The sequence below is a fragment of the Mesorhizobium sp. 131-2-1 genome, from assembly GCF_016756535.1.
In the GTDB taxonomy this organism is placed as follows: domain Bacteria; phylum Pseudomonadota; class Alphaproteobacteria; order Rhizobiales; family Rhizobiaceae; genus Mesorhizobium.
Window position 1 is genome coordinate 4,218,065 of sequence record NZ_AP023247.1, and the last position, 57,671, is coordinate 4,275,735.

Consider the following 57,671-nt stretch of genomic DNA (forward strand, 5'->3'; position numbering starts at 1 on the left):
GGTCGGTGTCCTCGCCGACGGGCGCCGAGGCGACGAGCACCGACAGGGGAAGCCCAGCCAGCGGACCGTCATTGACGACAAAGACATGGCGCGCGGCCTTCAGCGCCGTCTCGACCGGCCTGACCAACTCGCCGTAGAGGATATTGGCCGTCAAGCGATCGAAAGGCGCGACACGCGGTCTGTCCATGCCGGGAACCAGCGTCCTGGCGCCGCGCGCGGCCGCCGCCGGATCGAGCTCGGCCCGCAATCTGGCGATGTCGTCGCCGAGGACTTCCGCCCCGTAACCGGTCTCGGTCCAGGCGCTGTCGTGCTTGCCGATGCCCCAGGCGAAGATGTGGTCGTGCCCGGCAAGCATGAGCAGCAGGCCCTCGTCCTCCTCCAGCAGGGCCTGCACGTCGGCCACCGACAGCGGTTTGGGATGGGCAAGGTCGGCATAGCGCGGAAAGGACCGCGCCAGCCTGGTGTCGACACCGACCAGCTCGGCGCGCATCGAATCGATCTCGCCGCGCAAGCGCACCAGCGCGTCGGCGCCGCTCGCGCCGGCAGAAGTCGCCTGCCCCAGCGCCTTTTCCTTCTCGTCGACCATGGCCACGAGATCCTGGCGCTGGCGCACGATGCCGGCCAGCTCGGGCGAGCCGGCGGCGGCGCGCAGGCCAAGCTGCTGCAGGGCGTTGCCGGCGGAGGAAAGCAACGCCCATTGCGCTGCCTCGAACGCTTCTTCGAGGTGTCGGTCGGCTGCCAGCGCTGCCGCCGGCGCGGCGACGGACGCCAGCCCGACCGCCACGACACAGATGCGAGCCAGGCGCCAAAGCGCCCGCGCCGACTTCAGATCAACCAGCCCCAATGACAAGCCCCTGCCCGCCGATCGCCATGCCGGGATAGGCGGCGATCACGCCATCATTGTGGTGGGACGAGAGGGATGCAAGGGGGCGGTGGGACGCCAGCCTGCGGTTCAGGTACTTGCCACCGGCGTCCAGATCACATCGTCGATCCGCGCCGCGCCGGTCGCCAGCATCACCAGCCGGTCGAAGCCGAGCGCGGAGCCGCTCGCTTGCGGCATGCTGGCCAGCGCCGCGAGGAAATCCTCGTCGATCGGATAGCGCTCGCCGTAGACGCGCTCCTTCTCGTCCATCTCGGCGGCGAAGCGGCGGCGCTGCTCGGCGGGGTCGGTCAGTTCGCCGAAAGCGTTGGCGAGCTCGACGCCGCAGCAATAGAGCTCGAAACGCTCGGCAACGCGCGGATCCGCCGCGCTCGGCCGGGCAAGGGCAGCTTCCGAGACCGGATAGCCATGGAGGATGGTGGCCCGCCCCTGCCCCAGCGCCGGCTCAACCTTCTCGACCATCACGCGGCTGAACAGGTCGGCCCAATGATCGTCGGGCGCGGTGCGCAGGCCGGCACGGACGAGGGCATCATGCAGCGCAGCGCGATCGGTGCCGCCGTCGGCGGAGACGGTGGCGAGAAGGTCGATGCCGGCATGGCGAGAAAAAGCCTCAGTGACACTCAGCCGCTCCGGCTCGGCGAAAGGGTCGGCCTCGCGGCCACGGAAACGGAAGATTCTAGCGCCAGCCTTCTCCGCCGCCAGCGCCAGGAATTCGGCGCAGTCCGCCATCAGGCTCTCATAAGTTTCGCCGACACGGTACCATTCGAGCATGGTGAATTCCGGATGATGCAAGGGCCCGCGCTCGCGGTTGCGCCACACCGGGCCGAGGCTGAAGATGCGCCGCTCGCCAGCGGCAAGCAGCTTCTTGCAGGCGAATTCCGGCGAAGTGTGCAGATAGAGCGGCTGGCGCGCAGCGTCCGTCCCGATCGCCTCGGTGGCGAAGGCAGCCAGATGCGCCTCGTTGCCGGGCGAGACCTGGAGCGCCGATGTCGTGACCTCGATGAAATCGCGCTCGCCGAACCAGCCGCGCAAGGCGGTGGCAATGGCGTTGCGCGCCAGCAGCCGCGACCGGCGGTCGGCATGGACATCAGGCGTCCACCAGGGGGAAGCTTCGCTGCTCATCGGCAGGAAAATCGCCAAGAAGGCTGGCGGTTCGGCGCAAGATGCGCTAGGGCGCACGCGGTGGCCGCCGTAGCCGATTTGTGGCAATCAACGCTTGCAGGCCGAAAAACTCGATTGGGATTGAACACTGTGGTCAAGGTCATCGCCAGCTCCTTACGCAAAGGCAACGTCGTCGATAAGGACGGCAAGCTCTATGTCATCCTCTTTGCCGAAAACATCCACCCTGGCAAGGGCACGCCGGTGACCCAGCTCGACATGCGCCGCATCGGCGACGGCGTGAAGATTTCGGAACGCTATCGCACGACCGAGATGGTGGAGCGCGCCTATGTCGAGGAGCGCGAGCATACCTTCCTCTATTCGGACGGCGAAGGCTTCCATTTCATGAATCCGGAAAGCTACGACCAGGTCGTGGCTCCGGAAGGCGTGGTCGGCGACATGGCTCCCTATCTGCAGGAAGGCATGGCGGTGCAGCTGGCGCAGTTCAACGGCGTGCCGATCTCGCTGGTGCTGCCGCAGCGCGCGACCTTCGAGGTGGTCGATACCGAGCCGGTCACCAAGGGCCAGACGGCATCCTCGTCCTATAAGCCGGCAACGCTGTCCAACGGCGTGCGCACGGCGGTGCCGCCGCACATTTCCGCCGGCACGCGCGTGGTGGTGATGACCGCCGACGGCTCCTACGTCGAGCGCGCCAAGGACTGAGCCCAGACCTCCAAACTTACCAGAGCTCGCCGGCGATCAGGCGGGCCGCTTCTTCATGGCCGCGCGACAAGGCCGGATCGGCGCCGAAGAGCCGGGCATTGGCCGACCATGAGGCCTGCCGGCCGGGAGCGCGGGCGACCTTGACCGCCGCGATCAGGTCGCGGCGCGAGCTGGCGCTGGAGATGACGAGGCCGGCATCGGCCTGCTCCACCAGATGGGCAAAGCCGCAGGTCTCGGTGACGATGATCGGCAATCCATTGGCCAGCGCCTCGACGAGGACCGTTCCGGTGGTCTCGATCCGCGCCGGGTGAAGCAGCAAGTCGGCCGCAGCCATGACCGCGGGAATGTCGTCGCGGAAACCGAGGAATTTCACGTTGCCGCGCACCCGCCACGGCATTCCGCGCAGCACATGGTGCGCCATCGGACTGTCGGCGGCGATCCCGGCGACCAGCCAGACGCAGCCTGGAAAGGCCTCCAGCGCGCGGGCCACGCGGTCGAAACCTTTCACCCAGGCCGCCCAGCCGACCGACAGCCAGGTTTCCGCCCCTGGCCTGATGCCGAGCTTGGCCCGGACGCGCTCGCGCGTTCCATCGCTGCGCAATTGCGGCAGCCGCCGCGCCGGATCGAGGTTGGGCGAAATCCGCCGGAAGCGGCTATCCGGCGTCTTCCAGACGCTCTGATACTCGCTCTGCTGGCGCTCGCTGAGCATGATCAAGCTGGTGCGGGCGTCGGGCGCGAAGCAATCGTGCTCGAGCTGCATCTGGGTGCGGAAGCGCGGCGACAAAGCGCGCCAGGCGCCCTGCTTGACCTTGGCATAGGAGCGGTCGCCCGAATAGTAGACGTCGAGCATCGGCAGCTTGTTGAAGCCGACGATGCGGTCGAAGTCGCGCCGCTGCTGGTTGAGCGCCGCACCCAGCGCCACGTCGCGGCCGGGATTGGTGCGGTTGGCGGCCTTGACGATCCTGACCTGACAGCCGGGATCGGTGATCGCGCCGCGTATTTCGGTGGTCAGGATGGTGACGTCATGGCCGGCGGCGGCGACATGCCTGGCAATCGACAGACAGTCGCGCTGCAGCCCGCCGAAAGCCGACAGATTGCTGATCGCCATGCCGAAACGCATGAAGATATTCCCAAAGCCCCTCTGCATTTAGCTTTTCTTTCAGTGACTTGGCAATATGCGAGGGCACGGCGGGCGCCTCGATCACGAAGTTCTGAACACGCCCCCGGCTTCGCCTTCTATTTGTTCGCCACCGTGGGGGCATAGCCGGGCCGGCGCACCGCCCTCACCTTGCCGCTGTTGCCGCCGCCGCAGAAGAAGCAGCCAGCGCCATCGGATTCCAGTCCGGACACGCCCATTCCGGGCGGCATATCCAGCGTCTGGAGCACCTCGCCGGTCGCAGGATCGATGCGCCGCAGATCGCTCTCGTCGCCTTCCCAGGTGCCGTGCCAGAGCTCGCCGTCGACCCAGGTGACGCCAGTGACGACGCGCTTGGTCTCGATGGTGCGGATCACCTTGCCGGTCTCGGGGTCGATCTGATGGATCTTGCGGGCGCGGTACTCGCCAACCCAGAGCGAACCTTCGGCCCAGGTCAGGCCGGAGTCGCCGCCATTGCCGGGGGCCGGGATTGTGGCGATGACCTCGCCGGTCTGCGGATCGATCTTCTGGATGCGTTCTTCGGCTATCTGGTAAAGATGCCTGCCGTCGAAGGCGGTTCCGGCATGCGCGGCGACATCGATCGAGCGCAGTGTCGCTCCTGACCCGGGATCGAGCGCATTGAGCTTGTCGCCCGAGGCAAACCAGACCTTCTCGCCGTCGAACGTCACGCCAGCCACGGTCTTCACCCCCGGAAAGGGTCCGTACTCACGCAGGATTTCGGCAGCGGCTCGTTTCATCTTGATTCTCCATCGACCTGAATAATGCGCGGAACCCTAGTCGCTCGGCAGCGGACCCGGGAGTAACAAGACAGTCGGGAATCCGGTCACCGGCGGCATCATCCAGCGGCGGGCTCGGCCGCGGCCAATGGCCTGAACCTTCTTCTCTGCCGAAAGCTCCTCCATCGCCCGCTGCACGGTGCGGGCGCTGGCGCCGAGCGCGATCGCCAGCGCCGAACTCGACCAGGACTCGCCGTCGGCGAGGAAGGCGAGCACCGCGCCGTGCTCTTCCTCGACCGGCGGCGCCAGTACGACCACCTCGCTGGCGCCAAGCGGCGTCAGCGCAAAGCCGGCGGCGGTCGCGTTGATTTCGGCGAACGCGCCGAGTTCGGCGCGCAGCCGCCCCATCTCGACCCTGAGCCGCGCGCGATGCGATTCATCGGCATGCCTTGCCCGGAAGGCCCGTCTCAAAAGCGTTTCGCGCGAGGCATCCGCTGGCCAGGCCTCGGCGAGCGTGCGCGCCAGCGCAAACAGCACCGGCCGGGTGGCCAGCGAGACAACCGTATCCGCCTCACGCACGACGTTGCGGCAGGCATCGATAACGAGCGCGCCGGACGCCAGCAGCGTCTCGACCTCATCGAGCGGCAGCAATGTCTCCGATGCCTGCGCAATCTTCCGGCCTACGGGCGTGTTCAACACCAGGGAGGCTGCTTCGACTTCCGCCCTCAGCGCCGGAATGTTGGCCTCGTAGGCGGCGAGCGATGCGCGGCCGAACGCCGAGCGCGCCGCCTTCGTCCGCAAACGCCGCACCGCGATGCCGGCGGCGGCGAGCTCATGCGCGACACGCGCGACCGGCGGCAGCGGCGCCGGATCGAAGCCGGCAAGCAGGCGCTCGGCTTCGTCGAGCCGGCCGATCAGGATCAGGCGGCGCGCCTCGATACTGCCGGCATAGGCGGCGTTCACCCGGTCGCCATGCGCATCAAGCGTCGCGCGCGCCGCCCGCAGCGCCTTTTCGGGCCAACCAAGGTCGCGCGAGACCAGCGCGATCTCGGCTTCGGCGACGACGCAGCGGGCGCGCGCCACCGCCTCCCTGGGGCTGAAGGCGCGGGCCGCGCTCTTCAGTAGCGTCTTTGCCTTGGCGAAGTCGCCGAGCTGCGCCATGGCGATGCCGCGCAGAGCCAGTGCGGCTGCGTCCTGGCGCAGCGCGACGCGCTTCAGGGCGCCGAGCGGATCCCCAGCGGCGAGCGCACGGCCGGCGGCATTGATCAGCGAGTCCATTCACGACCCGCCGCAAGAAATCCCGCCACACTTGTAACTCCCGCCATCGCGCCGTCCGGCCCTATGTCTGTCCTCGTCAATCCCAACCAAACCGAAAGAACGGGACAAGAGCAATGACCCAGCACATGAAGACACCGCCGATCGTTTCGCAGGAGGCCTGGGAAGGCGCCCACGAAGAGATGCTGGTGAAGGAGAAGGCGCTCACCCGCGCCAAAGATGCGCTCGCTGCGGAACGCCGCCGCATGCCATGGATGCTTGTCGAGAAGGATTATGTGTTCGAGGGCCCGAACGGCAAGGCAAGCCTGCTAGATCTGTTCGAGGGCCGCCGCCAGTTGGTCGTCTACCGCGCCTTCTTCGAGCCCGGTGTCTATGGCTGGCCGGAGCATGCCTGCCGCGGCTGCTCGCTCGGCGCCGACCAGGTCGGCAACCTCGCCCATCTCAATGCCCGCGACACCACGCTTGCCTATGCCTCGCGCGCACCGCAGGCCGACATTCAGCGGCTGAAGAAGCGGATGGGCTGGGAGATGCCCTGGTACACCATCACCGACAGCTGGGATAAGGATTTCGGCGTCGACGAATGGCATGGCCACAATGTCTTCATCCGCGACGGCAAGCGCATCTTCCGCACCTATTTCATCAACAACCGCGGCGACGAGGCTTTTGGCACCGTCTGGAGCTATCTCGACGTCACCCCGCTCGGCCGCCAGGAGGTGTGGGAGGATTCGCCGGAAGGCTATCCGCAGACCCAGACCTACAAGTGGTGGAACTGGCACGACAGCTACGAGGAAGGTGCCGCCCCAGACCAGAGATGGGTCGAGGTGTCGGATGCCGGCGAAGCGGCGTTCCGCAACAAGAGCGCCTGAGCGCGAAGCGACTCTGGCGGCGCCGACCGCGCCGCCGGAGCTGATCCTTCCAACGTTTCGCTGGGAGCCCAAGCATTTCGAAAGGCCGAAGAGATGAGCATCGACAACCCCGCCCCCCGCGCGTCCGGCTTGAGCTTTGGCCTCGCCGATTGGCTCTGCCTGGCGGCAGCACCCACTTTCGCGATCATGGCGCTGCTGACGGCAGCCTATGGCAGCCATGACATGATGTGCATGCCCGGCCCCGGCGCCTCGATGCTCAGCGGCATGGTGCCGATGTACCTGCTGATGGCCGCCTTCCATCTTGCGCCGTGGCTGCGGCTGGTAGCGAGGCGGGCGTGAAATTGAGATTGCGGCGCATGACCGCGATCCCGGCCCAAATGTCTGCTTTGCGCAGGAAGCGGTGATGGCGAGAGCACCATCTGGCCGCCCCCGCCATTTGGAAGAACGGTGATCAGCGCCACCTGTCATCCCACGTTGCTCATCTGAAATTCATCGCTGAGCATGCGCTCGTTGGGATCGATCATGCCCAAGTTCTTCACCACACGGAATCGACCGCCCTGCGCCTGCGCGATGTACATGTTCATTCGAGCATGGTGCTGACCGGGAACCATTTCGGCCGGACCGCCCGGGCCTTCGCTGATCCGGGCATGATCAAGCGCCCGGATAACCGCATCACGCTCGACACTGCCCGCTTCCTTCACCGCCGCTTCCCACATCTTGATCGCCCGGTAGTGGCCGGTGCAGCCGCTGCCCGCGGTCAAGGTGGCACCGCCGGAGAACCGTTCGCTGTAGCGGCGCAAGAGCGCGCGACCGAACGGTTCGTCGAGTTCCTGATAGTAGTCGAGGCAGCTGTAAAGGCCCTCGATCTGCTCGGACGGCACCAGATTGAAGAAGTTCTCGTCGAAGTAGGTACAGACGATCCTGCCGCCGCGTTTGCCGAAACCGGCCTTGTGCAGTTCTTCGAGGAACGGTGTCAGGCCCGGCGGGACGATGGTGTTGAAAACCACATCGGTGCCGCTCGCCATGATCTGCTGCACGGTGCGCCGGAAATCGACGGTGTCCAACGGAAAATACTCCTCGCCGACGATCTCGCCACCATTGGCGCGGACCGCCCGGCTGGCGGCCTTGTTCAGCAAATGGGGCCAGATGTAGTCGGCCGACGGCAGATAGAACCTCTTCGCCCCGGTGCTGTTCATGAGCCATGGTATCAGCGGCTCGACCTGCTGCGCGGGCACGGGCCCGGTGCAGAAGATCAGGGGATCGTTTTCCTGCCCCTCATACTGCTCGGTATAGATGTAGAGCGTCCTGCCGCGGGTGACCGCCTCGCTCTTGATGGCCAGGCGGGTCGAACTGTAGATGCCGCCGACGACCACATCGACCTTGTCGACGTCGACCAGTTTCGCGGCCTTTGCCTTGGCGACACTCTCGATTGTCTCGCCATCCTCTATGACCAACGCCACAGGCCGGCCGAGCAGGCCGCCTTTGGCGTTGATGTCGTCGACGAGCATGGTCGTGAGGTTGGCGTTGGCGATGCCCATGAATGACAATGGGCCGGTCAGTTCGGCGATGAGGCCAATCTTGATTGGGTTCGAATTCATCTGATTTCTCCGATTCTGGGGTTTCGTCGGGCACTCCGCCGCCGAAGGCACGCGGCGCGCATCGCGGACATCAGGCTTCGTAGTGACCGAGCAGCAGTGCAGCCTGCGGCTTGCCGACATGGCCGGCTTCCTGCAGGATCGCCGGCACTTCCGGATCCGACACGAAGTTCCTCCAGCCCTCGGCGTCCCAGTCGAAAATCGCCCAGACGCGGTCGGGTTCGCTCGGGTCTCGGAACACCGTTGCGCCGTTCGAGCCGTGCAGCCGGCGCTTGTCTGCGCCCTTGGTCGAAAAGATACGGATGAAGCGGTCGACGTCCGCCACCCTGGTCGTTGCGAGAAGCATCGGATTTCCTCCTGTCGGTCGCGGCCACCATTGGTCCGTCGACAGGATCACGATGCGCGCCTTGCGGCAGGCGCACATGGGGTGGATTCCCTATGCTGGCGTCTCACCCGGCCGAACGAGGCCATGCTCGACCGCATAGAGGGCCGCGGCGGCGCGGGTGGTCACGCCGATCTTGGCATAGACGCTCTGGATGTGATGGTCCGCGGTCTTGGGCGAGATATCCAACTTGCGGGCCACTTCCTTCGCCGTGAGCCCGGCGGCGATCAGGCGCAGCACCTCGATCTCGCGCGGCGTCATGCCGGCCAGGGCCCGCGACAGAGCCCGCCGCGACGGCTGCCCCGCGAAGGACAACACGGCCTCGGCGGCATCGGGGCAGATACAGCCGTCACGAACAGCGGCGCGCAGTTGGGCCGCCGCCGCCTCACTGGACAGCGCCCTGCGGTGCGGACGTTCCTCTCGCGATGTCTGGAAGGCTTCGGCGGCGGCCAGGATCCTGGCGGCCGGGGACAAATCGGAGCCGTTGACCTTGCGGTGATAGCCCGAGCCGTCCAGGCGTTCGTGATGGCGTAGAACGAGGGCACCCATCGCATCGCCCTCGCGGCCGAACGACGCCAGTGCCCGCTCGCCGTAGTAGGCGTGCAGTTGCGCCGCGTCGCGCTCGCGCACCGACAACGGACCGTTGCGCATCCAGGTCGCCACCGGCACCACGAGTTCGCCTATGTCATGGATGCATCCCGACCAGCGCAGCGCGCGGACGTCGGGATCGGGCAGCCCGATCCGTTTCCCGGCACCCGCGGCCAGTTCCGCCACCATCCGCGAATGGCCCTGCGTCAACGGCATGCGCATGTCGATCATGTCGGCGATAGCGAGGAAAGCCTCGTCACAGGCCGCCTCATCCAGTGTCACCGGCGGATCGGGCTCCAGCGCCAAAATCGTCTCGCGGTCGACTGTCGCGCCGATGCCCTCCATCAGCTTCGCCGCGTTGGCGGAGACGAGCCGGGCCAGATCCGCTTCGTATGGGCCATCGGCGCGACTGGCAATTGTCTCGGCCATCGCCTCGATGCCGACGGCATCGCAGAGCGCAATCGCATCCTGGGCCAATGTGATCAGGCGCACGGCTGGCAGAACATCCTCGCCGCTCAGTCCGCGCGGCAGGCCCTTGCCGTCCCAGCGTTCGTAGATCTGCCCGAGATTGCGCCGGACCTCATCGGACAGGCCCAGCCGCTCGCCGATTCGCTGCGCGACCTCGCAATGCGCCGTGAGCACCGGACGCGCCACCGCGAGCGCCTGCGACATCGCGGCCCCGATCGCCCTGGCCTGCGCGTCAGGATCGAGATCGTAGTAGAACCGTTTGAAGGCCTGGACGAAGACCCTGCCCAGTTCCGCACGGTTGCCCATGTCGAGACCGACGAGATCCTGGCGGAGCGCGATTTCGTCGCCGAAGGTGGCTGAGAGCAGGTCGGTGTCGGCATTGCAGCCGACATAGCGCAGCATTGACTGGTGATACGCATTGCGCCGAACCTGTTCCGGAACGCCCGCAAGCTGTGCGATCCGCATCGCAAGTACGCAGGATTTCAGGGCGAAGTCGCGAGAATGACCGGTTGCGAGGTCCGAAGCATAGGCCAGGACCATCATGAAGTCCGCCCGGCGTATCGAGACGTCTGTCATCGCACACCCCGTCAGCGGCATGCTATCCCCGCATGCGGCTATTACCTAGCGGAATCCCTGCCTCTCGAAAAAACCGGAACCGGGAGCCAGCCGCCGGCTGACACCGCCGAAGCCGCATCGGCGTGTCCCTTGGGTATGGACGAATCCGATCATGCGCAATAGGGATGGAGATATGGTCTGCTGTGGCGCTTTCGTCGCCAAGGCAGGCGACGTTCGTGCAATGACGCTGCGCCGGGCGCCTTCCGATGTGACGCCGCCCTGCAAAAGTGTCGATACGGGGGACCCAGTCATGACCGACAATAAGCCGAACACAGACGTTACCAAGGATTGGCAAGCGACGCAGGGCCAGAAGTCCAGCGCCACGCGCCTCCGCCTTTTCGCCGCGCTCTCGTGGATCGTTGCCATTGGCGGCGAGATCGCCGGGGTTGTTTTGCTCTACCGGCACAAGTTCGACCACGGAAACCTGCCGCTGCTGATCGGCATTCTGGTCGGGATCGCGATTTTCGCCATCGCCGGCAACTTGCTTTGGAAGGCGGCCAACAGGCATGATCCGGCCCGCGCCTCCGAGCCATTCAGGTTCTTCGTCCAGAACCAGCTTGGCGCGATCATCACGCTGATTGCCTTCCTGCCGCTGGTTCTCCTGATCTTCACCGACAAGAACATGGATCCGCAGAGCAAGAAGGTTGCCGGCGGCGTCGGCGCTGTGCTGGCCGTGCTCGCGACTGTCATCGGGGTGAGCTTCCAACCCCCATCGGTCGAGCAGTACACCCAGGACATGAACGCGTGCGCGACCCAGATCAAGGCGGGGCAGCCGACCACAGCGTGTTCGCCCGAGGTCGCCGCCCAGGCGCAGGCGATCGCCACCGACTCCGCCGCGGTGACCGCGGCGACCAAGGACCCGGCACATCCCAATGGTCAGGATGTCGTGTACTGGATCGCGCCGGAAAACGGAGCCGCGAAGTCCGAGACGGAGCATGTCTTCCACCTCTGCGCAGCCGTCAGTCCGCTGAAGGACAAGACCGTGAACAGCGGCACCGTGACGGAAGCCTACGCCCAGAACGCCATCCGCATCACCAAGCAGATCGAGATGGAACAGAAGCAGTGCGGGTTCACAACGGCAACGCCAGCGCCCGCGCCGGCGGCCCCCGCGCCGGCGCCGGCGCAGTAAATCCGACAGCGTGCAGGCGCGCCCGGCCGGACGCGCCTGCCGCATGACGGTAAAGCGGCATGGCCTTTGCCTGAATGGGCTGACCGCAGCCGTGGAACTAACCGGCCTATAGTCTTCTAAAGAAGCCGGACAGAATATTCGGACCCGCTTCGCCGGGCCGCAGCCTGATCCCGTCCTCGAAGCAGTTCAGCGTCACGCACTCGAAGCCGTTGTCTGCGAGCAGCGCCACCAGCGAGTCACGGTCGAAGTGATGCAGGTGCTCGTCGGGCAGACGCATGCGCCACGTGCTGAACCACGCGTCGCCGTCGGCGCCGAGCTCACGCCAGCGGCAATAGGGGACGGCGACGGCCAGGTGGCGGGCCTGAAGGCGGGCGAGGAAACTGAGATCCGGGATGTGCTCGAGCACGTCGAACATCGCCACGAGATCCCACGCGCTGGCGAGCGCCTCATCCCAATCGACAAAGCGGACGCCCTTGGGCAGCGGAAACCTGGCGATGTCGCAGCCGGCGCAGTCGGGGACCCCGGTTATCTTCGCGGCTTCGATGAATGTGCCGGTGCCATATCCGATCTCCAGAACGGACCGGGGAATCTCGCCGGTGATCCCCAGCACCCAGCCAAGCCGCTGATATCCGAGCTTGATGGTCCGGTCGCTCAGGTCCTCGTAATAGGAAATGTACTGCTTGTCGTACTTGATCGGCGTGAAGTCGATCTGGTGGATAACGCCAAACCTGTCCACCTCGTAATTGTCCAACATTGGCGTGCGGCCTCCGGATTCAGAATTCCTTACATGGCGCGGCTAAACGCAACGTAACCGGCCGTGCCGGCTGGCCAAATCCTGGCCGGTTGGCAATCGGCCTCCTGATCACCCTCGACTTGCCGTGACCAGCCGCATTGCCTTCCACGCCGGCTCGCACAATAGTTGTGCCGATGTTGCAGGCGATAGCGAGTCACTGGTCCGAGCTTATCCTGATCCTCTCGTTGGCGATGGCGGCCGTCGGCATCGTCCACGCCATCATGACGAAGGAAGACGTGCGCGCCGCCACCGGCTGGGTGGGCGTCATGCTGCTGTCGCCCTTCCTCGGCGCCATCATCTACGCCATCGCCGGCATCAACCGCATCCGCCGCGCGACGATCAGCGCCATGCGGCCGCTTTCCGGCGAGGCGGCCCTGGCAAAGCAGGAGCGCGACATTGCCGCCGAAGCCATGATCGCGGCACGATATGGCCAGCGCTTCGCCGGGCTGAAGACCCTGGGCGACAGGGTGGCGCGGCGGCCGATGACGTCCGGCAACACGATCGCCGTGCTCAAGACCGGCGACGAAGCCTATGCGGCGATGTGCCTGGCGATCGACGGGGCGCAAAGAAGCGTCCTGCTCGAGACCTACATCTTCGACAATGACGCAGTCGGGCAGATGTTCGTCGAGTCGCTTGGCCGTGCCGTCAAGCGCGGCGTAACCGTTCGCGTGCTGATCGACGCCGTCGGCGTTCGCTATTCGGTGCCGAGCATCCTCAAGCAGCTCGAGGAAGCGGACGTCACCACCGACCTCTTCAACGGCAACATCGTCATGGGGTTGAGACTCCCCTATGCCAATCTAAGGACGCACAGGAAGATCCTCATCGTCGATGGCGCGGTGGCGTTCACGGGAGGCATGAACATCCGCAAGGGGTTCTCCGACGAATTCGCCGGCTCCGACAGTTCGCGCGATACGCATTTCGAGGTGACCGGGCCGGTGGTCGCCGACCTGTTCTCGGTGGCGGCCGAGGACTGGCGCTTTGCCGGCAACGAGGCAATGACAGATGCGGTCTGGCAGGTGGAAAAGCTCACGCCGCTCCTCGGTCAGCCGATGCTGGTGCGGGCGGTGGCAACGGGGCCGGACGCCTCCAACGAAACCAACCATAAGTTGCTGATGGGCGCGTTTTCGGTCGCGCGCAAATCGATCCGCATCATGTCGCCCTATTTCCTGCCCGACCGCGAACTGATCAGCGCGCTGACGACGGCCGGCCGGCGCGGCGTCGAAATCGACATCGTCGTGCCGGCGGTGAACAATCTCTTTCTCGTCGACCGCGCGATGACGGCGCAGTTCGACCAGGTGCTGAAGCATTATTGCCGGGTGTGGCGCCACGAAGGCGCCTTCGACCATTCGAAGCTGATGGCAATCGACGGCGTGTGGGCCTATGTCGGTTCTTCCAATCTCGACGCCCGCTCGCTCAGGCTGAATTTCGAGATCGACATGGAGGTCCTGGATGAAAGCTTTGCCGCCGAGATCGACGCGCGCATCGGCGCGGCAATCGCGTCCGCCCAGCCGGTGACGCTTGAGACGTTGAAAGCCCGCCCCTTCATCATCCGCGTCTTCGACCGGTTGCTCTGGCTGGGATCGCCCTATCTATAGCGCAAGGAACAGAGCAGCAGGACCATGGAGATAAATGGACGCACCCTCCCGGAGACTGTGCTCCTGTCGATCCGCCACCGAAAGGCGCGGAAGGCAAAGGCAACGCCGCGCAAGCGGGTCGACGGCGCCGAGATGGTGGTCGCTTCCTACAACGTCCACAAATGCATCGGCACCGACCGCAAATTCGACCCCGAACGCACCGCGCGCGTCATCCGCGAAATCAGTCCCGATGTCATCGCCCTGCAGGAGGCCGACAACCGCTTTGGCGACCGTGCCGGGCTTCTCGATCTTCAGCGTCTCGAACTGGAGACAGGCCTGGTGCCGGTGCCGGTTTCCGGCAACGGCAAAGGCCATGGCTGGCGCGGCAATGTGCTTTTGTTCAAGCGCGGCACCGTGCGCGACGTCCACCAGATCAAGCTGCCGGGGCTGGAGCCGCGTGGGGCGCTCGTCGCCGAAATCGACCTCGACGAGAAACGGGCGCTGCGCGTCATTGCCGCCCATCTCGGCCTGTTGCGTCGGTCGCGCTCCGAACAGGCGCGCGTCGTGCTCGACATCATGAGCAGCGCGGATGAACGGCCGACGCTGCTGCTCGGCGACCTCAACGAGTGGCGGCTGGGCAACCGCTCGGCGCTGAACACGCTGCACACCACCTTCGGCCCGCCGCCGGTCGTGCCGACCTTTCCCTCGGGCCTGCCGGTGCTTGCGCTCGACCGGATCATGGGCAACCGCGACGGCATGGTCTCAGCGGTGGAAGCGCATGACACGCCGCTGTCGCGGGTGGCCTCCGATCACCTGCCGCTCACCGCCTTTGTGCATCTATAAACCCGGCCCTCACCCCTCCCGCAGCCAGACCAGCATCTCGCCGGGGTCGCGATTGTCCCAGGCATAATAGGGAACCGCCTTCACCCTTGCCTCCTCCAGGGCCGGCGGGTCGTCACGGTAAAGGCCGTTGCGCCAATCCTCCGACGCCTCCCGGCTGCCAGTGGCCGAAAGCGTGACGATGCCGCCGAGAAGGTTCGGCTCGTGATGCGCCTCGATCTCCGCCGTCCGCGGCAGGCTGATGCGGTGCAGCTGGCCAGGATTGTCGGCCTCCTCGACGCAGTAGATCAGCGGGCCGCGCGCCAGCGCCACGCGGCCGATGTCCTGCCGCACCTCCGGATTGGCGAACAGGCGGGAGATCGACATGTCGAGGTCGAGCTCGACGCGGTCGCCCTTTTGCCATTCGCGTTCGATCGCCGCGTAGCCGTCGCTCGATGCGGCATCGAGGTCCACCGCCTTGCCGTTGACCTTGAGTGCCGCCTTGCGGCACCAGGCCGGCACGCGCAGATGCAGCGTGAAGGTGGCCGGCGCCTCCGGCTCGACGCGGATCGAGACCGCGCCGTCCCAGGGATAATTGCTGGTCTGGACCAGGGTCACCGGCTTGCCTGATATCTCGAAGCGGGCCGTCGAGTCGCCATAGAGATGGACGGCGAGCGCATCGTCGGCGAGGCCATAGAAATAGCTGCCGATCGACGCCACCATGCGGCCGATATTGGGCGGGCAGCACGGGCAGCGGTGCCATTTCCAGCGATTGTGCCTGCCGCGGCTTTCCAGCGGGTTCTCGTAGAAGAACAGCGAACCGTCGAGCGACAGGCCGGAGATCGAGCCGTTGTAGAGCGCGCGCTCCATCATGTCGGCGTAGCGCGCGTTCGGCCCCATGCCGAGCATACGGCTCGACCAGAACACGAGGCCGACGGCGGCACAGGTCTCGGCATAGGCTGTCTCGTTGGGCAGGTCGTAATCGCTGGTAAAACCCTCATTGTGCGCCGACGGGCCGAGGCCGCCGGTGACGTAGAGGCTTTTGGTCGTGAGATCGTCCCACAGCCGGTCGAGCGCTACACGCAGCGTATCGTCGCCATATTCGGTGGCGACGTCGGCCATGCCGGAGAACAGATACATCGCCCGCACCGCATGGCCGACGACCTTGTCCTGCTCGCGCACCGGCCTGTGCGACTGGTTGTATTCGTAGGTCTTGAAATGATAGGCCTTCGGGTCGGCGCCGCGGGCGCGCGCCTCCTCGTCGAAATAGTGCGGCTGCTGCCCGCGCTGGTCGATGAAGTACTTTGCCAGGTCCATGTATTTCTGCTCACCCGTCGCCCGCGACAGCTTGACCAGCGCCAGCTCGATCTCCTCATGGCCGCAATAGCCCTTCTTCTTGCCGGGCTCGGGGCCGAAATTGTCGGCGATGTGGTCGACATAGCGGCACATGATGTCGAGCAGCTTGCGCTTGCCCGTCGCCTGGAGATAGGCGACGGCGCCCTCGATCAGATGGCCGGCGCAGTAGAGCTCGTGGCAGTCGCGCAGATTGGTCCAGCGCAGGCCGGGTTGGATGCGCTGGTACCAGCTCGACAGGTAGCCGTCGGGCTGCTGCAGTTTGCCGTAGAGGTCGATGACGGCGTCGATCTTCTTCTCCAGCGCCTCGTTGCGGCGGCGGTAGAGCGAATAGGCGGCGGTCTCGATGGTCTTGCCCCAGTCGGAGTCCCAGAACATCTGCGTCGTCACGGTCGAACCGGTGAAGCCCGGATTGGCGGCCTCGTCCGGCGAGGGCGAATGGAAGGGGATGACGACGCCCGGCGACGGCCGGTCGGGGTCGATCTGCTCCAGCATGCGGGCCTCGACGCAGCGCTCGTAGAGGATCTCGGCGGTGCGCGAGGCGACCGCGTCGACCCGGTCGCCCCAGAAGCCGCGCACGTCGACCTGCGGCACCGGCAGCGGACGGAAGGCGAGGCTCAGTCTGCCGGTCTTTTGCGCGGCGGATTCTTGCGCGGCGGATTTTTGGGCGGTCATCGGCATGCTCCATTCAATGTCGAAAGTGTCGGTCGAGCGCGGCTCATTTCACGGCCCCGGCCATCAGGCCGCGGATATAGAAGCGCTGCAGCGCCAGGAAGAGGATCAGGCAGGGCACCATCATCACGGTGACGCCGGCCTGCACGGCGCCCCAGTCAATGGCGCCGAAGCGGCCGGACTGCAGCGCCGTCATCATGATCGGCAGCGTGAACTTCGACTGGTCGGTCATCAGCACGAGTGCTGCCAGGAACTCGTTCCAGGCGCCGAGGAAGGCGAACAGCGCGATGGTGACGATGCCCGGCCAGACCAGCGGCAGCATGACCCGCAAGAGCATGGTGACGTTGTTGGCGCCGTCCATGCGGGCTGCCTCCTCGATCTCGCGCGGCACTGCGTCGAAGGCGTTGCGCATCATGAAGATCGAGAACGGCAGCTGCAGCGTGACATAGACGAAGACCAGCCCGGTCAGCGTGTTGTGCAGGCCGACCTTGGTCAGCACCAGGAAGATCGGCGTCAGGATCGACTGGAACGGGATCATGATCGTCGACAGGATGATGACGAAGAGCATGTCCTTGAACGGGAAGCGGAAGCGCGAGAAGCCGTAGCCGGCGAGCACGCTGACGATGACGGAAAACACCACCGTCATTACCGAGACGTAGATGCTGTTTTGCGCCGGCAGCCAGAGCCCGTCGCCGAAGGTGTTGAGCGTGCCGTAGTTCTCGACCGAGAAGCCGGATGTCGGCCAGGGCGGCAGCGGCGGCAGGCGCGCCTCCTGTGACGGCTTGAAGGCCGACAGCACCGTCCAGACGATCGGCGCCAGGAACAGCAGCGAGGCGGTGATGCCGGTGGCGTGCTCGGCGATGCCGAGCCGAATGCGGCTGCTGCGGCTGCGTGCCTGCGCCATCAGTCGACCCCCTCGGGTTTGCGCAGCAGCCAAAGCTGGAAGAGGCTGAGCACGACGAGGATCATCAGCAGGATCATCGAAAGTGCCGCGCCATAGCCGAGCTTGAACGACACGAAGGACTGGTTGAAGATCCAGTAGACGGCGGTCAGCGTCTGGTTGCGCGGGCCGCCGCGCAGGATGATGTAGAACTGGTCGAAGGCGAGGATGGAGCCGGCGACCGACAGGATCAGCGCCAGCGCCAGCGTGCGGCGCATCAGCGGCAGGGTGATGGCGCGAAAGCGCGCGAACGGCCCTGCCCCGTCGATCATCGCCGCCTCCTGCAGTTCCGACGGGATCGACTGCAGGCCGGTCATCAGGATGATCATGGTGAAGCCCGCCACCTTCCACACCACCATGGCGATGATCGACCAGAAGGCCGGCTGGAAGGTAGCCAAGAGATTGAATTTCTTCTCGGTCAGGCCGAGATCGTAGGCGGCCGGGCTGAACAGGCCGGAATCGACGTTGAGCAGCCACGACCAGAGCAGGCTCGCCGAGGCAAAACCGATGACGGCCGGCATGAAGAAGGCGGTGCGGTAGACATTGGTGAGCGCCCGCGGCCGCTCGATGAAGATCGCCAGCGGAAATGCGACGGCGAAGATCGCGATCGTCACCACCAGCGTGTACCAGCCGGTGAAGCGCAGCGCGTTCCAGAAGCGGGTGTCGCGCAGGATCGCCCAGTAATTGTCGAGGCCGACATAGGAGTGCTCGCCCATCAGCGGCCAGTTGTGCAGCGACATCCACGCCGTCATGCCGAGCGGGATGATGAAGAACACGGTGACCAGCGCCACCGCCGGCGCGACATAGAGCAGGCCGATCCATTGCCGGCGCCCGGCGCCGACCAGTTTTCGGGGGCGCGCGGGGGCGGACGTTTCTGCCGTGATGGTGGTCATGGGTAAGCGCTCACTTTCCTTCTCCCCTTGTGGGAGAAGGTGGATCGGCGCGCAGCGCCGAGACGGATGAGGGGTGCGCGACGGAGTACCGTCCTTGCCAAGCTGGAACACCCCTCATCCGTCGCCTTCGGCGACACCTTCTCCCACAAGGGGAGAAGGTGGGAGCCAACCTTCCGGCGCGCCGCGATACTGATAGGTAAGTGCTGTCTCAACGCGAAAAACCCTGCCGTTAGCGATGCAATCTCCGGCCGCCCGTCCAGGGAGACGGGTCGGGCGGCCGGGTTGTGGTCCGCGAGGAGAAGGCGTGCCTTCCCTGCCCGCAGGCCGTAACGCCTATTTCTGCGGTGCCTGGTCGATGATCGACTGCATGGTCTCTTGCGCATTCGATATCGCGCCGTCGACATCGTCGCCGAAGAAGACCTCGTTGACCATCTGCGTCCACGGGCCGTTAGCGGAGTTGATCAGGTCGTTGAACACCACCGTATAGGGCGTGCGACCCTTGGCCATCGCCTCGGCGGCGATCTGGTAGCGCGGGTCGAGATCCTTGAGCGCCTCCTTGGCGATGTCGCCGCGCACCGGCAGGCTGCCATATTTCGCCAAGAGGGTTTGTCCTTCGAGCGAATAGGCGAAGTCCAAAAATTCCTTCACCACGGCGAGCTTCTTGGTGCCCTTGGTGACGACGAAATTGTCGCCGCCGGCGAAGGACGACCAGCCGCCATCCTTGCCCGGCAGGAAGGTGACGCCGTAGTCGACATTGGGATACTGGGTGTTTAGCGCGCCGATGGCGAAGGCGCCGGACGGCGAAATGCCGATATTGCCGGCGGCGAAGGCGGCAAAGAAATTGGCGCCAGTGTCGGTCTGCGCGCCCGACGGCACCAGGTCCTTCTTGACCATCGAGCGGTAGAGGTCGATGGCGCCGCGCAGCTGCGGGCTGTCCAGTGTCGCCTTGGAGCCGTCCTCGGTCAGGATGTCGCCGCCAGAGGCCCAGACCAGCGGCGTGAAGGTGAAGATGTTGCAGCCGCCGCAATTGCCGGAGAAATAGAAGCCCTTGATGTCGCCGCCGAGCGCGTTGACCTTCTCGGCGTCGGCCTCGATCTCGGCCCAGTTGGTCGGCCCCTTCTCGGGGTCGAGGCCTGCCTGCTTGAACAGCTTCTTGTTCCAGATCAGCACCGAACTATCGGCCGAGAACGGCAGGCCGTAGATGCGGCCCTTATAGGTGCCGGTCTTCACATGCGCCGGCGACAGGCTGGCGAAATAGGGCAGCGACTTCGCCCAGTCGGTGATGTCCTCGAGCTGGCCGGCGGCCGAGAAGGATGGCGTGTAGATCAGGTCCAGCGAGAGCGCGTCGGGCGCTGTGCCGCCAGCGGCGGCCGCACCGTATTTCGGGATGATCTCGGCATTTGGGATGATGTCGAGCTTGATCTGGTTCTCATGGCTCTTGTTGAAGGCATCGACGATGCGCGGCATGAAGTTGGAGCCGTCGGCGCGCACCCAGATGTTGGCGGTGTCGGCGGCGAAAGCGGGCAGCGCAAAGATGCTCGCGGCGAGCGCGAGCCCGGCAATCATGGTCTTCATGGTTCTCCTCCTCATTGGTTCTCCTCCCAGTTCGGCCGCGCTTGCAGCGCTGGCCCGTTAGCCGCCCGGCGGACGGCCGCATGACTGACGCGCCACCAGCCGGCACGGCAGTTTCCGTATGCCCGGCGTGGCCGGTTGGCCGCCGACGAGCGAAAGCAGAGCGAGCCCGGCCTCGCGCCCGAGCGCAGCCAGGTTCATGTCGACCGAGGTCAGCGGCGGGCGCGTCGCCTCGGCCACGATCTCCCAATTGTCGAAGCCGATGACGCCGACATCCTCGGGCACCCGGATGCCGCGCTCGCGGAGCGCATCGATGACGCCGCGCGCGATCTGGTCGTTGCCGCAGAAGACGGCGTCGGGTCGCTCGCCCGCCTTGCCGTCGAACAGTTTCGCCACCGCCTCATGCCCCCAGCCCTCCGACCAGGCGCCGAGCAGCGGCTCGGCAACCGGCAGGCCGTGCTCGATAAGGACATCGCGGTATGCCTGCGCCCGCGCGTGCACCACGGCGAAGCTCGCCGGCCCGCTGACATGGGCGATGCGCCGGCGACCGAGCCGACAAAAATGCTCGACCGCCAGCCGGGCGCCGCCGGCATCGTCGGAGACGAAGGCGACCGAGCCGGGATCGGGCTGGGTGAAGGCATAGATGACGGGAATGCGCAGGTTGGAGAGGTCGATCGGCAGATGGCGGTCGATGCGCTTGCCGGTGGCGATGATGCCGTCAACGCGCTTGTCGAGCATGGCCTCGACATGCAGCTGGCCAAGCCGCGGATCGTCCTCGACATTGCACAGGAACACCGAGACGCCGGCATCGACCAGCGCGTCGGACACGCCGGCCATCAACGGCAGCGAGAAGCGGCCGTAAGTATCGTTGGTGAGCAGCCCGACGGTGAAGGAGCGCTTGCGCAACAGGCTCTGCGCCAGGCTGTTCGGGCGGAAGCCGAGTCGCTGCGCCGTCTCGCGGATGCGCTCGCGCGTCTCCGCGGTCATCCGCCCCTGCCCGTTCAGCGCTTTTGACGCCGTCGCCACGCTGACGCCGGCGGCCGACGCCACCTCACGCAGGGTGACCGGGGCGGAAGCTGGCGCTGGCGAGGCGTCGGAGGACATGTGTCGAGGCGCATCCTAAAGGTGGGAAAAGGTTTTCTCTTATCGTCCTGCGCGGTGTTGACTGGTGAGGTCAATGCGCTTCGGGCAATTTGGGAAAAGGTTTTCTCAGAGGGAGACTAGGGGAAGGTGCCGGGGTTGGCAAGGGGATAACTTTGGTTATTTGGCGCGCCTGAGATCTCTTAGTGCCGTCATCGATGACCGCTTCGCGCCAAAGCTAGATCGGAAATCCTTGTAGGGAGGCCAGCGAATTGCAGATCAGCACGAGCTTGCCCTTGACGCCTCCCTGACCGAGCAACTCCTGGGCGCGACGAGCCTCGATCAATGGCATCCGCTCGGCCACCATCGGCTTGATCTTCCCATCACGAAGCAGCTCGAGTAGGGCGCCGAGATCTTCGCGGAACCAAGCGAGCTTCCACCGTTTCAAGTATTGTATGCTATAGGGGAGTATGCGCCGTCGGCCTGGTGACACGAAAGCGCGGACCGCGTACCACGCCGGTCGCAATATTCCGCGAAGACGATAACGCAAGCCCCCTGCCAGTTGGCCCTTCTGCAGAAATGAAGTGAAGCCATAGGCTATGACGCGGCCACCAGGCCTCAGAGTCCGAAACGAACGCCAGACATTGGCTTCGCCGACCCCGTCGAAGACGACATCCACGCCGTCGTTTGTCAGGCGATGGATCTCTTTGACGAAGTCGGCCCGCTGGTAGTCGATCGGCGTGGCCCCGAGATCGGATACGATCTGATGAGTTGCAAGAGATGCAGTCCCATACATCTCCAGACCTGCCAGGCGGCCGAGTTGCAGCAGAGCCGTCCCCACTCCGCCGGCCGCGCCATGAATAAGGACCCGTTGTCCCGGTGAGGCATGCCCAAAGCGATGCATCATCTGATAGGCCGTAACGTAGTTCAGCACGAGGCTAACTGCCTCTGCGGGATCAACACCAGTTGGAACCGGAGTGAGTTCACCTTCCGGCAGGCAGATGAACTGGGCGTAGCCACCATGAATGGGCAACGCCGCAACCATTTTGCCAACCATCGTATCGGACGCGCCCTCTCCGGCCTCATCCACGATGCCTACGATGTCCCATCCTGGCGTGAATGGCAGGGTCGTCTTTTCCGGATGAATCCCCTCTCGCATTAGTAGCTCTGCGAAGGAGACGCCGGCGGCGATTGTTTGCACCCGCAGTTCACCCGATGCCGGATGGGGCGCGTCTTCCTCCACAATCTCCAGAACTTCAGGTCCGCCATAGTGACGAACAACGATGCGCAGAGACTTCATAGCAGGCTCGGTCCAGATTGGACTCCTCCATCGAGGCAACCTCAGATGAAAAGATAGCGCGCGCTGGTATGAAGCGACTTGCTCCAGATCAACCCGCGAGAAATCGGTCGCCCGAGTGCGTCTCCAATCCGATTTGCAGTAGCGCGCCGCCCCGCAGCAGCGCCGGTGACGGATGGAATTTCAGGAGACACCATGTAGTGTACGGCCGCCACTCGATCTTGAACTCACGTCTGGTCGCAGCGGGTCAAAAGCAGCCCATCGCGGTTTGCTCCTCTGACCGCCAGCCATACGCAATCAGCGGTCCCGCCCCACCATTCCACCCGGAGATCGAGCGCACGCTGGTATGACGCGGCCCTGCCCGGCCGCGCCTATTTCTTGGCGCCGCCGAGACCGGTCCTGGTCATTTCGCCCCAGCCCTGGTCGCCGCGCAGGAATTGCCACCAGCCCTTCACGCGCCAGAAATTGTTGAGCTGGCGGTAGCCGAAATTCTCGATCACGGCGACGGCCGAGATGCGGCGATGAGTTGCCCGTTCCGGCGGCCGGCTCAAGCGGCGACCCGTTGCCGACATCAGCGCGGACAAGTGCCAGTTGCGGGGTCTTCAGGAAGGAAGAAGCTTCGCCGCTCGCAAGCGGTGAGTTCGCGAGGGACGGTGCGCCGGGCGAAGTCAATGAGGTCCTTGGGTGTCTGGAAGACGCGAACGATGCGGACACCTTTTTCGCCGGCAACAATTGCAACGTGGGTGCCGTCGGAACTGAAAGCTGCGCGTGTAAAGCCCAGTAGAACGGTTGCTTCGTCGTGGCTGTCAAGGACGGCAATCTGGCGCCCCGATTGCGTCGCCCATAGCCGGACCGTGCGATCTTTCGAGGACGCGGTCACGACATACAAACCGCTGGGACTGAACTGGGCGCTGTCCACCGCGCCGCTGTGGCCCCTTAGAACGGCCCTTTCCAACCCGCCAGCGACGCTCCAGATCCGGACGGTTCCATCGCGCGAGCCGGTCAGCAGCGACTGACCGTCGGGGCTGAAGGCGACGACCGCTACCGCGCCGGTGTGTCCCTCCAGCGTCCTGACGTTTGCTCCGTCCGTGGTCGACCAGATTCGGGCCGTGTGGTCGAGTGAGCCCGTGGCGACGAGTTGACCGTCCGGGCTGAAGGCCGCTGCCGTGATGCGATCCTGATGCCCCGCAAGAGCCCTGAGCTCGGCTCCGCCCGTCGTCAGGAGGTGGCCCGCATTGTCTTCCCTGGCCGAGAGGATCAGATTTCCGTCAGGACTAAGAATGGCCTGCGGCAGATTGCTGCTTGTATTGATGACCGCCAGCTCGGTGCCGTTCGCCGCGTCCCACAGCTGCGCGGTGCCATTCATCGATGCGGAAACCAGCGATTTGCGGTCGCGACCAAACTGGATCTGGATCAGTCCGCCATGCGCTTGGAACCGGGCGGTCTCCTGTCCCGTGGCCACATCCCAAATTCGGACCTGGCCGCCAAGGGAGGCCGTCGCGGCGCGCCTTCCATCGGGACTGAACGTCGCGTTCTGAACGATCTCCTGTGTATCGAGCCGGATTGTCTCGCGCCCGCTTACAACATCCCACAGGTGCGCCGCGCTGTCGCCGCCGCCGGTCAGCAGATGGACATTGTCGGGACTGAAGACCGCGAAAGTCGGCCGGTATTCATGCGAGAGCGCGGTCGTCAGGGCGCCGTCGACATCCCACAGCCGAGCGGTGCCATCGTGTGAAGCAGTGAGAAGAATGTTGCTGTCAACCGGGCTGAATTCCAGATGCTCGACCAAAGAGTCATGACCGGCGATCGTCGTCACCAACGAGACGCGTTCAGCGTCCCAGATGCGGATCGGCCCATTGATCGAGGCGGTCGCCAGGAAGCGGTCGTCCGGGGTGAAAGCACCGTTCATCTCCACATCGCGTTCATCTGTGTCGATGTCTGGCTTCAACCCCGAAACCTCCTGGCCGAGCACATCATCCAGCGTTCCCAACGCTCCATCCCAAATCCGGGCAGTGCCATCGAGGGATACCGTGGCGATTCGCCGACCCCCGTGACTGAAAATCACGCCGTTCAATTGCGTGTCGCTCTTGCTGCCGGCCAACTTTGCGATCTCCGTTCCTTTCGACAAATCGAAAAGGCTGGAGGTGTCGCGGTGTGAATGCCAACCCCACGGGCCGGCCAGCATCCGGCTTCCGTCCGGGCTGAACGCCAGGCTGTAGGGCCAGGAGGTCACTCGGATTGACTGCGTCAGCGCGCCGTCTGAGGAATTCCAGATCGAAACAAAATGCTTGCCCGCCGTCGCGAAGCTGCGGCCATCTGGACTGAAAGCAGCACGCGTATATGCGTCGCTCCTTACACCCAGCACTTTCTTTCCGGTCCGAGCATCCCAGAGCGTTGCATCGCTGTTCTCCCCCGCTGTCAGCACCCGGGTGCCATCCGGGCTGAAGATTGCCGTCGGATAATTGCCTACCGGCCGCAGGATGAAGAGCTGTTCTCCCGAGACGGCGTCCCAGAGGCGTGCAGTGCCGTCCCTCGCGGCCGTCAGGATGCGGCTCCCGTCCGGGCTGAATTCAGCCCTCTCCACGACCTCCTCATGACCTTTCAGAACTTCAGTTTCGGCACCGCTGGAGATGTCCCAGACGCCTGCGGTTTTGTCGTAGGATGCGGTGACGATGCGATCGCCGGTCGGATTGAATGCCGCATACGTCACGCCGGCGCCATGCCGGAAGATTTTGATCTGTTGGTGCGCCAGCAGAGCCTTGTAGAGGGCTGCCTCCGCCTCGAAGAGATATGGCCGCTCGGATTGGTCTTTCGAGGGCAGTGCTTCAAGCCCCAACAGGATCGCAGCCTCGGTGTTGCCTGCCGCGGTGGACTGCTCCGAAAGGAACGAGAGCGAAAGAGACTGATTGCGCAGCGCCTGGTCTCGTTGCCACCTTGCCTCCTCCTGCGCCCTGAAGGCGACCAGTGCACCTGCGCCCGCCATGAGAGCGAGCATTATCGCCACGATCGCGGCGTTGCGTGTACGTCGGGCAAGCCGGTTTGCCGCGGCAGCCGCGAGGTTCCGGCGCTCGGCTTCGCGCTCCAGGCGCTCGCGTTTTGCCTCTTCGGCGGCCGCGATCAGCGCCAGCTCTGCGTGCCGGTCCTTCTCCTCTTTCTGCCGACAGGCACGCAAGGACTCCTCGATGTATTCCAGGACGTAATCGTCGACCTCCTCCCGTCTTGACAGCATCAACTCTTCGCCCTCCGCCAGACGTTTGCCGGACGGAAGCAGAAGCTCTCTATTCCTGTTCTCCAGGTGCCACCGGTGGGCGTCAGACCTCAGGCGTTCGCGCGTCTCGAGGAAATTGCGGTTTGCATTCACAATGTCACCGGCGCGCGGCCAGCGCCTCAACAGTGCTTCATGTGCAACGCGGACCAGGACATGTCCTGCGGCGTCCTCATCGCTGACGAGGAGCCGAGCGTCGATCAGGGCCCTGACGAGGGCCGATCGCGCGGGAGTGCCTGCAACTTCGGTGAACATGGCCGGACGTGCCGTGACCGTTTCATCGCCCGGACTTGCCGTGATGAGGGCGCGCAGCACCGCGGGTAAGGCCTCCTGGATCCCGGGCGCGAGCAAGTCCACGACTTCATCGGCGCGGCGCGCGATTGCGCCTTCGAGCCCGCCGAGTGCGCGATAGTGCGCAAAGGTGAGAACGCGGCGCTCGCGGCCGGCCTCGTACAACGCGTCGAGCACAAACTCGAGAAGCGGCAATGATCCGGGATCGGCAGCTGCTGCCTCCTGCAGCACATCATCGAGCCGCCCCAACTCGGCACTCTCCTCGAAGCGGAGCCCGGCAACGCGCGCCGGTTCGCGGATGATCTGGGCGATCTCTGGGCCAGTCGGCGGCAGGAGTTCGTAGCTGGCGAGGCCGTCCTTGAGCACCGAGAAACCCGGGACCTCACCGCAGCGATGAAAAAAGTCCGAACGGATCGCCGCGATCACCCAGACCAGTCCGCTCGCGGCCAGCACAGCCATGAGCCGCACAAGGGCCTCGCGCGTCGCCGGCTGCTTCTCCGTCGTGAATAGCTCCTCCAGCTGATCGATGGCGACAAGCAATCTGATCTGCGAGCGGGCCGACCCGGCGGCCTTGCCAAGCGCCTTTCGGACCATCGCCAGCGCCCGATCCGGCGCGCTCCTGCAAAGCAGAGCCAACTCCGCGGCCGTTACTTCGCAGGACAGTTCCGGCAAAGCAGCCTCGCCAAGCAGTGCCCCAGCCAGCACAGCGAATGCATCCGGTCCTTCAGAGAGGCGGATCAGGCAGCGGCGCCACAAGGATATGCCCGCCACGGCTCCAGGCCGGATCAATGACGGCAGCAGACCAGCGCGCAGGAGGGAAGACTTGCCGCAACCGCTCATTCCGTAGATGAGCAGGAATGCCGTACCGCCTGCTGCTTGCTGCTCCAGTCTTGTAGTGCAGGCAGCAATCGCTCGCGCTCGACCGAAGAAGAGGTCGGCATCTTCGAATTCGAAGGCATCGAGACCGCGAAATGGCGACCTGACCGGCTCTTCCGAAGCAAGGGGTACGCGGTAGATGCGCAAGGCGCGCGCGACGTTCTTCAGCTTGTGCTCGCCGAGATCGACGAATTCCAGCGAGAGTCGGTCTTGAGCCTGGGCGTGGACCGCGTCGGTGACGCAAATCCCGCCCGGCCGTGACAATTTTTGCAGTTGAGCGGCGACCTCGACGGCCTCACCCGCGAGGTGGTCGCCCTCGGCGACGACATAACCCAGGTGAACGCCGATGCGGAAGTGCAGGCGCTTTGTCTCGGGAACTTCGCAGTTCCGCCTATCGACGTCACGCTGGATCTCGCTCGCACACCGCATCGCCTCGACTGGGCCGGTAAACTCGGCGACCACGCTCTCTTTGGCGTTCCAGAACACGCGACCCGCATGTTGAGCCAGCAGCCGGTCGATGATCTGCCTGTACGCCCGGAAAGTTGCAGCAGAGATTCCCGCATCCTTGCCTGTCGGCCGGCCGTCAGCGGCTGCTTCGGCGGCCAGGATAGCGGCCATTCTCGGTCCGGCATTTGAGGGAAGCACCAGCCTGTAACCGCGCCTCGGCACTGTCTGCACGACGGCCTGCCGATTGTCGTTGAGCGCGGCACGGATCTCGTGAATGCATTGCACCAGGCTGTCATCGGTCACGGCTATCCCGTTCCAGACCGCCTTCATCAGGTCGTCCTTGGTGATGACGCGGTCAGCGTTCTCCAGAAGGTGACGAAGCACCGCGAAGGTCTGGTGGCGAAGTGCGATTGTCCTGTTGGACTTGTCGCGCAAGGTCTCGCTGCTCAGATCGGCGGTAACGCCGTTGAGTACGAACGTCGTGGGCGGCGAGCTATACAAGCCGATTCCCTCAAGCACGAAGCCGCAGTCCAATTCTTCGATCTTAGCATGGTTTCGCGCTGCGAAGAGTCACCACCATCCAGTCCGGCGGGGAGCGCAGATTTCGGCGAATGATCGGAAGCCGTTCGTGACCCGGGAGACGCCGCGGACCGACAATTGCATTGTCAGCGGGAGGGCTCGTCATGGACTACTTGGTTCCGATTGCTCGACGTGCGGGTGCAAGACCGGTGCTATGGCTCGCCGGCGTCTGCCTGCTCACACTGTTGTTCGCGGCGACGCCCCGGGCTCACTCGACCGACCGTCCAGCACGCGATCTGGCCGAAGTCGATCTGCAATTGATCCTTGCCGTCGATGTCTCGCCCTCGATGAGCAACGTTGAGCAGAAGGTGCAGCGCGACGGCTACGTCGCTGCCTTCCGCCACGCGGACATCGCCAGGGCAATCGGGTCGGGAGAGCGGGGTAGAATCGCAGTGCTTTATCTGGAGTGGGCCGGGCCACGCCAACAAACAGTCGTTTTGCCGTGGACAATCGTCAAAGGCAGCGAGGACGCTCTGAATTTGGCGGACGAACTCGCGGCGCTGCCGTTGACTGAAGGCCGAGGAACGTCAATTTCCGGCGCATTGTCGGCCGCAAATGCTCTGTTCGCGAAAAGTGGCCTGCGCAGCCCGCGCAGGGTCATTGATGTCTCCGGCGACGGACCCAACAATGCCGGAGCAATCCTTGGCCCCATCCGGCAGGTCCTTCTCGCGGAAGGCGTGACGATCAACGGGCTGCCAGTCGCCTTGCCCCGAGCTGGCGGGGTCGGCGGGTTTGCAATGTACGACCGTTCCTACCTACAATCCTATTTCGAGCGCTGCGTCATTGGCGGACCAGACGCATTTACAATCGGCGTCACCGAGGCCGCAACGTTCGCCACCGCAGTCCGTCAAAAGCTGGTGCGCGAAATCTCAATGAGCACGGGTCAGGTAATCTACGCCGACTACACCGCGCGTTCAGACCGCACGGTCGATTGCAACGTGATCGCTCAGTTGCCGGGCCGGTAACGATAGGGGTGACCGCGATGTCGCCGACCTTCGCGCCTAGCAAATCGGCAACTGTTTTGCGCCATGACCGGAGATTGCATGGCTAGCATGTGCCTCATCATGCCCGCAGCTTGTCGAGCAAGGCCTTGGCCTCTTTCAGATCGAGCGTGTCGAAGCCCTCGGTGAACCAGCCGTAGGTCGGCGCGAGCAGGTCATGCGCCTCCGCGCGCTTGCCCTGTGCGGCCAAAAGGCGCGCAAGCGATGTGGCGGCGCGGAGCTCCCATGATTTGGCACCTTGCTCACGAGACCGTTCGATCGCTTGGCGGAACGAGATTTCAGCCTCGTGCCAATCGCTTGGTTCCGCGGCAGCGCATATGGCACCTCGGAGCCGCAGCAATTCGGCATCGCACCACTGCTCGCGGGTCCGGTTCACCTGGTCGAGAGCCCGATCGATCAGGCGCACGCCGTCCGATGAGCGATTGACACTCCCGAGCACCTCCCCGAGGAATCCCATCGTGTACGCCTGCGTCACTTGCGTTCCGACGGCCTGCATCAGAGCCAGGCTATCCTCAATTTGGGCGATCGCTCGCTCCTTATGGCCCTGCTTCGCCGAGAGCCATCCCTTCTGCTGGGCGGCCATGGCAACCCAGAAGGGATACGCCTGCTCGGTCGCGAACGTGAGCGCACGGTCGATCTGCTCCGCGGCTTCGGCCACCTCGCGTCGGAATAGTCGTAGCCACGCAGCCCATACCAGCACGTAAGCGCGGCTGAAGGGGTGCGCCAATCGCTCGGCCAAGATAAGGGCGTCTTCCATCCGGGCCAGCGCCTGGTCGGGGTAGCCAAGGTGCCAAAGCACGGCTGACCCACGACATAAGCAAATCGGTCCGGGATCCTGGCCGTAGAGGGCGAGATGAGCTCGGTGTCGCTGTGGGCGATACGCTTCGGAGGCCAGATCTAGATGTTTCCGTGCCTCCCTGAAGTCGCCGCGCCAAGAAAAGCTGACCCCCCGAGCATAATGGGCTTCGACCATCCACACGGGATCGCTACTCTGCAGGGCAAGGTCGAGAAGCCGTCCGCTCAGCTCGTGCGCCGACGTGAGTTCGGCGCGCGTGGCCGAGTAGATGGCCAGGCCGAGCAGAACCGGGAAGACATCCGCATCTTCTGGCATCACCTCGCAAAGGCGGCGCGCCCGAGAATAAACCGGCTCGACTTCGGCATTTGCGTAGCCATTCTTGGCAGTGAGCACGCGGCCCAGCACCGTTAGCGCTGCGAGCTCGCGCCGCTGGCGCTCCGGGCCCGCAGGGAGCGTTTCGATTAAGTTCAGCGCTTTCTGCAGATGGCTCTGGGCCTCATCGTTGGCCGAACGGTCGTTGGCGCTCTCTCCCGCGCGCTGCCAATAGCTGATGGCCTGAAGAGAGAGGCCTGCAGCCGTATAGTGCTGAGCCACGATCTCGGGCTCGTGTTCGACGACCTCACGGAAATGCTGCTCGAGCGCGCGGGCGATCCGGGTGTGCAGCTCCTGGCGGCGACTGCGCAGCAAGGTGGCATAAGCGGCATCTCCCACCAATGCGTGCTTGAAGATGCAAGTCGCGTGCGGCGGCCGACCGCGCGCGATCACGAGTTCGGCGCTGATTAGTTGGTCGAGGGCGCCCTGCAGTTCCCGTTCCTCGCGCTGCGCGACCGCCGCTAGCAGCTCATAAGAGAATTCGCGGCCGATGGCGGCGCCAATCTGCGCGACCTCCCGCGCTGGCGTCATTAGCCGATCGAGCCGCGCCACCAGAGAATCCTGCAGGGTTGCAGGGATCGCCAACGGTGGCAGCGGGCCCGAGAGCGCGTAGCGGTCGCCTTCGTCGGTCAGCACGTCAGATTCAATTACCGCCTTGGTCACCTCCTCGAGGAATAGGGGCACGCCGTCTGTCTTGGCCACCATCTGCTCGAGCAACTCGCCCGGCAGCGCCTTGCCCCCGGTCAACCGCTCCACCAGGGCGACGCCCTGCCGGCGGCTTAAGCGGTTCAGCGTGAGCGAGGTGACCTGTGGGTGGCCGATCCAATGCGGCACGAACTCGGGGCGGAAACTGAAGATCGCCAATACTGCAAGGCGGGGGATCTGGGGGACCAATCGGTCGAGAAGCTCTAGCGAAGTTGGATCAATCCAGTGGATATCCTCGAAAACCATCAGCACGGGCTGGCGGGCCGCCAAGCCAATAAGCTGCCGGGCCAGAGCCTCCAGGGTCAGATCCTTCTGGCGCTGAGGGCTGAGGTTCAGGGGTGGGTAGCGGCTGCCTACCGGGAGCGAAAGAAACGCCGACAACAAGGGGGCGACGTCCCGGACCTTGTCTGTGGACCGCGCCAGGAGGCGCTCCAGCTTGTCGAGTTTTGCGCTCGGCGAATCGTCTGGATGGAAGCCAGCCGCGCGGGTGAGCTGGACAATCGACGGGCGAAGGGCGCTATTTGCGTGGAACGGCGAGCACTGGCAGCGGATGCGGATGTGCGGCCGGTCCCGCACGCGCTCGCGGAGCGCCTGAATCAGGTGCGACTTGCCGATGCCGGGCTCCCCGGAGAGCAGGACCATCTGCCCCTCGCCGGACGCGGCCTTGCTCCACAGCTCCGCGAGCAGAGCAAGCTCGTGCTCGCGCCCAACTGTGGGGGCGAGGCCGCTCGTCGCGCGCGCTTCGAACCGAGTCTCGGCCGTACTCTCGCGAAGCACGCACCACGCGCGGACCGGGGCGTCGAACCCTTTCAGCTCGTGCAGGCCCAGGTCGGCGAACTCGAACAGCCCGCCGAGCAGTCGGCGCGTCGCGAGCGGGATCACGATCTGGCCGGGCGCCGCCAATGCTTGCAGCCGCGCCGCTAGGTTCGGCGACTCGCCGACCACCGCTTCCTCCTGCGCCGCTCCCTCGCCGATGAGATCGCCCACCACCACCAGCCCCGTTGCGATGCCGACACGTACCGCAAGCGCCCCTTGCGCCGGGGTCGCGAGCCTTGCGATCGAATCAATGACCGCCAGCCCCGCCCGCACGGCTCGCTCTGCGTCCTCCTCATGCGCCTTTGGATAGCCGAAATACACCAGCACGCCGTCGCCCATGTATTTCGCCACAAACCCGCCAAAGCGACGCACGGCGTCGGCAACGCACTTCTGATAGGCCGCAATCACTTCGCGCAAATCCTCAGGGTCCATTCGCGCGGAGAGTGCTGTCGAGCCGACGAGGTCCGAGAACATCACGGTGACCTGCCGGCGCTCAGCGATGTCCTTCGCGGCATTGTCGATTGCCAGAGGCGCATCGGATAACAGCTGCGTTTGTGCGCTTGCTTGAGCGCGCAGGGCTGCGATGGCGTCGAGCAGCTTACGACGATGCCCGACAAATCCGACGCCAAGGTCCTTCAAGTCCTCGGCCGTCAACCTCGGCAGGATCGTGTCGTCGATCTTATTCTCGCGGAAGGCGGCCTCATACTGTTCGAGGCCATGCCTCCGCAGCCAACCTCCGACGTCCATGGCAGCGCCCCTGGCTTGCCTGCCCACGCATGATCCACCAGGGGAGACATCCTGTCTAGGACCGGGTTCTGAATGACCGGTTTGGGTCAAAGCAGGACATCATGCCGTCTGAGCCGGGCCACAGCGATGAGCAGCCCCAACCTGCCATTCCAACCCTTCGCGCTTTCTGCTTGAATACCCCCAACATTGCACGGAGTACCGCCGCCATCCCCACCGATCCCTTCGCTCCTCTCCGCCAGCGCTTCCTCGCCCGCTGCGCCGATCAGCTCGCCGAGCTGAAGGCCGCGCGTGAGGCTCCCCTGCCCGGCAACGATCCGCTGATCAGGCTCGCCCACTCGCTCGCAGGTGCGGCCGGCACGTTCGGGTTTCCGCAGATCAGCGCGCGGGCGTCGGCGCTGGAGACGCTGCTGGTCGAGCAAGCGGATGGCGGCGCCATTGGCGCGGCGCTCGATGCGCTCATCGCGGAGATCGAGCGCGCGCTGCAATGACGCGGCTGGCCGGGCGCCGGCCGGCGATGCTCATTTCTTCGTGCCGCCGTGCCTACTTCTTCGCGCCGCCGAGGCCGGTCCGGGTCATCTCGCCCCAGCCCTGGTCGCCGCGCAAAAACTGCCACCAGCCCTTCACGCGCCAGAAATTGTTGAGCTGGCGGTAGCCGAAATTTTCGATCACGGCGACCGCCGTCAGAATGGCGAGGTCCCTGGCGCGGGGAAAGCGCTGCAGCTCGGCCTCCTCGAGCACCAGCGAGCAGACGCTGACGCAGACGCCATAGGTGAAGATCAGCGAGGTGAAGGCCAGCAGATATTCGCCCGACAGGATGCCGAGCAGCCAGAAGGCCGGGATAAGGATATAGCCCAGCACCTCGGCCACCGGCCCGAGCACGTCGACGATCAGAATGTGGCCGAAGCCGAGGAAGCCGACGCGGCCATAGCGCGGGTTGAAGAGCATCGAGCGATAGCGGAAGAAGCATTCGAGCGCGCCGCGCTGCCAGCGCGTGCGCTGCCTGGCCAGCACGCTCAGCGTCTCCGGCGCCTCGGTCCAGCACACCGGCTCGGGAACGAACTGGATGCGGTATTTGCGCTTGGTATCGCGCATGTGGCGGTGCAGCTTGATGACGAGGTCGAGGTCCTCGCCCATCGAGCCCTGTGTGAAGCCGCCGACCGCCACCACTTCCGCGCGGCGGAACATGCCGAAGGCGCCGGAGACCAGCATCAGCGTGTTGATGCGGCTCCAGGCAAGCCTGGCCATCAGGAAGGCGCGCAGATATTCGACCACCTGCAACAGCGGCAGCAGGCGCCACGGCAAGCGCACCTCGCGCACCCTGCCCGCCTCGATCGTCGAGCCATTGGCGATGCGGATGGTGCCGCCGACGGCGATGGTGCGCTCGGGGTCGTCGATGAAGGGTTGCGCGGCGCGCATCAGCGCATCGGGCTCGAGGATGGAATCGCCGTCGATGACGCAGAACAGCGGCGCGCGGCAGACATTGATGCCGGCATTCTGGGCATCGGCCTTGCCGCCATTCTCCTTGTCGACCACGAACAGCCGCTCGGTCATCGGCGAGGAATAGAGGCCGCGGATCGGCATGTGCGCCAGCGCCTCCTCATAGGGCCGGTGGAACTTCACCAGCTTGAAGGCCTCGATGAGGCGCTGCAGGGTCTGGTCCTTCGAGCCGTCATTGATGACGATGACCTCGAAGTTCGGATATTCGAGCGCCAGCATCGAATGGACGCTCTCGACGACGTTCACTTCCTCATTATAGGCCGGCACCAGGAGCGCGATCGGCGGCGCGACGTCGCCATAGCGGTGCCACAGCAGTGCCGAGCGCGCCACCGGCGGGCGCATCGACAGCGCGTAGGCGGCGACGATGAGCTGCAGGAGATAGATCGCCGTCTGCGCCAGCCCGGCCCCGATAATGAACCAGGACAGGATGGTGGCGGTCAGAATGACCCCGTGGCCCCAGTCGGCGATCATGTGGCAGGCCCCTCGGCTAGGATGAGCGAAGCGGTGCGCTGGCTGCGCGAGACGTCGCTGGCAGCCATCTCGCGCAGCATCTTTTCGCCGGGCTGGCCAAAGGAGCGCAGCGCGTTGGCTGCGGCATAGCGCACGGTCCACACCTCATCGTCCATCAGCCCGGCCAGCGGCGCGGCGAGCGCAGAAAGTCCGAGCCGGCCGGCGGCGTCGGCGGCGTCGGCGCGCACGTCCAGGTCGTCGTTTGCCATCGCCCGGGCCAGGATCGCTGGCGCGTCGGCGTGCCCGGTCAGGCCGAGCGCGCGCAGCGCGGCGGCGGCGACCTCGGGCGAGGAATCGCCTGCGGCGTGGGCGAAGAAATCGGCGAAGCGGAAGCCGCCGCTGCGAGCCAGCGCGTCGATCGCGGCGGCCCGGATGAAGGGCACGGCGTCGGCGCGCGCGGCATGATCCTTGAGCTCCTCGAAGCGCGCCGGCGGGAAGCGCCTGAACAGCTCGATCAGGCGGCGCGAGCGCTGTGCCGCGACGCCGATCTTGCGCAGCGTGATGCCGAGCGGCGGCAGGCTGCCGAGATCGCAGAGCGCGATCGCGGCGGCAATCCTGACCTCGCGCGAGCGGTCGCGGTCGAGCGCCGAAAGCAGGCTGGCAATGGCGTTTTCCGATCGCAGCGCCGCCAGCATCTCGGCGGCATGGATGCGCTGGGCGCCATTGCCTCGTTCCAGCTGCCTGCCGACCAGGGCCGGCACGCCGCATTCGTTGAAGGCGGCAAGCACGTCGTCATGCTCCTCGCCGCGCAGCAGCGACAGGAACTCGAAGCCGGCATTCATCGCCACGCCCGCCGGCACGGAAAGGATGGCCGCCTTCAGGGCGTCGCGGTCGCGGTTTTCGGTGAAGGCGATCAGCGCCGTCAGAAGCTGGCGCCGCTGGTCGGCGTTGGCCGCGCCCCGGCGCTCCTGCAGCACGCGGCGCGCGATCAAAAGCAGCATGATCGCCAGCGACAAGGCGCTGAGCAGAATGGACATGTCCCAGACCAGCCACATGATCAGAACCGCGCGGTCAGACCGAGCCCGAATATGGTCCGGTCGAAGGTCGGGCGTTGCTCATGCGCGAGGCTGGCGCGCAGCGTCAGCGGGTCGCTGACGTCCCAGGAAAGGCCGCCAAAGACGGTGCGCGTCGGCACCAGCGTGCCGTCGGAGATTTCGGGCGCGTCGGCGTAACCGCCGAACAGGTTGAAGTGCGGCGTCACGGCAAGGTCGGCGCGCAGCACATAGCCGTCGGCGCGCGTGCCGATATCGTCCTCGGCATGCACCCAGCGGGCGGACAGCCCAAGCCGGCCATCCAGGATGTAGCCTTGCACCCACGGCGAGATGCTGGTGACGCCGGCATTGGCGAAATCGTCGTAGCGGGCATCGATGTTGAGCGAGACCGGGCCGAATTCCTTCGCCGGCGCCACGATCTGCCAGGACGCTCCGGCGCCGATCGAATAGCGCGCCAGGAAATCGGCGTCAGGTGTCACAGCCGCCAGAGCATAGGCGGAAAAGACGGGTGAGAAAGCCTCGTCGATGCGGCCCTCGACCTGGACGTTGGTGTGGCCGTAGCGGGTCGCCACGCGGGTGCGGCCGGAAATAGTCGTTGCCGGCGACAGCCGATAGGCAAGGCCGGCCGAACTGTCGGTCCAGTCGCCCAGGCCGTTGCTGAGATCGCTGACCTCGGTGCCGATATCGAGCCGCCATTTGCGCGGCGGCGGCACGGCCAGCCTCTGCTCGATGTCGGCGGAGCCGGGCTCGATGGCAAGCGCCTGCTGGTAGGCTTCTCGCGCACCGGCGTCGTCGCCCTCGGCGCGGCGCACATCGCCGATCCCGACCAGTGCCTCGGCATTGCGCGGATCGGCAGCAAGCACGCGCTGGAAAGCCCCCTCGGCCCGCGTGTAATCCCTTTCGAGCAGGGCGATCCTGGCGTCGAGGTTCAGCGCCTCGACATTGTCCGGCGCCGTGGCCAGCACCGCATCAACCAGCGTGCGGGCGCGCGGCACGTCGCCCTGCCAGATCGCCAGCCGGACCTTGCCGAGGCGAGCGTCGAGCAGGCCGGGCCTGATGGTCAGCGCCTGGTCGAAGAACTGCCCGGCCTCGTCGAAGCGCTGGCCGGAGCCGAGGACAAGGCCAAGGGCGACCAGTATGTCGGTGTTCTTCGGGGCGACTCTGAGGGCGCGGCGATAGGCCTGCTCCGCCTCGGGCAGCTTGCCCGCCGCCCGCAATTTGCGGCCCTGCTCGATCAGCCCGGCGACGGGATCCGCCCGCCGCTGCGGCGCCTTCTTCGCGGCGGTCGCTGGAGCAGGCTTGACCTTGCTGCCGGCGGCGGCCTGCTTTGCCTTGCGGATGGTCTCGACCAGCGCAGCGGCGTCGGCATTGCCGGGCTCGGCGCCCGCGACCTTCTCGGCCAGCGGCAGCGCCGCATCCAGATTGCCGGAGCGGAACTCGACCTCGGCCAGGCCGAAGCTGGCATCCTGATAGGCCGGGGCAAGCGAGAGCGCTTTTGAAAACGCCTCGCGCGCGGCCGGCAGATCGTTGCGGCCGAGCTCGGCGAAGCCGAGCTGCACCAGCGCATCGGCATTGTCGGGCCTCAGCGCCAGCGCGCGCCTGAGCAGGTCCGCCGCCTCGTCGAAATGCTGGGCCTGCCTCGCCTTGACGCCGGATGCGTAGAGCTCGTCGACCGTCTGGGCCAATGAGACGCCGGAAGGCGCGGCGATTGCCAGGAACATGCATGCGGCAAGGGCGGCGCGCCGGCTTCGCTTCATCCGCGCCTCTTCCGCGCGATCAGGCGCGCAAGCCGCGCCAGCAGCTCTTCGGGGATGAACGGCTTCACCAGATAGTCGTCGGCGCCCTTTTCGAGCGCCGAGACGATATCCTTTTCGGCTTTGCGCGCGGTCAGCATGACGACCGGGGTTTCCGACAGGGCCGGGTTGCCCTTGATGCGCGCCAGCACCTCGATGCCGTCGGCCTTCGGCATCATCGCGTCGAGTACGATGATATCGGGCGCGTCCTGCTCCGCCTTGGCGAGGGCTTCGGCCCCGTCGACCGCCTTGATGACCTCGTATCCCTTCGCCCTCAGCCTGAATTCCATCAGCTCGAGCAGCAGCGGGTCGTCATCGCAGATCAGAATTCTTGCCTTCGCTCCGTCCACCTGTCCTGCTCCGGTTCCGTCGCCCCCCGGAGTGATCAATCCACGGACCGCCGTCCGCCAAATGTCGTCCACACCCATAGTTCCGCGCGGGCTCCGCCGCGGGCCCGCCAACAGCCGTGCGATCATAGATAAAGCCGATTCGCGACGGCCGCATTTCGATACAATCAGTAGATGAATATGAGGGCATGGTATAGGAGCCGTAAACGGCGCCGCACAGCTTCCGCGGCAGCTTCCCGCCTATGCCGACCGCGTGGGCATCCGAACCAGCCTGTCAGCGCGCGCGCAGCGCCAGCAGCTTGCTGACCTCGCCGGCAAGCGCCAGCGGGTCGAAGGGCTTGGCGATGACTCCAACCGCTCCCATGGCCAGATAGTGTTCGACCTGATGCGTCTGGGTGCGCGCCGTGATGAAAGCCACGGGTATCGATGCCGTGAGCGGTGAAGCGGCCAGCCGCTTCAGCGTTTCCGGCCCGTCCATGTCCGGCATCATCACGTCGAGCAGGATGAGGTTGGGCTGCCAATCGGCGGCGTCCGCCAACGCTTCGGCGCCCGAAGAGCAGGACCGCACCTCGAACCGGGGCTCGAGCTCCAGCGACATCTGCGCGATTTCGCGGATGTCGTCCTCGTCATCCACATAAAGGATCCTTGCCGACATCAACGTCACTCCCTTGCTTGCACGGTGGGTCCCGCGGCGTTGCGGGACGCAACCAACATGCGCCGGACCAGCCTGGCGACATCGATCTCCGACGCCCTGGTCTTGGTCATCATCGCCTGCACCCGGTCGCCGAGTTTCTCGTCCATCTCGGCCGCCGAGAACACGATGACTCGGGTCTCCTGCGGCAGATCGATGATGAGGTCCAGCCCCGATCCGTCGGGAAGCGCGATGTCCAGGATGACCAGGTCGAAGCGATGCTTCGCGATCGCCCGCCGGGCCTCCTGCAGCGTTTTCGCCGAGGCGATCAAGACGTCCGGGCCCAGCCCCGCCGACATCACGGCAAGCACGCCCTCGTCGTCCTCGACGTGGAGGATCCTCGGCCTCCGCTCGACCTTGCCGGCGACGATCTTGGCGAGAGCGGCGTGAAGGCGCTTCGCATCCACGGGCTTCTCCAGCCAGTCGACGATGCCAACGGCGGTGCCGTTCAGCGAGCGCTTGGCCTCATCGGCGACGGCGGAGATGACGATGACCGAAATGTCGGAATTGACCGGTGACGCCCTGATGTCGTGGAAGAGCTTGATGCCGGATTCCCCCGCAAGCTTGATGTCGAGCGTCAGCGCCACATAGTCGCGAGAGCGCAGGAGTGCCATGGCGGTGTCGATGTCGGGGGCGACGTCGCTGGAAAAGCCTTCCGCATCGAGGAGTGCCGCGATCACCGCCGCGACATCGCTCTCGTCCTCGCAGATGAGAACGCGCAGGCGGCCATCGCGCGGCCGCGACCGGCGCTCCGTCAAGACCGGCCTCTCCGGCTGCCTTTGCGCTTCGGCAAGGTCGACGTGGAACGAGGTTCCCTTGCCTTCCTCGGTTTCGAAGGAAACGGCACCGCCCAGCTTTTCCACGATGGTCTTGACGATGCTCAAGCCCAGGCCGGTACCGCCCTGTTTGCGGGTGCTCGACGCGTCCGCCTGCTCGAACTTGCCGAATATGCGGCTGCGGAATGCCTCGGGAATGCCGGCGCCCTGATCGATCACCGAGATGCGCAGCATGTCGCGATCGCGCCGCTCGAGTTTCACTGTCACAGTGCCGTCGGCGTCGGAGAACTTGATTGCATTCGACAGCAGGTTGGCCATCACCTGATGCAGGCGATCCTCGTCGATGTTGGCCTCGGCGCGCGGAGCATCGTCGACCAGGACGATGCGGATCCCGCCGTCGGCCCTATAGTTGGAACTGGCGGCAATGGCCTGTTCCAGCAGGGGGCGGACAGGCATCTGCCTGATCTTGAAGGCGATCACGCCCGATTCGATCTTCTCCATGTCGAGGATGTCGTTGATGAGAAGAACCAGCCTCTCGCTGTTGTTGTGGGCGATGTTGATGAGGTTGGCGGCTTTTGGCGGCAGTTCGCCCGCCACGCCGGCCGCGATCAGGCCGAGCGAACCGCGGATCGACGTCAGCGGGGTGCGCAATTCGTGGCTGACTGTCGAGATGAAATCGTTCTTGAGCTGGGCATTTCGTTTCTGGTCGGTGATGTCGCGATTGTAGGTTATGACGCCGGCGATCTTGCCGGCCTCGTCGCGGAACGGCGCCTTCAGCGTGTAGAGCCAGCCCTGCCTGCCGTCCGGGAAGACCGCCGGCTGGTCGATGCGCAGCGTCTGCCCGGCCTCCAGCGCACCCAACTCGTCCTGCCGGAAGCGCTCGGCCACCTCTTTGGGATAGAAATCGAAATCGGTCTTGCCGATCAATTGCTCGACCGAAGCGGCGCGCATCATCTCGGCGGTGGCGGGATTGGCGGCGATGAAGCGGCCCTCGTCATCCTTTATGTTCAGGCAATCCGGCAGCTCGCGAACCATGGCCCGGTAGATCATGTTGGACATGGCGAGTTCGCGCCGCCGCTCCTGCCGGTCGAGCAGCACGCTGATGATGATGGTGCTGAGGAAGCGGAACACGAGGGACGGGAACGTGCTCTGCTGCACCATGCCGGCTACGACCTGCGGGGGGATGATCAGGAGTGTGATCAGCCCGGCGAGCGCGACAGACACGCCGAGGCCGAAAACGTCGAAGATGGTGCGCGTCCGGGCCGTGACGATGTGGTACCAGGCAATGCCGACGATAGCGGTGATAAGGATGCCCACGATCCCGATGCTGACGCCCTGACCGCCAAGATGGATGCGATAGGCAATCGAACCGGCGGTGGCGATGACCATTGCCGGCCATCCGCCGAAGAACGCAGCGGCAGCAATAAAGGCGGCGCGCAGATCGACGATGAAGCCGCCGACGGAGAGCGCCGTCGCCATGGAAATGATCGCGCCCGCGCACATGACCACGCCGAGAACCAGCGACTGCCTCCGCCGCGAGAGACGCCCGGTGAAATCCGCCACAAGGTCCCAGGCGACCACGAGGATGGAGACCAGGGCAAGATTGGCGAGGAGTGAGTGCCAGATCTCGGGCATGACTTCCGGCTCCTTTTTTCCGATAGATACCGGCAAAACCTATCCGAGGTCTAAAGAGCCCACGCAGCGGCCTGAGCGGTAATGGGACACGCCGGAAGGCCGGAATGGCGACGAGGGACGTCAGGCCGACGCGATCATCGCCCAGCGAACGGGATATGTCGACGATCTCCGATCGCGGATGGCTTCAGGCCAGATGGCGGAAGGTCGACGGTGGCTGCGCCACCCAGGCCTCGATCTGCTGCGTGACGAAGGAAGCCGCCTGGTGATGGATAAAATGGCCGGCGCCAGGCAGCGCCACCACCGAACAGACGTTGTCGACCTCGCGGAACGTGCCGTCGAAGGCACCGGCCGGAACATAGGGATCGTCGGTTCCGAAGATCGCCAAAGTCGGCGCCCTGACCAAAGGCAAATGACCGATATCCGGCACCCTGCCCAGCGGAACATTGGCCCTATAGTAACCCAGCATCGCCTCCGTATCGGATTGTCGAAGCGACGCCACGAGCGCCTGCCTGTCGTCCTCGTCGGCAACCCAGCTGGCAAGCTCCTCCGGCGTGGGCAGGGCGGCCGCGCCGGCTTCCTGGAAGCGGCGCACGTAACCGAAATATCCGGAGTTGGCTGGATCGGCTATGGCCCGAAGATAGTTGCGCGGATGGGGAGTGGAGAGAGTTACGAGGTGGCGCACCGCCGACGGCACACGCATGGCCAGCCACCAGGCGATGGTTCCACCCCAGTCGTGCCCGACGATCGAAGCCTGGGCGAGTTGTTCTGCCACGAGGATAGACAGCACGTCCTGGACGAGGTTCGGCAGCAGCGCGTAATGGGCATGTCCTCTCGGCTTGTCGCTTAGCCCAAATCCGCGCAGATCCGGCGCCAGGACCCTGAAGTTGCCGCATAAAGCTTCGATCTGACGGCGCCAGCCAAGACCATGGTCGGGGAACCCGTGTAGAAAAACGATCGGCGGGCCAGAGCCCGCCGCCATGTAGTGCAACCTAACGTTCCCGTTCGATGCGAACCTGGACTCGAAAGCCGTAACCGAAGCCACCCTGACCGGCCGCTGCGATCACATCTTGACTTCGAGGCGCAGGAACGGCCCCTGGAATACCTGATTCTCGTGGTCCGCATTCACAAGCAGGTTGTGCCACGCCTCGATCTTGTAGCCTGCGGTGAAGGTCGTGTTCGGTATCGGCGTCCAGCTCAAGCCGGCCGACGCATCGAGGTTCGTGACCGTTTCGCTTGAGCTCTCCCTGAACAGCGTTGCGGAAGCATGCATATCAGGATTTGTTTGCGTGACACTGCCGCCAACACGGTTGGTGCGGCGACCCCACATAACGGCGCCCGAAACGCTACCCGTCAGACCCCAGTTTTCGCCGACCGGGTAGTAAGCCTCGGCACCAACCCGCGGGCCGATACCCCAGTATTCGGACGATCCAATCTTGTCGGCGGAAATGCCCTTGTCGGCAGGATTGTCAGGCGTGAACGTCTCAGAGAAGTCGAATACCTTTTCGTCCGCATGCACGAGCCGCAGGCCGCCGAAGAAGCGGATATCGGCCTGCTGTGCCTTGACGTGCTTGCCGACGTCGAAATCGAAAGCCTGGAAGGCGTAGCCGTCGCCGTAACGAGCGCTAATGGTACCGTCTGGATCGGTGACAGGCCCCTCGCCAAGAAGGACCGACCGGTGCTTGCCGACATGAAAGGTGCCGGAAAGACGCCAGTCCAGCTCCGGGGAAATCTGCTTGGTCAACGCGACTGACCCGGAGATGTCGCCGTTGCTGTTGCCCAGCTTGTCGCTGCTGAGCTTGTCGTCCTTGTGGACATTGTTCCAGAAATAGGCGCCTTCGAACGACATCTTGATGCGCGCATCGATGACCGCCTGGTCCGATGGTTGCGCCTCGGTGGCATGAGCCGTGGCCATGCCTATAGTTGTCGCGGAAGCAGCCGATGCCGCCACCGTCGCTAATAGTTTACCCGGTACTTGAGCCCGCATGCTTATCCCCACCCAGATTCTCGCCGGCGTCAATATTGCAGAGACTCGGATAACAGCCTATTGCCGAGAGGATGCTCTGGCACTTTGCTGCGCCAGTGTCACCTCTTTGCCACAGTGACAAAAAACACAATGAGTAGAGAGGGTTAGCGTCGGGCGACAGCCAAAAAGGGGGCTTTGTGGACAATCCAGCGCATATCGAAGGCTTTCTGAACAATCTCGCCTACTCCCTCTTTGCCCAGAGTGGCCAGACCACCCCCGAGCCCCGTGAGATCGGCAATCTCGCTGTCTTCGACCATCCAGACGCGGTCGACAGGATCGCCAAGGCCCCTACCCTGTTTCGCAAGAACTTCTCGCTGATCTCCGCACTCGGCTTCAGCCGCTTCAACACCAATGACGAGGAGTGGGCGACAAGGCGCTCGATCACGCAGGACAGTTACCTCACGGCGGCGAAACCCGCCCAAGTGCAAAGCGTGTCCGATATCTTCGCCTCGTGCTTCGCCGAGTGCGAAACGTCCCTGGCCGGTATCCAGGAAGCGCTGTTCGCTGGCGCTCTGACCATCTTCTACCAGGCGTTCAGACTTGTGGCTGAGCCCCGGCCCACGGCGGTATTGCTTGACCGGACGCGCGACGTGCTGCGGCGTCTGCAATATTTTTCCTGGGTCACGCCCACCGACGCCGAGCGCAGCCGCGTCATCAGTGACGCCCACGCGGTCATAGCCGACTTCGGAGCGCAACTGATGGCGGACCCACAATCGGCGGCGGAAATGGGCCGCTTTTCCGAGAAATCAGGCGCGATCGACAGCTTTTCGCCAATCGAAGAGTTCGTGATGAACCTGTTCGCGGGCGTTGAAACGACCGTGACGACCGTGTTGTGGGTGATCGACAGGCTCGGCGCCAACCAAAAGGTGCAGGAGCGTATCCACGACGAGATCGCCGGCGCCAAGGCTGACACGCCGTTCACCGACTGCTTCATCAACGAAACTATGCGGTATTTTCCGCCAATTCCGTTCCTGACGCGCGAGGTGAGCGCCGACACGGTCATCGACGGGGTGGCGCTGCAGGCCGGACAACTCATCATGCTGTCCATCGTCGGCGTACACCAGCATCGCGAGTTCTGGGAAAATCCCAGGACCTTCGATGCCAGCCGCAAGGAGTTCATCGACAATAGTTTCGACCGTCGCGCCTTCATCCCCTTCCTGACCGGACCGCGCATGTGCGGCGGCGCACGTCTCGCCCGACTCGAGGTCGAGCAAGCGGTTCGCGCGGTGGTGCGGCAGTTCGTATTCGCCCGCACCGACGACATTATCCGCTTCGACTATGCGCTGGCGTTGCGCCCGGCGAGCGGCATGGCGGTCACGGTGTCAAGGCGCTGACAAGGGCCGGTCCGTTTCGCCAGGCATGTCGCGCCAAAGGTCCCGGATCAGGCTTCCGAATTGCCTTGCGATGATCGTCTTCATGACCGCATCATGCTGATAGCGCCCGCTTGCCTCGACGGCGGCCTTGTCCAGATCGCGGGTCGGAAACAATTTTCGCATCGTTGCTCGCACATTCTCGTACGGACTGGCGACAAAATCCTCATAGGCGACATCGACTACCCTCATGGGATCAATGGTCGAGAGGTAGTTCCGCCACATGACCTCACAGTCGGCGATATGACGTACCGTATCGATGACCGCCTTCTGGCTTATCGTCTTCAACTTCGGGATTCCTGGCAGCGTATCTCCGCCATCGAACGGTTGCCCGGTATAGAGCATCGAAAGCAGGCTGACGGTCTGATCGACCTTGTTCCGGCGGGACAGGAACACATAAAATGAACTGGTATCGTCCTGGCCGATCGAGCGACGGGCGAAGTTCAAATTGCCTGCGAACAACTTTGCCGCGAACACGCCATTGACCGCGCGTCTTGCCAGAAGTTGCCGTCCGTATGACGCTGCGGCGTGATCGAGTGCCGGGATGTCGATGGCTTCGTGGCCAGTCCAGCGGCGCATGAGCGGCACCGCAAACTGCCACTGGAAGTACTCGGTCGGCAGACCGAGCCCGAAATGCCTCAGTACCTGGCAGTAGGAATGGCCGGCCGTTCGCGGCGTCGTGCAGATCAGGATCTTGATCGGTTTGCCGTCTGGTCCAGCTTGATCGAAAGCAGCCGACAGTAGCTTGCTGTATGCTTCCTCGAAGTGCATTTCCGATCCCCACAAAGGCAGCGCCAGTTCAGACTGCGGACAGGAAACCCAGGATCGAGAAGGCCTGATCAAGCGTCATCAGCGAGGGCGAGCTGCTCGCATCAATATTGTCGACGACACAAATATCGGGCCGGACGCGACACGTCCGATCCAAGGCGCTCCTGTCGATGAATTCGCTCTTTCGCCCATACATCAGCAAGATCCGCGCATCGAGCTTGGCCACCATGGGAAACAGGTCGTATGCCCGTCCGGTCATTGCCGCGAAATTCTCGGTCGCGGCCGGATCATAGGCGAGCCGAACGCCTTCGGTGCCGCCGGCGATGCGGTTCTCGATGTATCGGTTTAGAACCTCTTCCTCGACGGAGCCGATCTCGGCGCTTGCGGCACGCAGATAGTCCCTCGCCGCGGCGCGCGTCTCGAAGGTCAGCTTGCTTTCCCGGATGACCGCGTCTCTCAGGGCGTCGACCTTCGGCCCGCCGATCATGGGAACATCATTGAGGACTATCCGATCGACACGGCCGCGGTTTGCGTGGAGGAACAGGGTCAGGATCAGCCCGCCCCACGATGTACCGATGAAATGGTTCTCCTTGCCGGCAAACTGACCGAGCGCGCGCAAGCACCTGGAATAGAGATCGATGTCGTAACCCGCACCAAGATACACGCTGCGCCCGCGTCCGAGCAGATCGGGGCAGATCACCAGATAGCCGTTGCGGCAAAGGAAGGCCGCGAGATAATCGAAATCGGCACCGTTCCCGGTAAAACCGTGGAGGCAATAGACGGTCCCGCGAGACTGGCCTGCCGGCTGCCAAATGCGCACGAACATCGACGCATAACGGTCGCCGAGGCGGATCAGAATCTCCTGGGTGAGCCCCGCGCCGAGTGCGACCTGGTCCATCATGCGTCCCGCTTGCGCACGGCGCGTTTCATGGCGCCACGAGCGTCGATGAAGTCGCGCTTCCAGTAGACCGACTTGTCGAGGTTGAGCAGTTTCGCCTCCTTGATCAGCGGCAGGATGTACGCGGACGAGCGCGTGGCCATAACGGTTGCGGCAATTGCGCTGCCGCCAGGATCGGGATTGAGCGGGCCATTGTTCGCGACCCATGTTTCGGCGATCTCGCGGCTGGTCACGACCCAGCCGACATAAGCGACGATCGCGTCGTCAATGGCACCGATAAGATGCGATTGCTGCTCGATCTGGTAGCGCAACGACTTCACCATCTGGCCAAATTCGTAGCCGTCGAAGGGCGGGTGGTGCGCAATGAAGTTGCAGACCAGACCAAGCGAGAACGGATTGAAAGGAACGCGGGTGAAAAGAAGCTGGCTCATGCTGTGGTCGGGTCGCCTCGGTGGTGGCGGAGATTAGGATGAAGGAATGCGATGAGGATAGGGGGAAGATACGCGCCTGCTGTGATTTGTCGGCAACAGGACAGCCCGCGCGTCCTATGGTGCGACCCCTAGCCTGTGGAGAACACAATGAGAAAACTCATCGTCACCGAATTCATCAGCATCGACGGCGTCGCCGAACACGAGAAACTGGCGAACGTGACGTGGACCGACGAGATGCAGGCCTTCAAGGAGGATGAGCTGGCCGACAGCGGCGCCATGCTTCTGGGGCGCGTGACCTACGACATCTTTGCCGGCCATTGGCCGAAGGAGAAAGGCGACTTCGCCGAGCGTTTCAACGCGCTGCCCAAATTCGTCGCCTCGACGACCTTGCAGGCGGTCGATTGGCACCCGGCCGAACTGCTCGAAGGCCCCATGCCCGACGCGGTGAACCGGCTGAAGCAAGGGACCGGCGGCAACATCTATGTGCATGGCAGCATCAATCTCGCCCGGCAGCTGCTTGGCCTTGGCCTTGTCGATATTCTCAGGCTGCTCGTCTATCCGGCAGCCGCGGGCCAGGGCGAACGGCCTTTTCCTGCGGAGAAGCCGACCGCGCTTGAGCTTGTCTCGGCCGTGCCGTTCAGCAATGGCGTGGTGGCGATGGAGTACGGGGCAGCCGTGAAGGCTTAGAAGGCCTGCGATCGGGGGCTAGGCGCCCCCGATCACGAGATTTGCGCACAGTTCGTCAAATGAGGAAGACGCTGGCGTCCGGATGCGGCTGATTGTTCATCGCGTCGAAGGCGTTGGCGATATCGTTGATCCCCGGTTGACCGGTCAGGCCGAAGTTGGAAGTCGGGGCGCCGGTGTCGTTGAGGACGTCCCGCACTGCGCCAGTTACCTCGCCCGGCTGGAGCGTGTGATCGTGGTTCACGTCAATCAGATTGAGAACAGAAATGATGGCCGGGTTCGAACTGGTCGCCGCGGAGAAACTGAAATTGAGCTCCGGTTTACCGCCTGGGCCGTCGGGCACGGCAGTGACGGCAGCGGAGAGAAACGCCGCCGCCGACGAGCGTTCGAGGTGATTGATGCCGCCACCCTTGGCTCCCAACGCATCCGCGATCGAAGGCGTTCCGGGGATCTTCGACAAGTTCTGGAAACCGAAGATGGTTTCAAAGGACGTGTTGGAGTTCCAGCCCGCATGGAACTCGCCCAACTCCTGGTTCAAGATATCGATGTGGTTCTTCCAGAAGCCCGGCGTCAGGCCCTGACCCGCCGGGGGCAGGAAGTTGGTGAAATCGTTGCCGGTGTCGGTGCCGCCGCTGCCGGGGTTGTCGACCGTCTGCACGAGGATGCCGGTCTGCTGGGAGCCGGTCGGCACCACTTCGTAGATGCTCTTGCCGACATCCGCCAGTGTCAGACCGCCGATGGACCAGGCGCCGCCGGCTCCCGTCGTCGTTGAAAGATCGCCGGCGTCGAAACTGTGGTCGCCGTTGATGTCGATGTAAATTGTCACAGGATCGTGCGACCATGGAATATCGTCCGCCGTCTTGCCATTGCCGGTCAGGTCCTCGTACTTCGTGCCTGAGACCGAGAAGAACTTGAAGTTGGCGAAGTCGAGATTGTCCTGGTCGGTGCCGGAGGTGCCTGTGATGGCGTAGCCGGCGTTGCCCAGCGTCTGCTCCGAGCCGTCTGGCAGGACCTCATAGACCTTGTCGCCGGCATAGCTGGCGTCGAGGCCGGTGAACTGCCAGAAGCCGTTGGCGTCCGTGGTCGTCTGCAGTTCGCCGGGGTCCAGCGTCTGGTTGTCGTTGGCGTCGATGAAGATGGTGACGTTGGCCCATGGCTTGTCGTCGAGCCCAACACCGTCCTTGCCGTCGTTGCCGTTGACGTCCTCATATTTGTGGCCGGAGATCTCGAACAGCTTGAAGTTGACGAAGTCCTGGTCGGTGAGGTCCTGGCCGGAGGTGAGGCTGTCCTGGTCGATCTGCACCGGGCTCAAATGCGTCCAGCCCGCCTTGTCCTCTTCCTTGATCAGGTAATCGCCGGGCAGCAGCCCGGTGAACTCATAGGCGCCGCTGGCGTCGGTGGTGGTCTGCGCCACCTGCTCGCCGGCATCGGCGATGTTGTCGTGATTGTCGTCCTTGTAGAGCGTGATCGTCCAGTTCTCGACCGGGGTCTGATCACCGGTCGTCGCCAGGTCGCCGTCGGCATCCTCGAGCTTATGGCCCGAGATCGAGCCGAGCTCGACATTGACGAAGTCCTGGTCGGTGAGGTCCTGGCCGGAGGTGAGGCTGTCCTGGTCGATCTGCACCGGGCTCAGATGCGTCCAGCCCGCCTGGTCCTCTTCCTTGATAATGTAGTCGCCAGGCAGCAGCCCGGTGAACTCATAGGCGCCGCTGGCGTCGGTGGTGGTCTGCGCCACCTGCTCGCCGGCATCGGCGATGTTGTCGTGATTGTCGTCCTTGTAGAGCGTGACCGTCCAGTTCTCGACCGGGGTCTGATCACCGGTCGTCGCCAGGTCGCCGTCGGCATCCTCGAGCTTATGGCCCGAGATCGAGCCGAGCTCGACATTGACGAAGTCCTGGTCGGTCAGGTCCTGGCCGGAGGTGAGGCTGTCCTGGTCGATCTGCACCGGGCTCAGATGCGTCCAGCCCGCCTTGTCCTCTTCCTTGATAATGTAGTCGCCAGGCAGCAGCCCGGTGAACTCATAGGCGCCGCTGGCGTCGGTGGTGGTCTGCGCCACCTGCTCGCCGGCGTCGGCGATGTTGTCGTGATTGTCGTCCTTGTAGAGCGTGATCGTCCAGTTCTCGACCGGGGTCTGATCACCGGTCGTCGCCAGGTCGCCGTCGGCATCCTCGAGCTTATGGCCCGAGATCGAGCCGAGCTCGACATTGACGAAGTCCTGGTCGGTCAGGTCCTGGCCGGAGGTGAGGCTGTCCTGGTCGATCTGCACCGGGCTCAGATGCGTCCAGCCAGCCTTGTCCTCTTCCTTGATAATGTAGTCGCCAGGCAGCAGCCCGGTGAACTCATAGGCGCCGCTGCCATCGGTAGTCGTCTGCGCCACCTGCTCGCCGGCATCGGCGATGTTGTCGTGATTGTCGTCCTTGTAGAGCGTGATCGTCCAGCCGCTCACCCCGGTCTCGTCGCCGGTTGTCGCCAGGCTGCCGTCGGCGTCGACATATTTGTGGCCCGAGATCGAGCCGAGCTGGGTGTTGATGAAGTCCTGGTTGGTCAGGTTCTGACCGGAGGTGACGCTGTTCTGGTTGATCTGCACCGGGCTCAGATGCGTCCAGCCCGCCTGGTCCTGTTCCTTGATCAGGTAATCGCCGGGCAGCAATCCGGTGAACTGGTAGGCGCCGCTGCCATCGGTAGTCGTCTGCGCCACCTGCTCGCCGGCATCGGCGATGTTGTCGTGATTGTCGTCCTTGTAGAGCGTGATCGTCCAGCCGCTCACCCCGGTCTCGTCGCCGGTTGTCGCCAGGCTGCCGTCGGCGTCGACATATTTGTGGCCCGAGATCGAAGCCAACTGGAAATTGCCGAAGTCGTTGTTGTGGCTGTCCGCGCCGGCCACGACGGTGACACTGTATTCTCCTTGCGCGTTGTTCGGCGCATCCTGCGACCATCCCGCCTGCTGCACCTCGCGGACTGTGTAGGTGCCGGGCGTGACGGTGAATTTGTAATAGCCGTTCGCGTCGGTGAAGGTGAATGGCTCGCCCGACTCCCATTGGTTGTCGTTGTTTACATCCAGATAGATCTTCCAACCGGCGAGAGCCGGTTCCCCGGCCTCCCAGACGTGGTCGGCGTTCAGGTCGTTGAATTTGTGTCCATCGATCACCTGGCCGAGCTGGCGGTTCCATTCCTCGAAACCGGACTCAGCCGCCCAGGTGCTCGGCGTCGATTCCGTGGAACCTTGAAAAGTGCCGGGCTGGTAGCCGAAGCCGGAATAGAGATAGATGAAGGGCTTGCTCGGGTCGAAATTGGCCACCGGGATCAGGAACGACATGTCGGTGGTGTTGCCGCTGCCCGGCTGGAGCTCGCCGTTCAGGCCGACGAACTTGTCGCCGCCGGCATCCAGATCGTAGATCTTCGTGGCGGTCGGGAAAGCGCCGGTGCCCTAATCGGGGGTTGCTCCGGGCGCGTAGTTGCTCAAATTGCCGGCAGTGGCCTGCCAGATCTGGAGCGTATCCAGGGAAAGGTTCTGGACATTGCCAGAGTTCGATTCGTTGATGTCGAGGTCAAACCGATAATAGCCGACACCGTTCACGTATTGAATCGGAATGTCGGCGATGTTCAATGAATGAACATACTGACTGCCACCCTTTTGGGTATCGTCGAGCACTTTAACATTGGCGTCGGTATTATACCCCTGCTCCGTGCCGTTGTTCTGAATGCGGACGAAGGGATCAAGCAGACCCGTTCCGGCGCCGGTGGCGACATCCGAGGAAGAAAAGATCGCGCCGTTGATCGTCGCAGAGGTTTTGAAAGTCAGATCGACCATGGTCGCAGCGTCGGTGAAATTTACCGCCGTGACCCGGCCGCTCGACGGATCTGTCGTCGTCAGCGTGAAGGCCTGATTCGCCGCGTCACTGTTGACGTACCATGAGGTTTTGATCGTGCCGTTGACGACGCCATCGAGATCGCCGACGCCACCATCGGTGACGGTCCAGGGCGTGCCAGTGCCGTTGAGGTTGTATGTGAGCACGTCGTCGGCAGTGCCGAGGTTTCCGTCAGCGCCGGCGCTGCGGTGTGCGACCAAAAACGACAGCGAGCCGCCGTCCTCTACGTCGGTCGCCGTGATCCCGACGGTTTCGCCGGGGGCGTAATCCAGATCCGCCTGGTCGAGGGAGACGGCGAGCGGCGGAAGGGGATTGGAGGAAGAGCTTTCAGTCGTGGTGGATGTGGTGAGCGGATCGCCTGTCAGATTGTCGGTGATATCGCCAGAGGCCATGACATTTCCCCTTCAATTCGAATGCGGTTGTGTTCCGTATCTGTCGTCCATTTTCCCGCCGGAGCGGGCTTACTGTCTGAAGGCTCGGGTGATCTGGTCCTGCAATGGCTTCACCAGGTAGGAGATCACCGAGCGGTCTTCGGTCTTGATGAAGGATTCCACCGGCATGCCGGGCACCAGCTTGACCTCGCCGAGCCGCGCGACCTGGTCGGCCGTCGTCCTGATGCGGACGGTGTAGTAACTGACGCCGGTGCGCTGATCGGTGGTGATGTCGGGCGAGGTCCGCTCGACCACGCCATCGATCTGCGGCGTCGTGCGGGTGTTGAATGCCGAAAAGCGCAGCGAGGCCGACTGGCCGACCCATAGCTTGTCGATGTCGCTCGGCACGATCTTGGCTTCTACGGCAAGGCTGTCATTGTCCGGCACGACCTCCATGATCGTCTGGCCGGGCGTGACCACGCCACCGATCGTGTAGGCGAGCGACTGCTGCACGATGCCGTCCTGCGGGGCGCGAATGTCGACACGCTTCAATTGATCCTCGGCGGCGACCTTGCGCTCCAGAAGCTCGCCCATCTTGCCGTCGATGTCGCGCAGGTCGCTGTTCACCTCGGTACTATGGTCGAGGTCGATCTGGATGATCTGCAGCTTGGTCTCCGCGATCTTCCCCTGCGCTTGCGCCTGCGCGGCTATGAGCTGGCCACGCTCACCATCGAGGCGCGTGGCATCGCGCTCGGTCGAGGTCAGGCGATCGAGCGAGATGAGCTTCTTGGCCCAGAGCGTGCGCACCGAAGCGAGCTCCTTTTGCACCAGTTGGATCTCCTTGCTCTTGGCATCGGCCTGTGCGACGTCGCCGGAAATCTCCTTCTCCAGTTGGGCAATGCGCTCCCCGAGCTGGCTCTTCTGGCCGGCGCGGGAGGTGCGCCGGGTCTCAAAGTGCAGCTTTTCGCCGGCCACCGCCTCGGCGACGTCAGGATCGGCGACGCGATCCAAAAGCTCACGCGGAAAGACGATGGAGTCGCTCCCCTGGCGCTCTGCGTCGAGCCTGGCCTTGCGCGCCGTGAGCTGGTCCAGCGCCTTGCTCACCACCGCGAGATTGGCGGCCGGAACGGTACGGTCGAGGCGCAGCAGAAGGTCGCCAGCCTTCACCTTGTCGCCATCGCGGGCATCGATCTCGGCAATGATGCCGCCGGTCGCGTGCTGCACGTTCTTGACATGGGAATCGACGACGAGCGTGCCGGGCGCGATGACCGCGCCCGCGATCTCGGTGACCGATGCCCAGCCGCCGACGCCACCGGCAAGCAGGAGCACGGCTCCAAGCCCTAGCCGTGTGTAGAAGCGGATCGACGCGTGGGAGGTGCCCGGCGCGGCCATGTCAGGTCCCTCCCCCGGTTCGGGTGGCGACAGCTACGGAGGCTGTTTCCGCAGCCGTCCGCGGCGGCGGGTTGCCTGACGGGACCGACCGCAGCATCGGGAAAATCTTGGCGAAAACCTCGTCCTTCGGTCCGAATTCGTGCACGCGCCCCAGGTTCATCGCCATGACGAAATCGACGGCGGCCAGCACGTTCGGACGATGGGCGACGATAATGACAATGCCGCCACGCTCGCGAACGCCGAGCATTGCGCGGATCAATGCCTGCTCGCCGTCCATGTCGAGATTGGAATTCGGCTCGTCGAGCACCACCAGGAACGGATCCCGGTAGAGCGCGCGGGCCAAGGCGATGCGCTGACGCTGCCCGGCCGAAAGAGCCTCGCCATGCTCGCCGATCTCGGTCTCGTAGCCCTGGCGGAAGCTGACGATCAGCCCATGCGCGCCGGCGGCCTTGGCCGCGGCGATGATCGCGTCCGCATCGGCGTCCGGTTCGAAGCGCGAGATGTTTTCTGCGACGGTGCCGGCGAACAGTTCCACATCCTGCGGCAGGTAGCCGATATGGCGGCCGCGTTCCTGCGAGGCCCATTGGTCGAGATCGGCGCCGTCGAGCTTGACGCGGCCGCTGACGGGGTTCCAGGCTCCCACGAGAGCCCGCACCAGGGTGGATTTTCCCGAACCGCTCGGGCCGATGATGCCGAGCCCATGGCCGGCTTCCATGGCGAAGCTGGCGTCCTGGACCAGCAGCCGCTGCACGCCCGGGGCCGCGATGTGGGCATTTTGCATCACTACGCTGGCGGCCGGCGCCGGCAGCGGCATCGGTTCGGCCTCGGCGGGCATCGCCGCCAGGATTTTGGTCAACCGCTGCCAGCCCTGGCGCGCGCTTGCGAAACCTTTCCAGTTGGCGATCGCGAGATCGACCGGCGCCAGCGCGCGGCCGCTGAGGATGGAAGCGGCGATGATGACGCCCGCCGTCGCCTCCTGTTCGATCACAAGCCAGGCGCCGATGCCGAGCATCGACGACTGAAGCAGCATGCGCAGCACTTTCGATACCGCGCCGAAGCTGCCGGCAACGTCGCTGACTTTGCGCTGGTCGGCTATGAATTCGAGATTGGCATCTTGCCAGCGCGACGCCAGCCCGCCAGCCATGCCCATGGCGGCGACCACTTCAGCATTGCGCGTGCCGGCAGTGATAAGCCCGCCGCGCCGGTTCCCGCTCAAGGTGGCGGCCGATACCGGTTGTCGCGTCAGCCGCTCGGCAAGCAGGGTCAGCACGACCAGCACCATCGCCCCGAGTAGCGCCGTCACGCCAAGCACCCAGTGGAACATGAAGATGATGACCAGGTAGATCGGCATCCATGGCAGGTCGAAAAGCGCCGTCGGACCCATGCCGGACAGGAAGCCGCGCACGCTGTCGAGATCGCGCATCGGCTGCAGGCTGTCGCCTTCGCGCCCGGCCTTCAGCGGCAGTCTCAGCATCGAGGTATAGACGCGATGGCCGAGCGCCTCGTCGAGGGCACCGCCGATCCGCACCAGAACCCGCGCCCGCACGAAATCGAGAAAGCCCTGTCCGCAATAGAGGATGACGAGCAGGATCGTGATGCCGACGAGTGTCGGCAGGCTGCGGCTTGGCAGCACGCGATCATAGACCTCGAGCATGTAGAGCGAGCCTGCAAGCATCAGCACGTTGAGCATGCCGCTGAAGAGCCCGACGGCGAGGAAGGCCGAGCGGCAGCTGGCGAGTGCCTCGGCGAGCTCCGAGCGAGCGGAGCCGGCCCGCCTATTGCCAACCGGTCTCGACGCCGACGGCTTGCCGCCTGGCACGATCCGGCGGGGCGTGTCGGCTATGGCGTTCCGCATCGTCTGAAGCGCGTCAGCGCGGGCGCGAAATATGGCCAGTATGCCGAAACCCGCCAGCGCCAAGGCGAGGAGCATCGGCCCTATTGATACATGCCGGCCGGGGCCAAAGAGAAAGTATCCGACAACGCATGCGACCAGCGTCAGGCCAAAAAGCCTCACGTTCGCCTGCGCCGAACCAAATCTCGCTTTGCCGATCCACCGGAGCGGCGCTCTACTGAACCCCACGGCCACGACTCGCCTTTCACATCCCCGGGCGCGTCAGTTGCCGCCGTTGGCATGATGGCCGCGCAAGGCTGCCCAAACACCATGCCAAGGGGCGCTGAGATCAGCGCCTACTCCGTAAAGGGAGGATTTGCATAGCGTCGAGCAAGCCGCACCAACTGCTCTGGCCGGCGAGTGGCGGCTCTCGACGGCTTACTGCTCAAGGATGACGGCGACGGCGGCGAAAATGCCGCAATGCGATTCCTACCCTAGTAGCGCCGTTACTCGTTGTTGCCGGTCGGGAGGCTTTTCACGCTACTCTTATATTAGCACATTATTAACTCTACCGGTGCGTGCGTCAACGGGCATTTCTGTAAAGAATTGGTGACAAGACCGAAGCCTGTGCGCGAAATGCGGCCAGCCAGCATAAAGAATACTTGACGTTATTCTTAGGTCCACCCTTATGGGAGACCTATGCGCTGCGCCATCAGACTTCAGGCGTCGGACCTAGGTCGCCCTCCCATCCGTCTAAAGGGAGGCAACCGCGAGGGTCTCTCAGACCACCTTCTTCTTGCTCCGCCTGCCGCCATGCGCGTTCACCGCCTTCTCGACGGCGCGCTTCAATTCGTCCTTGATCTCAACCGTCTCGGCCATCAGCGCCTCGATCTTGAGGAAATCGAGCACGCGGTACTTCGACACGTTCGGGCGGATCAGTATGTCGGGGGGGCACTGCCGCAACTTGTTGGCGATGATCGACTGCATCATCAGCTGCGTGGCGCCGTACATCAGGTCGACGGTGGTCGGGTGCCGGCGCTCGGCCTCGCTCGGCGCGCCGACAACATCGATGGCGATGATGATGTCGGCATCCTTTTCGATGAGGTCGAAGGGCACGGGGTTGTAGATGCCGCCGTCGATCAGCACGCGGCCGTCGCGCGTAACCGGGCGGAACACGGCGGGGATGGCCGCCGAGGCGGCCAATGCCGAGTGCAGGTCGCCATCCTCGAAGACGGCGAGCTTGTGGCCGAAATAGTCGGTCGCCGTCACTTTCAGCGGGATCTTCAACTCCGCGAAGGTTTCCGGGATGGCGTCGGGCAGGAAGGATTTCAGGATGCGCTCGACATTGAACTGGCTGACGCGGATGCCGTTCTGCATGGCCTCGGCGATGGTTCCCGGTCTTGCCCGCCACATGCGCGAGGCCACCTCGGCGCGGCTGCCGAGGATCGTACGGGCATAGGCGTGGATCTCCGCCCCGGTCATGCCAGAGGCCATGCCGGCGCCCATGATGGCGCCTATGGAGGAGCCGGCGATCGCCACCGGCCTGATGCCGAGCTCGTCCAGCGCCTCGATGGCGTGGATGTGCGCGAGACCCCGCGCACCGCCGCCGCCGAAGGCAACGCCGAAGGTGGGACCGCCGCTAGCCATTGCTTGCCATCTTCCCGCCCCTTGGCCTCATCCCTTGCTTCCCAGCGGTGGACCGACGACCATTATGGCGGGATCGGGCGACAAAAGCTTCCTCGCCGCCGCCTTGACGTCGGCGATCGTCACCGCGTTGATGAGGGCCGCGCGGCGCTGCAGATAGTCGATGCCGAGATTGTCGAGCTGCAGTTCCAGCAGCGTCGCGGCGATGGAGCCGGACGAGTCCAGATTGTTGATGGCATAGGCACCGATCATGTATTTCTTGGCCGCCTCGAGTTCAGCTTCGGTCGGGCCCTGCTCCGCCAATTCCTTCACCACCTTGCGCACCAGAGCGAGCGTCTCGGCGGCGCGGTCCGAGCGCGTCGCGGTGGTGATGACCAATGCGTTGGAATGTTGGTGGTCGATCAGGTTGGAATCGACGCCATAGGCAAGGCCGCGCTTTTCGCGCACCTCGTCGTAGAGGCGCGAGGTGAAGGTGCCGCCCCCGAGGATATCGTTCATCAGCACCGCGGCGAAGAAATCCGGCGCGCTGCGCTTCACGCCGGGATAGGCCAGCTGCAGCGAGGTCTGCGGCAGATCGTAATCGACCTCGAGCTGCTGTCCCAGCTTCGGCTGGGTGTCGGCGATCGGGCTGAGCGCCTGTTTCTCCGGCAGGTCGCCAAACAGTTGGTCGAGCTTCCGCTTCAGGGTCGCCGCGTCGATGTCGCCGACCACGGCGACATGCAGGCCGTCGCGGGCGAAACTTGCCTTGTGGAAAGCGCCGAGGTCCTGCGGCGTGATCGCGGCGATGCTCTGCCTGGTGCCTTCGTCTGGCCTCGAATAGGGGTGCTCGCCATAGATCGCGCTTAGCCATTTGCGCTGGGCGATCGCGTTGGGGTCGCGCTCGTTGGCGATGATGCCCGACAACACCTGGGCGCGCACGCGGTCGAGCGGCGTCTGATCGAAACGCGGCTTGTTGACGGCAAGCGTCAAAAGGTCGAAGGCGGCGTCCTTCTCTTCCGACAGCATGCGCATCGAGCCATAGGTGCCGTCGCGCTGCGCGTCGAAGCTCATCTCGGCGCCGGCATCGTCGAGCTTGACCTGGAAGGCGTCGCTGTCGAGGTCGCCGGCGCCCTCGTCGAACAGGCCGCTCATCAGATTGGCCAGTCCCTCCTTGCCGACCGGATCCTGCGCGGCACCACCGTCGAAGACGAAGCGGATGGCGACGATCGGCACCGTATGATCCTCGACCAGCCAGGCGGTGATGCCTTTTTCAGATTTCACCTCCTGGATGTTCATTGCGGCACGGGCGGCAAGCGCCGGCAGGACGAGGAACAGAGCGGAGAGAAGAAGCATGGCGAGGGTGCGCAGGGCCTTTCCTTCTCCCCTTGTGGGAGAAGGTGGATCGGCGCGTAGCGCCGAGACGGTTGAGGGGTGTTGGACGGAGCGCCGTTGTTGCCAAGCTGGAACACCCCTCATCCGACCGAGCTTCGCTCGGCCACCTTCTCCCACAAGGGGAGAAGGGAAGAATGCGCGGCGCATCGAAACCAGGCTCATCATCAATTCCCCGCCTGTTGCTGCGGCAGAAGATAGCCCGTCGTCGAATGGTCGAGCACGAGATAACGGGCGGCGACCGTCTTGACCTCATCAGCAGTGACCTTGCGGATGCGGTCCGGCCATTCCTGGACGTCGCGCGCATTGCCGCCGGTGGCCAGCGTCGCGCCGTACATGTTGGCCATGTCGTCCTGCTTGTCGCGGGCGAAGATCATCGAGCGGACATAGCGCTGCTTGGCC

Annotated in this window: 46 protein-coding genes (2 of these 46 running past the window's edge); 10 read left to right on the forward strand and 36 right to left on the reverse strand. The window is 64.5% G+C overall.

What is annotated here, in order from left to right:
* Both JG743_RS20445 and epmA read right to left on the reverse strand, forming a co-directional pair.
* On the reverse strand, positions 1-844 hold the 5' portion of the coding sequence (locus JG743_RS20445; protein WP_202292573.1) for a CHAT domain-containing protein. It extends 839 nt beyond the left edge of the window; 844 of the gene's 1,683 nt are visible here — the first part of the coding sequence; the start codon lies at positions 842-844; its stop codon lies off the left edge, out of view.
* A gap of 108 nt (positions 845-952) precedes the next feature.
* The gene (epmA, locus tag JG743_RS20450) at positions 953-2,002 is read right to left on the reverse strand and encodes an EF-P lysine aminoacylase EpmA (RefSeq protein ID WP_202292574.1); all 1,050 of its coding nucleotides are present in this window, start codon (positions 2,000-2,002) and stop codon (positions 953-955) included.
* A 129-nt stretch (positions 2,003-2,131) separates the two neighbouring features.
* Between epmA and efp the strand changes: the two genes are divergently transcribed.
* Positions 2,132-2,701 (forward strand): elongation factor P, encoded by a 570-nt coding sequence (gene efp, locus JG743_RS20455; RefSeq protein WP_202302767.1) that lies wholly within the window; start codon positions 2,132-2,134, stop codon positions 2,699-2,701.
* Positions 2,702-2,717: 16 nt separating this feature from the next.
* Here the strand turns inward: efp and JG743_RS20460 are convergent, their stop codons facing one another.
* The 3 genes from JG743_RS20460 to JG743_RS20470 all read right to left on the reverse strand — a co-directional run bounded on the left by JG743_RS20460 (position 2,718) and on the right by JG743_RS20470 (position 5,851).
* Positions 2,718-3,821 carry a glycosyltransferase family 4 protein gene (locus JG743_RS20460; protein ID WP_202292575.1) on the reverse strand — a complete coding sequence of 368 codons (1,104 nt, stop codon included), beginning with the start codon at positions 3,819-3,821 and terminating at the stop codon, positions 2,718-2,720.
* A gap of 116 nt (positions 3,822-3,937) precedes the next feature.
* Positions 3,938-4,594: a Vgb family protein gene (locus JG743_RS20465; protein WP_202292576.1), complete on the reverse strand. Its 657-nt coding sequence runs from the start codon at positions 4,592-4,594 to the stop codon at positions 3,938-3,940.
* Between the two features lie 36 nt (positions 4,595-4,630).
* Positions 4,631-5,851, reverse strand: a complete 1,221-nt coding sequence (locus JG743_RS20470; RefSeq protein WP_202292577.1) for a helix-turn-helix domain-containing protein — start codon at positions 5,849-5,851, stop codon at positions 4,631-4,633.
* A 113-nt stretch (positions 5,852-5,964) separates the two neighbouring features.
* Between JG743_RS20470 and JG743_RS20475 the strand changes: the two genes are divergently transcribed.
* Positions 5,965-6,714: a DUF899 domain-containing protein gene (locus JG743_RS20475; protein ID WP_202292578.1), complete on the forward strand. Its 750-nt coding sequence runs from the start codon at positions 5,965-5,967 to the stop codon at positions 6,712-6,714.
* A gap of 60 nt (positions 6,715-6,774) precedes the next feature.
* A complete protein-coding gene (locus tag JG743_RS20480) occupies positions 6,775-7,053 on the forward strand; it encodes a hypothetical protein (RefSeq protein ID WP_202302769.1) in 279 nt (92 codons plus the stop codon).
* 125 nt (positions 7,054-7,178) lie between these two features.
* Here JG743_RS20480 and JG743_RS20485 read toward each other — a convergent pair whose 3' ends face one another.
* The 3 genes from JG743_RS20485 to JG743_RS20495 all read right to left on the reverse strand — a co-directional run bounded on the left by JG743_RS20485 (position 7,179) and on the right by JG743_RS20495 (position 10,323).
* The gene (locus JG743_RS20485; RefSeq protein WP_244672834.1) at positions 7,179-8,432 is read right to left on the reverse strand and encodes a substrate-binding protein; all 1,254 of its coding nucleotides are present in this window, start codon (positions 8,430-8,432) and stop codon (positions 7,179-7,181) included.
* Positions 8,383-8,655, reverse strand: a complete 273-nt coding sequence (locus JG743_RS20490; RefSeq protein ID WP_202292579.1) for a hypothetical protein — start codon at positions 8,653-8,655, stop codon at positions 8,383-8,385. Before JG743_RS20490 ends, JG743_RS20485 begins: the two co-directional genes overlap by 50 nt.
* A gap of 90 nt (positions 8,656-8,745) precedes the next feature.
* A complete protein-coding gene (locus tag JG743_RS20495; protein ID WP_202292580.1) occupies positions 8,746-10,323 on the reverse strand; it encodes an HD domain-containing phosphohydrolase in 1,578 nt (525 codons plus the stop codon).
* Positions 10,324-10,612: 289 nt separating this feature from the next.
* On the opposite strand from JG743_RS20495, the gene JG743_RS20500 reads away from it, so the two are divergent.
* Positions 10,613-11,491, forward strand: coding sequence for a hypothetical protein (locus JG743_RS20500; RefSeq protein WP_202292581.1), 879 nt, complete (start codon positions 10,613-10,615; stop codon positions 11,489-11,491).
* Positions 11,492-11,597: 106 nt separating this feature from the next.
* Here the strand turns inward: JG743_RS20500 and JG743_RS20505 are convergent, their stop codons facing one another.
* Positions 11,598-12,245, reverse strand: coding sequence for a class I SAM-dependent methyltransferase (locus JG743_RS20505; protein ID WP_202292582.1), 648 nt, complete (start codon positions 12,243-12,245; stop codon positions 11,598-11,600).
* 173 nt (positions 12,246-12,418) lie between these two features.
* On the opposite strand from JG743_RS20505, the gene JG743_RS20510 reads away from it, so the two are divergent.
* Complete coding sequence (locus JG743_RS20510; RefSeq protein WP_202292583.1) at positions 12,419-13,879, forward strand: phospholipase D-like domain-containing protein; 1,461 nt, start codon at positions 12,419-12,421, stop codon at positions 13,877-13,879.
* Positions 13,880-13,903: 24 nt separating this feature from the next.
* The gene (locus JG743_RS20515; protein ID WP_202292584.1) at positions 13,904-14,701 is read left to right on the forward strand and encodes an endonuclease/exonuclease/phosphatase family protein; all 798 of its coding nucleotides are present in this window, start codon (positions 13,904-13,906) and stop codon (positions 14,699-14,701) included.
* A gap of 9 nt (positions 14,702-14,710) precedes the next feature.
* Here JG743_RS20515 and JG743_RS20520 read toward each other — a convergent pair whose 3' ends face one another.
* The 8 genes from JG743_RS20520 to JG743_RS20555 form a co-directional block, all read right to left on the reverse strand.
* On the reverse strand, positions 14,711-16,705 hold the full coding sequence (locus JG743_RS20520) for a glycoside hydrolase family 127 protein (protein ID WP_202292585.1): 1,995 nt from the start codon (positions 16,703-16,705) through the stop codon (positions 14,711-14,713).
* A 43-nt stretch (positions 16,706-16,748) separates the two neighbouring features.
* Positions 16,749-17,606 (reverse strand): carbohydrate ABC transporter permease, encoded by an 858-nt coding sequence (locus JG743_RS20525; RefSeq protein WP_202292586.1) that lies wholly within the window; start codon positions 17,604-17,606, stop codon positions 16,749-16,751.
* A complete protein-coding gene (locus JG743_RS20530) occupies positions 17,606-18,535 on the reverse strand; it encodes a carbohydrate ABC transporter permease (RefSeq protein WP_202292587.1) in 930 nt (309 codons plus the stop codon). Before JG743_RS20530 ends, JG743_RS20525 begins: the two co-directional genes overlap by 1 nt.
* 333 nt (positions 18,536-18,868) lie before the next feature.
* A complete protein-coding gene (locus tag JG743_RS20535) occupies positions 18,869-20,110 on the reverse strand; it encodes an ABC transporter substrate-binding protein (protein WP_202292588.1) in 1,242 nt (413 codons plus the stop codon).
* 57 nt (positions 20,111-20,167) lie between these two features.
* Entirely contained in the window at positions 20,168-21,211 is a 1,044-nt protein-coding gene (locus JG743_RS20540) for a LacI family DNA-binding transcriptional regulator (RefSeq protein ID WP_202292589.1), read from the reverse strand.
* Positions 21,212-21,425: 214 nt separating this feature from the next.
* Positions 21,426-22,487 carry a medium chain dehydrogenase/reductase family protein gene (locus JG743_RS20545; RefSeq protein ID WP_202292590.1) on the reverse strand — a complete coding sequence of 354 codons (1,062 nt, stop codon included), beginning with the start codon at positions 22,485-22,487 and terminating at the stop codon, positions 21,426-21,428.
* A 368-nt stretch (positions 22,488-22,855) separates the two neighbouring features.
* Positions 22,856-23,035 (reverse strand): hypothetical protein, encoded by a 180-nt coding sequence (locus JG743_RS20550; RefSeq protein ID WP_210388524.1) that lies wholly within the window; start codon positions 23,033-23,035, stop codon positions 22,856-22,858.
* Between the two features lie 20 nt (positions 23,036-23,055).
* Positions 23,056-27,882 carry an nSTAND1 domain-containing NTPase gene (locus JG743_RS20555; RefSeq protein WP_202292591.1) on the reverse strand — a complete coding sequence of 1,609 codons (4,827 nt, stop codon included), beginning with the start codon at positions 27,880-27,882 and terminating at the stop codon, positions 23,056-23,058.
* Positions 27,883-28,046: 164 nt separating this feature from the next.
* Here JG743_RS20555 and JG743_RS20560 point away from each other — a divergent pair, with 164 nt between their 5' ends.
* Positions 28,047-28,907: a DUF1194 domain-containing protein gene (locus JG743_RS20560; protein ID WP_202292592.1), complete on the forward strand. Its 861-nt coding sequence runs from the start codon at positions 28,047-28,049 to the stop codon at positions 28,905-28,907.
* Between the two features lie 97 nt (positions 28,908-29,004).
* On the opposite strand, the gene JG743_RS20565 is transcribed toward JG743_RS20560, so the two are convergent.
* Positions 29,005-32,379 carry an AAA family ATPase gene (locus tag JG743_RS20565; RefSeq protein ID WP_202292593.1) on the reverse strand — a complete coding sequence of 1,125 codons (3,375 nt, stop codon included), beginning with the start codon at positions 32,377-32,379 and terminating at the stop codon, positions 29,005-29,007.
* 170 nt (positions 32,380-32,549) lie between these two features.
* Between JG743_RS20565 and JG743_RS20570 the strand changes: the two genes are divergently transcribed.
* Complete coding sequence (locus JG743_RS20570) at positions 32,550-32,867, forward strand: Hpt domain-containing protein (protein WP_244672835.1); 318 nt, start codon at positions 32,550-32,552, stop codon at positions 32,865-32,867.
* 52 nt (positions 32,868-32,919) lie between these two features.
* On the opposite strand, the gene JG743_RS20575 is transcribed toward JG743_RS20570, so the two are convergent.
* From JG743_RS20575 to JG743_RS20610, 8 genes are all read right to left on the reverse strand, one after another.
* On the reverse strand, positions 32,920-34,347 hold the full coding sequence (locus JG743_RS20575) for a glycosyltransferase family 2 protein (RefSeq protein WP_202292594.1): 1,428 nt from the start codon (positions 34,345-34,347) through the stop codon (positions 32,920-32,922).
* Positions 34,344-35,363 (reverse strand): HEAT repeat domain-containing protein, encoded by a 1,020-nt coding sequence (locus JG743_RS20580; protein ID WP_244672836.1) that lies wholly within the window; start codon positions 35,361-35,363, stop codon positions 34,344-34,346. Before JG743_RS20580 ends, JG743_RS20575 begins: the two co-directional genes overlap by 4 nt.
* A gap of 20 nt (positions 35,364-35,383) precedes the next feature.
* The gene (locus tag JG743_RS20585) at positions 35,384-37,135 is read right to left on the reverse strand and encodes a YaiO family outer membrane beta-barrel protein (protein ID WP_202292596.1); all 1,752 of its coding nucleotides are present in this window, start codon (positions 37,133-37,135) and stop codon (positions 35,384-35,386) included.
* Complete coding sequence (locus JG743_RS20590; protein WP_202292597.1) at positions 37,132-37,521, reverse strand: response regulator transcription factor; 390 nt, start codon at positions 37,519-37,521, stop codon at positions 37,132-37,134. Before JG743_RS20590 ends, JG743_RS20585 begins: the two co-directional genes overlap by 4 nt.
* A 271-nt stretch (positions 37,522-37,792) precedes the next feature.
* Entirely contained in the window at positions 37,793-38,173 is a 381-nt protein-coding gene (locus tag JG743_RS20595; RefSeq protein WP_202292598.1) for a response regulator, read from the reverse strand.
* A gap of 5 nt (positions 38,174-38,178) precedes the next feature.
* Positions 38,179-40,620 (reverse strand): ATP-binding protein, encoded by a 2,442-nt coding sequence (locus tag JG743_RS20600; RefSeq protein ID WP_202292599.1) that lies wholly within the window; start codon positions 40,618-40,620, stop codon positions 38,179-38,181.
* Between the two features lie 184 nt (positions 40,621-40,804).
* A complete protein-coding gene (locus JG743_RS20605) occupies positions 40,805-41,599 on the reverse strand; it encodes an alpha/beta fold hydrolase (protein WP_202292600.1) in 795 nt (264 codons plus the stop codon).
* 81 nt (positions 41,600-41,680) lie between these two features.
* The gene (locus JG743_RS20610) at positions 41,681-42,532 is read right to left on the reverse strand and encodes an Lpg1974 family pore-forming outer membrane protein (protein WP_202292601.1); all 852 of its coding nucleotides are present in this window, start codon (positions 42,530-42,532) and stop codon (positions 41,681-41,683) included.
* Positions 42,533-42,780: 248 nt separating this feature from the next.
* Here JG743_RS20610 and JG743_RS20615 point away from each other — a divergent pair, with 248 nt between their 5' ends.
* Complete coding sequence (locus JG743_RS20615) at positions 42,781-43,977, forward strand: cytochrome P450 (protein ID WP_202292602.1); 1,197 nt, start codon at positions 42,781-42,783, stop codon at positions 43,975-43,977.
* Here JG743_RS20615 and JG743_RS20620 read toward each other — a convergent pair.
* From JG743_RS20620 to JG743_RS20630, 3 genes are read right to left on the reverse strand one after another with little or no spacing between them, the layout of a single operon-like run.
* The gene (locus tag JG743_RS20620; protein ID WP_202292603.1) at positions 43,966-44,784 is read right to left on the reverse strand and encodes a Stf0 family sulfotransferase; all 819 of its coding nucleotides are present in this window, start codon (positions 44,782-44,784) and stop codon (positions 43,966-43,968) included. The two genes, JG743_RS20615 and JG743_RS20620, sit on opposite strands and share 12 nt — an antisense overlap.
* A gap of 28 nt (positions 44,785-44,812) precedes the next feature.
* Positions 44,813-45,679, reverse strand: coding sequence for an alpha/beta hydrolase (locus tag JG743_RS20625; RefSeq protein WP_210388511.1), 867 nt, complete (start codon positions 45,677-45,679; stop codon positions 44,813-44,815).
* Positions 45,679-46,110: a hypothetical protein gene (locus JG743_RS20630; RefSeq protein ID WP_202292605.1), complete on the reverse strand. Its 432-nt coding sequence runs from the start codon at positions 46,108-46,110 to the stop codon at positions 45,679-45,681. Before JG743_RS20630 ends, JG743_RS20625 begins: the two co-directional genes overlap by 1 nt.
* A 147-nt stretch (positions 46,111-46,257) precedes the next feature.
* Here JG743_RS20630 and JG743_RS20635 point away from each other — a divergent pair, with 147 nt between their 5' ends.
* A complete protein-coding gene (locus JG743_RS20635) occupies positions 46,258-46,797 on the forward strand; it encodes a dihydrofolate reductase family protein (RefSeq protein WP_202292606.1) in 540 nt (179 codons plus the stop codon).
* A gap of 55 nt (positions 46,798-46,852) precedes the next feature.
* Here JG743_RS20635 and JG743_RS20640 read toward each other — a convergent pair whose 3' ends face one another.
* The 7 genes from JG743_RS20640 to JG743_RS20670 all read right to left on the reverse strand — a co-directional run.
* Positions 46,853-50,110: an MSCRAMM family protein gene (locus JG743_RS20640; protein ID WP_202292607.1), complete on the reverse strand. Its 3,258-nt coding sequence runs from the start codon at positions 50,108-50,110 to the stop codon at positions 46,853-46,855.
* Between the two features lie 111 nt (positions 50,111-50,221).
* Positions 50,222-51,055, reverse strand: coding sequence for a hypothetical protein (locus JG743_RS20645; protein ID WP_202292608.1), 834 nt, complete (start codon positions 51,053-51,055; stop codon positions 50,222-50,224).
* A 69-nt stretch (positions 51,056-51,124) separates the two neighbouring features.
* A complete protein-coding gene (locus tag JG743_RS20650) occupies positions 51,125-52,426 on the reverse strand; it encodes an HlyD family type I secretion periplasmic adaptor subunit (protein WP_202292609.1) in 1,302 nt (433 codons plus the stop codon).
* Position 52,427: 1 nt separating this feature from the next.
* Positions 52,428-54,356, reverse strand: coding sequence for a type I secretion system permease/ATPase (locus tag JG743_RS20655; RefSeq protein WP_244672837.1), 1,929 nt, complete (start codon positions 54,354-54,356; stop codon positions 52,428-52,430).
* Between the two features lie 681 nt (positions 54,357-55,037).
* On the reverse strand, positions 55,038-55,904 hold the full coding sequence (locus JG743_RS20660) for a patatin-like phospholipase family protein (RefSeq protein WP_202292610.1): 867 nt from the start codon (positions 55,902-55,904) through the stop codon (positions 55,038-55,040).
* A 27-nt stretch (positions 55,905-55,931) separates the two neighbouring features.
* Entirely contained in the window at positions 55,932-57,233 is a 1,302-nt protein-coding gene (locus JG743_RS20665; RefSeq protein WP_244672838.1) for a M16 family metallopeptidase, read from the reverse strand.
* Positions 57,234-57,436: 203 nt separating this feature from the next.
* On the reverse strand, positions 57,437-57,671 hold the final stretch of the coding sequence (locus JG743_RS20670; protein WP_202292612.1) for a M16 family metallopeptidase. Its footprint extends 1,121 nt past the window's final position; 235 of the gene's 1,356 nt are visible here — the last part of the coding sequence; its start codon lies beyond the right edge, outside the window; the stop codon is at positions 57,437-57,439.

What these genes read in the sequence shown, in the direction of transcription:
- epmA (WP_202292574.1), bottom strand. Translation starts at nt 2,002, where the DNA reads ATGAGCAGCGAAGCTTCCCCCTGGTGGACGCCTGATGTCCATGCCGAC.
- JG743_RS20460 (WP_202292575.1), bottom strand. Translation starts at nt 3,821, where the DNA reads ATGCGTTTCGGCATGGCGATCAGCAATCTGTCGGCTTTCGGCGGGCTG.
- JG743_RS20465 (WP_202292576.1), bottom strand. Translation starts at nt 4,594, where the DNA reads ATGAAACGAGCCGCTGCCGAAATCCTGCGTGAGTACGGACCCTTTCCG.
- JG743_RS20470 (WP_202292577.1), bottom strand. Translation starts at nt 5,851, where the DNA reads ATGGACTCGCTGATCAATGCCGCCGGCCGTGCGCTCGCCGCTGGGGAT.
- JG743_RS20475 (WP_202292578.1), top strand. Translation starts at nt 5,965, where the DNA reads ATGACCCAGCACATGAAGACACCGCCGATCGTTTCGCAGGAGGCCTGG.
- JG743_RS20485 (WP_244672834.1), bottom strand. Translation starts at nt 8,432, where the DNA reads ATGTCGGCAAGCCGCAGGCTGCACTGCTGCTCGGTCACTACGAAGCCT.
- JG743_RS20490 (WP_202292579.1), bottom strand. Translation starts at nt 8,655, where the DNA reads ATGCTTCTCGCAACGACCAGGGTGGCGGACGTCGACCGCTTCATCCGT.
- JG743_RS20495 (WP_202292580.1), bottom strand. Translation starts at nt 10,323, where the DNA reads ATGACAGACGTCTCGATACGCCGGGCGGACTTCATGATGGTCCTGGCC.
- JG743_RS20500 (WP_202292581.1), top strand. Translation starts at nt 10,613, where the DNA reads ATGACCGACAATAAGCCGAACACAGACGTTACCAAGGATTGGCAAGCG.
- JG743_RS20505 (WP_202292582.1), bottom strand. Translation starts at nt 12,245, where the DNA reads ATGTTGGACAATTACGAGGTGGACAGGTTTGGCGTTATCCACCAGATC.
- JG743_RS20510 (WP_202292583.1), top strand. Translation starts at nt 12,419, where the DNA reads ATGTTGCAGGCGATAGCGAGTCACTGGTCCGAGCTTATCCTGATCCTC.
- JG743_RS20515 (WP_202292584.1), top strand. Translation starts at nt 13,904, where the DNA reads ATGGAGATAAATGGACGCACCCTCCCGGAGACTGTGCTCCTGTCGATC.
- JG743_RS20520 (WP_202292585.1), bottom strand. Translation starts at nt 16,705, where the DNA reads ATGACCGCCCAAAAATCCGCCGCGCAAGAATCCGCCGCGCAAAAGACC.
- JG743_RS20525 (WP_202292586.1), bottom strand. Translation starts at nt 17,606, where the DNA reads ATGGCGCAGGCACGCAGCCGCAGCAGCCGCATTCGGCTCGGCATCGCC.
- JG743_RS20530 (WP_202292587.1), bottom strand. Translation starts at nt 18,535, where the DNA reads ATGACCACCATCACGGCAGAAACGTCCGCCCCCGCGCGCCCCCGAAAA.
- JG743_RS20535 (WP_202292588.1), bottom strand. Translation starts at nt 20,110, where the DNA reads ATGAAGACCATGATTGCCGGGCTCGCGCTCGCCGCGAGCATCTTTGCG.
- JG743_RS20540 (WP_202292589.1), bottom strand. Translation starts at nt 21,211, where the DNA reads ATGTCCTCCGACGCCTCGCCAGCGCCAGCTTCCGCCCCGGTCACCCTG.
- JG743_RS20545 (WP_202292590.1), bottom strand. Translation starts at nt 22,487, where the DNA reads ATGAAGTCTCTGCGCATCGTTGTTCGTCACTATGGCGGACCTGAAGTT.
- JG743_RS20560 (WP_202292592.1), top strand. Translation starts at nt 28,047, where the DNA reads ATGGACTACTTGGTTCCGATTGCTCGACGTGCGGGTGCAAGACCGGTG.
- JG743_RS20565 (WP_202292593.1), bottom strand. Translation starts at nt 32,379, where the DNA reads ATGGACGTCGGAGGTTGGCTGCGGAGGCATGGCCTCGAACAGTATGAG.
- JG743_RS20575 (WP_202292594.1), bottom strand. Translation starts at nt 34,347, where the DNA reads ATGATCGCCGACTGGGGCCACGGGGTCATTCTGACCGCCACCATCCTG.
- JG743_RS20580 (WP_244672836.1), bottom strand. Translation starts at nt 35,363, where the DNA reads ATGTCCATTCTGCTCAGCGCCTTGTCGCTGGCGATCATGCTGCTTTTG.
- JG743_RS20585 (WP_202292596.1), bottom strand. Translation starts at nt 37,135, where the DNA reads ATGAAGCGAAGCCGGCGCGCCGCCCTTGCCGCATGCATGTTCCTGGCA.
- JG743_RS20595 (WP_202292598.1), bottom strand. Translation starts at nt 38,173, where the DNA reads ATGTCGGCAAGGATCCTTTATGTGGATGACGAGGACGACATCCGCGAA.
- JG743_RS20600 (WP_202292599.1), bottom strand. Translation starts at nt 40,620, where the DNA reads ATGCCCGAGATCTGGCACTCACTCCTCGCCAATCTTGCCCTGGTCTCC.
- JG743_RS20605 (WP_202292600.1), bottom strand. Translation starts at nt 41,599, where the DNA reads ATGGCGGCGGGCTCTGGCCCGCCGATCGTTTTTCTACACGGGTTCCCC.
- JG743_RS20610 (WP_202292601.1), bottom strand. Translation starts at nt 42,532, where the DNA reads ATGGCCACGGCTCATGCCACCGAGGCGCAACCATCGGACCAGGCGGTC.
- JG743_RS20620 (WP_202292603.1), bottom strand. Translation starts at nt 44,784, where the DNA reads ATGCACTTCGAGGAAGCATACAGCAAGCTACTGTCGGCTGCTTTCGAT.
- JG743_RS20625 (WP_210388511.1), bottom strand. Translation starts at nt 45,679, where the DNA reads ATGGACCAGGTCGCACTCGGCGCGGGGCTCACCCAGGAGATTCTGATC.
- JG743_RS20630 (WP_202292605.1), bottom strand. Translation starts at nt 46,110, where the DNA reads ATGAGCCAGCTTCTTTTCACCCGCGTTCCTTTCAATCCGTTCTCGCTT.
- JG743_RS20635 (WP_202292606.1), top strand. Translation starts at nt 46,258, where the DNA reads ATGAGAAAACTCATCGTCACCGAATTCATCAGCATCGACGGCGTCGCC.
- JG743_RS20640 (WP_202292607.1), bottom strand. Translation starts at nt 50,110, where the DNA reads ATGTCGTTCCTGATCCCGGTGGCCAATTTCGACCCGAGCAAGCCCTTC.
- JG743_RS20645 (WP_202292608.1), bottom strand. Translation starts at nt 51,055, where the DNA reads ATGGCCTCTGGCGATATCACCGACAATCTGACAGGCGATCCGCTCACC.
- JG743_RS20650 (WP_202292609.1), bottom strand. Translation starts at nt 52,426, where the DNA reads ATGGCCGCGCCGGGCACCTCCCACGCGTCGATCCGCTTCTACACACGG.
- JG743_RS20655 (WP_244672837.1), bottom strand. Translation starts at nt 54,356, where the DNA reads ATGCTCCTCGCCTTGGCGCTGGCGGGTTTCGGCATACTGGCCATATTT.
- JG743_RS20660 (WP_202292610.1), bottom strand. Translation starts at nt 55,904, where the DNA reads ATGGCTAGCGGCGGTCCCACCTTCGGCGTTGCCTTCGGCGGCGGCGGT.
- JG743_RS20665 (WP_244672838.1), bottom strand. Translation starts at nt 57,233, where the DNA reads ATGCTTCTTCTCTCCGCTCTGTTCCTCGTCCTGCCGGCGCTTGCCGCC.